At 52.0% G+C, this 57,671-nt stretch carries 48 protein-coding genes, 1 tRNA gene and 1 other RNA gene; 23 read left to right on the top strand and 27 right to left on the bottom strand.

The features are described from left to right. Nucleotides 1–19: 19 nt before the first annotated feature. From ffs to ACQ4M4_RS16945, 3 genes are all read left to right on the top strand, one after another. Nucleotides 20–116, top strand: an RNA gene (ffs, locus tag ACQ4M4_RS16955) — signal recognition particle sRNA small type. A gap of 173 nt (nucleotides 117–289) precedes the next feature. Further along, entirely contained in the window at nucleotides 290–691 is a 402-nt protein-coding gene (locus ACQ4M4_RS16950; protein WP_430685623.1) for a phasin family protein, read from the top strand. 49 nt (nucleotides 692–740) lie between these two features. Beyond that, nucleotides 741–1,172: a hypothetical protein gene (locus ACQ4M4_RS16945; protein ID WP_430685622.1), complete on the top strand. Its 432-nt coding sequence runs from the start codon at nucleotides 741–743 to the stop codon at nucleotides 1,170–1,172. A 259-nt stretch (nucleotides 1,173–1,431) separates the two neighbouring features. On the opposite strand, the gene era is transcribed toward ACQ4M4_RS16945, so the two are convergent. After that, nucleotides 1,432–2,397, bottom strand: coding sequence for a GTPase Era (gene era, locus ACQ4M4_RS16940; RefSeq protein ID WP_430685621.1), 966 nt, complete (start codon nucleotides 2,395–2,397; stop codon nucleotides 1,432–1,434). 628 nt (nucleotides 2,398–3,025) lie between these two features. Here era and ACQ4M4_RS16935 point away from each other — a divergent pair. The 3 genes from ACQ4M4_RS16935 (at nucleotide 3,026) to ACQ4M4_RS16925 (ending at nucleotide 8,057) form a co-directional block, all read left to right on the top strand. After that, entirely contained in the window at nucleotides 3,026–4,309 is a 1,284-nt protein-coding gene (locus ACQ4M4_RS16935; RefSeq protein WP_430685620.1) for a hypothetical protein, read from the top strand. 219 nt (nucleotides 4,310–4,528) lie between these two features. Continuing rightward, the gene (locus tag ACQ4M4_RS16930) at nucleotides 4,529–7,405 is read left to right on the top strand and encodes a sensor histidine kinase (RefSeq protein ID WP_430685619.1); all 2,877 of its coding nucleotides are present in this window, start codon (nucleotides 4,529–4,531) and stop codon (nucleotides 7,403–7,405) included. 196 nt (nucleotides 7,406–7,601) lie between these two features. After that, nucleotides 7,602–8,057, top strand: coding sequence for a Fur family transcriptional regulator (locus ACQ4M4_RS16925; protein WP_430685618.1), 456 nt, complete (start codon nucleotides 7,602–7,604; stop codon nucleotides 8,055–8,057). A gap of 169 nt (nucleotides 8,058–8,226) precedes the next feature. On the opposite strand, the gene ACQ4M4_RS16920 is transcribed toward ACQ4M4_RS16925, so the two are convergent. From ACQ4M4_RS16920 to lpdA, 5 genes are all read right to left on the bottom strand, one after another. Next, nucleotides 8,227–9,111, bottom strand: coding sequence for a peptidoglycan-binding protein (locus ACQ4M4_RS16920; RefSeq protein ID WP_430685617.1), 885 nt, complete (start codon nucleotides 9,109–9,111; stop codon nucleotides 8,227–8,229). Between the two features lie 336 nt (nucleotides 9,112–9,447). Beyond that, the gene (locus ACQ4M4_RS16915) at nucleotides 9,448–10,785 is read right to left on the bottom strand and encodes a hypothetical protein (RefSeq protein WP_430685616.1); all 1,338 of its coding nucleotides are present in this window, start codon (nucleotides 10,783–10,785) and stop codon (nucleotides 9,448–9,450) included. Nucleotides 10,786–10,863: 78 nt separating this feature from the next. Continuing rightward, complete coding sequence (locus ACQ4M4_RS16910; protein ID WP_430685615.1) at nucleotides 10,864–11,124, bottom strand: DUF5340 domain-containing protein; 261 nt, start codon at nucleotides 11,122–11,124, stop codon at nucleotides 10,864–10,866. Nucleotides 11,125–11,276: 152 nt separating this feature from the next. After that, nucleotides 11,277–12,170 (bottom strand): indole-3-glycerol phosphate synthase TrpC, encoded by an 894-nt coding sequence (trpC, locus tag ACQ4M4_RS16905; protein WP_430685614.1) that lies wholly within the window; start codon nucleotides 12,168–12,170, stop codon nucleotides 11,277–11,279. Nucleotides 12,171–12,411: 241 nt separating this feature from the next. Beyond that, the gene (lpdA, locus tag ACQ4M4_RS16900; protein WP_430685613.1) at nucleotides 12,412–13,842 is read right to left on the bottom strand and encodes a dihydrolipoyl dehydrogenase; all 1,431 of its coding nucleotides are present in this window, start codon (nucleotides 13,840–13,842) and stop codon (nucleotides 12,412–12,414) included. A 687-nt stretch (nucleotides 13,843–14,529) separates the two neighbouring features. Between lpdA and ACQ4M4_RS16895 the strand changes: the two genes are divergently transcribed. Beyond that, nucleotides 14,530–14,763 (top strand): hypothetical protein, encoded by a 234-nt coding sequence (locus tag ACQ4M4_RS16895; RefSeq protein ID WP_430685612.1) that lies wholly within the window; start codon nucleotides 14,530–14,532, stop codon nucleotides 14,761–14,763. Between the two features lie 30 nt (nucleotides 14,764–14,793). Here the strand turns inward: ACQ4M4_RS16895 and ACQ4M4_RS16890 are convergent, their stop codons facing one another. Together ACQ4M4_RS16890 and ACQ4M4_RS16885 are read right to left on the bottom strand one after the other, a co-directional pair. Next, the gene (locus ACQ4M4_RS16890) at nucleotides 14,794–15,579 is read right to left on the bottom strand and encodes a TrmH family RNA methyltransferase (protein ID WP_430685611.1); all 786 of its coding nucleotides are present in this window, start codon (nucleotides 15,577–15,579) and stop codon (nucleotides 14,794–14,796) included. A 232-nt stretch (nucleotides 15,580–15,811) separates the two neighbouring features. Beyond that, nucleotides 15,812–15,895 (bottom strand) — tRNA-Leu (locus ACQ4M4_RS16885). Between the two features lie 280 nt (nucleotides 15,896–16,175). Between ACQ4M4_RS16885 and murA the strand changes: the two genes are divergently transcribed. Beyond that, complete coding sequence (murA, locus tag ACQ4M4_RS16880; RefSeq protein WP_430685658.1) at nucleotides 16,176–17,579, top strand: UDP-N-acetylglucosamine 1-carboxyvinyltransferase; 1,404 nt, start codon at nucleotides 16,176–16,178, stop codon at nucleotides 17,577–17,579. 553 nt (nucleotides 17,580–18,132) lie between these two features. Here murA and ACQ4M4_RS16875 read toward each other — a convergent pair. The 4 genes from ACQ4M4_RS16875 to ACQ4M4_RS16860 form a co-directional block, all read right to left on the bottom strand. Further along, the gene (locus tag ACQ4M4_RS16875; protein ID WP_430685610.1) at nucleotides 18,133–20,061 is read right to left on the bottom strand and encodes an ATP-binding protein; all 1,929 of its coding nucleotides are present in this window, start codon (nucleotides 20,059–20,061) and stop codon (nucleotides 18,133–18,135) included. 654 nt (nucleotides 20,062–20,715) lie between these two features. Beyond that, nucleotides 20,716–21,648: an ABC transporter ATP-binding protein gene (locus ACQ4M4_RS16870; protein ID WP_430685609.1), complete on the bottom strand. Its 933-nt coding sequence runs from the start codon at nucleotides 21,646–21,648 to the stop codon at nucleotides 20,716–20,718. A 2-nt stretch (nucleotides 21,649–21,650) separates the two neighbouring features. After that, nucleotides 21,651–22,433 (bottom strand): ABC transporter permease, encoded by a 783-nt coding sequence (locus tag ACQ4M4_RS16865; protein WP_430685608.1) that lies wholly within the window; start codon nucleotides 22,431–22,433, stop codon nucleotides 21,651–21,653. A 140-nt stretch (nucleotides 22,434–22,573) separates the two neighbouring features. Continuing rightward, complete coding sequence (locus ACQ4M4_RS16860; RefSeq protein WP_430685607.1) at nucleotides 22,574–22,999, bottom strand: ketosteroid isomerase family protein; 426 nt, start codon at nucleotides 22,997–22,999, stop codon at nucleotides 22,574–22,576. Nucleotides 23,000–23,286: 287 nt separating this feature from the next. Here ACQ4M4_RS16860 and queG point away from each other — a divergent pair, with 287 nt between their 5' ends. The 3 genes from queG to ACQ4M4_RS16845 all read left to right on the top strand — a co-directional run bounded on the left by queG (nucleotide 23,287) and on the right by ACQ4M4_RS16845 (nucleotide 27,427). Beyond that, nucleotides 23,287–24,339, top strand: coding sequence for a tRNA epoxyqueuosine(34) reductase QueG (queG, locus tag ACQ4M4_RS16855; protein WP_430685606.1), 1,053 nt, complete (start codon nucleotides 23,287–23,289; stop codon nucleotides 24,337–24,339). A 410-nt stretch (nucleotides 24,340–24,749) separates the two neighbouring features. Then, a complete protein-coding gene (locus ACQ4M4_RS16850) occupies nucleotides 24,750–26,207 on the top strand; it encodes a diguanylate cyclase (protein ID WP_430685605.1) in 1,458 nt (485 codons plus the stop codon). Between the two features lie 353 nt (nucleotides 26,208–26,560). Then, complete coding sequence (locus ACQ4M4_RS16845; protein WP_430685604.1) at nucleotides 26,561–27,427, top strand: tetratricopeptide repeat protein; 867 nt, start codon at nucleotides 26,561–26,563, stop codon at nucleotides 27,425–27,427. Nucleotides 27,428–27,481: 54 nt separating this feature from the next. Here the strand turns inward: ACQ4M4_RS16845 and ACQ4M4_RS16840 are convergent, their stop codons facing one another. After that, nucleotides 27,482–28,333 (bottom strand): metallophosphoesterase, encoded by an 852-nt coding sequence (locus tag ACQ4M4_RS16840; protein ID WP_430685603.1) that lies wholly within the window; start codon nucleotides 28,331–28,333, stop codon nucleotides 27,482–27,484. Between the two features lie 335 nt (nucleotides 28,334–28,668). On the opposite strand from ACQ4M4_RS16840, the gene ACQ4M4_RS16835 reads away from it, so the two are divergent. Beyond that, entirely contained in the window at nucleotides 28,669–31,269 is a 2,601-nt protein-coding gene (locus ACQ4M4_RS16835) for a GAF domain-containing protein (RefSeq protein ID WP_430685602.1), read from the top strand. 66 nt (nucleotides 31,270–31,335) lie between these two features. Here the strand turns inward: ACQ4M4_RS16835 and aroB are convergent, their stop codons facing one another. Then, nucleotides 31,336–32,439, bottom strand: a complete 1,104-nt coding sequence (gene aroB, locus ACQ4M4_RS16830) for a 3-dehydroquinate synthase (protein WP_430685601.1) — start codon at nucleotides 32,437–32,439, stop codon at nucleotides 31,336–31,338. Nucleotides 32,440–32,615: 176 nt separating this feature from the next. Between aroB and petL the strand changes: the two genes are divergently transcribed. Both petL and ACQ4M4_RS16820 read left to right on the top strand, forming a co-directional pair. Further along, nucleotides 32,616–32,708 (top strand): cytochrome b6-f complex subunit PetL, encoded by a 93-nt coding sequence (petL, locus tag ACQ4M4_RS16825; RefSeq protein WP_430685600.1) that lies wholly within the window; start codon nucleotides 32,616–32,618, stop codon nucleotides 32,706–32,708. Between the two features lie 129 nt (nucleotides 32,709–32,837). After that, nucleotides 32,838–33,515: a queuosine precursor transporter gene (locus ACQ4M4_RS16820; RefSeq protein ID WP_430685599.1), complete on the top strand. Its 678-nt coding sequence runs from the start codon at nucleotides 32,838–32,840 to the stop codon at nucleotides 33,513–33,515. A 216-nt stretch (nucleotides 33,516–33,731) separates the two neighbouring features. Here the strand turns inward: ACQ4M4_RS16820 and ACQ4M4_RS16815 are convergent, their stop codons facing one another. The 3 genes from ACQ4M4_RS16815 to ACQ4M4_RS16805 form a co-directional block, all read right to left on the bottom strand. Then, entirely contained in the window at nucleotides 33,732–34,691 is a 960-nt protein-coding gene (locus ACQ4M4_RS16815; protein ID WP_430685598.1) for an NAD-dependent epimerase/dehydratase family protein, read from the bottom strand. Next, nucleotides 34,681–34,836 carry a hypothetical protein gene (locus ACQ4M4_RS16810; RefSeq protein ID WP_430685597.1) on the bottom strand — a complete coding sequence of 52 codons (156 nt, stop codon included), beginning with the start codon at nucleotides 34,834–34,836 and terminating at the stop codon, nucleotides 34,681–34,683. The genes ACQ4M4_RS16815 and ACQ4M4_RS16810 overlap by 11 nt, the downstream gene beginning before the upstream one ends. Nucleotides 34,837–35,238: 402 nt before the next feature. Continuing rightward, nucleotides 35,239–35,523 carry a hypothetical protein gene (locus ACQ4M4_RS16805; protein WP_430685596.1) on the bottom strand — a complete coding sequence of 95 codons (285 nt, stop codon included), beginning with the start codon at nucleotides 35,521–35,523 and terminating at the stop codon, nucleotides 35,239–35,241. A gap of 228 nt (nucleotides 35,524–35,751) precedes the next feature. On the opposite strand from ACQ4M4_RS16805, the gene ACQ4M4_RS16800 reads away from it, so the two are divergent. Continuing rightward, complete coding sequence (locus ACQ4M4_RS16800) at nucleotides 35,752–36,666, top strand: LysR family transcriptional regulator (protein WP_430685595.1); 915 nt, start codon at nucleotides 35,752–35,754, stop codon at nucleotides 36,664–36,666. Between the two features lie 26 nt (nucleotides 36,667–36,692). Here ACQ4M4_RS16800 and ACQ4M4_RS16795 read toward each other — a convergent pair whose 3' ends face one another. From ACQ4M4_RS16795 to hemC, 4 genes are all read right to left on the bottom strand, one after another. Continuing rightward, entirely contained in the window at nucleotides 36,693–36,884 is a 192-nt protein-coding gene (locus ACQ4M4_RS16795; protein WP_430685594.1) for a hypothetical protein, read from the bottom strand. A gap of 78 nt (nucleotides 36,885–36,962) precedes the next feature. Continuing rightward, nucleotides 36,963–38,378, bottom strand: a complete 1,416-nt coding sequence (gene glgA, locus ACQ4M4_RS16790) for a glycogen synthase GlgA (protein WP_430685593.1) — start codon at nucleotides 38,376–38,378, stop codon at nucleotides 36,963–36,965. 171 nt (nucleotides 38,379–38,549) lie between these two features. Then, nucleotides 38,550–39,377, bottom strand: coding sequence for a polysaccharide lyase (locus ACQ4M4_RS16785; protein ID WP_430685592.1), 828 nt, complete (start codon nucleotides 39,375–39,377; stop codon nucleotides 38,550–38,552). A 458-nt stretch (nucleotides 39,378–39,835) separates the two neighbouring features. Then, nucleotides 39,836–40,795: a hydroxymethylbilane synthase gene (hemC, locus tag ACQ4M4_RS16780; protein ID WP_430685591.1), complete on the bottom strand. Its 960-nt coding sequence runs from the start codon at nucleotides 40,793–40,795 to the stop codon at nucleotides 39,836–39,838. A gap of 223 nt (nucleotides 40,796–41,018) precedes the next feature. Here hemC and ACQ4M4_RS16775 point away from each other — a divergent pair, with 223 nt between their 5' ends. Continuing rightward, nucleotides 41,019–41,570 carry a superoxide dismutase family protein gene (locus tag ACQ4M4_RS16775; RefSeq protein WP_430685590.1) on the top strand — a complete coding sequence of 184 codons (552 nt, stop codon included), beginning with the start codon at nucleotides 41,019–41,021 and terminating at the stop codon, nucleotides 41,568–41,570. Between the two features lie 35 nt (nucleotides 41,571–41,605). Here the strand turns inward: ACQ4M4_RS16775 and ACQ4M4_RS16770 are convergent, their stop codons facing one another. The 3 genes from ACQ4M4_RS16770 to ACQ4M4_RS16760 all read right to left on the bottom strand — a co-directional run bounded on the left by ACQ4M4_RS16770 (nucleotide 41,606) and on the right by ACQ4M4_RS16760 (nucleotide 46,055). Then, on the bottom strand, nucleotides 41,606–43,444 hold the full coding sequence (locus ACQ4M4_RS16770) for a WG repeat-containing protein (RefSeq protein ID WP_430685589.1): 1,839 nt from the start codon (nucleotides 43,442–43,444) through the stop codon (nucleotides 41,606–41,608). 222 nt (nucleotides 43,445–43,666) lie between these two features. Then, nucleotides 43,667–45,094 carry a TIGR03279 family radical SAM protein gene (locus ACQ4M4_RS16765; protein WP_430685588.1) on the bottom strand — a complete coding sequence of 476 codons (1,428 nt, stop codon included), beginning with the start codon at nucleotides 45,092–45,094 and terminating at the stop codon, nucleotides 43,667–43,669. Nucleotides 45,095–45,137: 43 nt separating this feature from the next. Then, entirely contained in the window at nucleotides 45,138–46,055 is a 918-nt protein-coding gene (locus tag ACQ4M4_RS16760) for an undecaprenyl-diphosphate phosphatase (RefSeq protein WP_430685587.1), read from the bottom strand. 414 nt (nucleotides 46,056–46,469) lie between these two features. Here ACQ4M4_RS16760 and ACQ4M4_RS16755 point away from each other — a divergent pair, with 414 nt between their 5' ends. From ACQ4M4_RS16755 to nadB, 4 genes are all read left to right on the top strand, one after another. Next, on the top strand, nucleotides 46,470–47,195 hold the full coding sequence (locus tag ACQ4M4_RS16755; RefSeq protein ID WP_430685586.1) for a DUF3120 domain-containing protein: 726 nt from the start codon (nucleotides 46,470–46,472) through the stop codon (nucleotides 47,193–47,195). Nucleotides 47,196–47,467: 272 nt separating this feature from the next. Then, nucleotides 47,468–48,460 carry an FHA domain-containing protein gene (locus ACQ4M4_RS16750; protein WP_430685585.1) on the top strand — a complete coding sequence of 331 codons (993 nt, stop codon included), beginning with the start codon at nucleotides 47,468–47,470 and terminating at the stop codon, nucleotides 48,458–48,460. 202 nt (nucleotides 48,461–48,662) lie between these two features. Then, complete coding sequence (gene psbU / locus ACQ4M4_RS16745; protein ID WP_430685584.1) at nucleotides 48,663–49,091, top strand: photosystem II complex extrinsic protein PsbU; 429 nt, start codon at nucleotides 48,663–48,665, stop codon at nucleotides 49,089–49,091. A gap of 181 nt (nucleotides 49,092–49,272) precedes the next feature. Then, nucleotides 49,273–50,967 (top strand): L-aspartate oxidase, encoded by a 1,695-nt coding sequence (nadB, locus tag ACQ4M4_RS16740; RefSeq protein WP_430685583.1) that lies wholly within the window; start codon nucleotides 49,273–49,275, stop codon nucleotides 50,965–50,967. Nucleotides 50,968–51,037: 70 nt separating this feature from the next. Here nadB and ACQ4M4_RS16735 read toward each other — a convergent pair whose 3' ends face one another. Beyond that, nucleotides 51,038–51,283, bottom strand: coding sequence for a hypothetical protein (locus tag ACQ4M4_RS16735; RefSeq protein WP_430685582.1), 246 nt, complete (start codon nucleotides 51,281–51,283; stop codon nucleotides 51,038–51,040). 426 nt (nucleotides 51,284–51,709) lie between these two features. Here ACQ4M4_RS16735 and ACQ4M4_RS16730 point away from each other — a divergent pair, with 426 nt between their 5' ends. The 3 genes from ACQ4M4_RS16730 (at nucleotide 51,710) to ACQ4M4_RS16720 (ending at nucleotide 55,449) form a co-directional block, all read left to right on the top strand. Further along, on the top strand, nucleotides 51,710–53,221 hold the full coding sequence (locus ACQ4M4_RS16730) for a phytoene desaturase family protein (RefSeq protein WP_430685581.1): 1,512 nt from the start codon (nucleotides 51,710–51,712) through the stop codon (nucleotides 53,219–53,221). A gap of 132 nt (nucleotides 53,222–53,353) precedes the next feature. Beyond that, on the top strand, nucleotides 53,354–54,274 hold the full coding sequence (locus tag ACQ4M4_RS16725) for a DMT family transporter (protein ID WP_430685580.1): 921 nt from the start codon (nucleotides 53,354–53,356) through the stop codon (nucleotides 54,272–54,274). A 371-nt stretch (nucleotides 54,275–54,645) separates the two neighbouring features. Next, nucleotides 54,646–55,449, top strand: a complete 804-nt coding sequence (locus ACQ4M4_RS16720) for an RMD1 family protein (RefSeq protein WP_430685579.1) — start codon at nucleotides 54,646–54,648, stop codon at nucleotides 55,447–55,449. A gap of 32 nt (nucleotides 55,450–55,481) precedes the next feature. Here ACQ4M4_RS16720 and ACQ4M4_RS16715 read toward each other — a convergent pair whose 3' ends face one another. Then, entirely contained in the window at nucleotides 55,482–55,931 is a 450-nt protein-coding gene (locus ACQ4M4_RS16715) for an MgtC/SapB family protein (protein WP_430685578.1), read from the bottom strand. A 211-nt stretch (nucleotides 55,932–56,142) separates the two neighbouring features. Beyond that, nucleotides 56,143–56,484 (bottom strand): DUF1815 family protein, encoded by a 342-nt coding sequence (locus ACQ4M4_RS16710; RefSeq protein ID WP_430685577.1) that lies wholly within the window; start codon nucleotides 56,482–56,484, stop codon nucleotides 56,143–56,145. Nucleotides 56,485–57,671 lie beyond the last annotated feature (1,187 nt).

The raw sequence follows: 57,671 nt of genomic DNA, 5'->3' as shown, positions 1-57,671 counted from the left end.
AACGTGCTATGCTGAAAGAGACCTGGACCCACGCGGCTTCGACGCCCAAACTTTGTCAGGACCGGAAGGTAGCAGCAATACGGGATGCTCGGAGCAGGCGTGGTCTCCGGGTCTTTTTGCTTTCTGGGGCAATTTTTGTCGAACAGGTTGCGTCTTGGCTCTGCAGCTAGGGTTCGGTTTTCCTGTCCATCGCCAGCGTGGATTCGCTTCATAATAGATGCTGGGTCATATTTTTTGCTTTTGAAATGTGATCGGCTGTATGCGTGTGGCGCTATCTAGGAGATAAGCTATGGCTGGTTTTGGCGACTTGGTGCAAAAGGCTTTTTATTTGGGGGTGGGGCTGGCCTCTTATGCAGGTGAAAAGGCTGGCGGTACGTTGTCGGAGCTGCGCGTGCAGGCGCAAAAACTGGCGGATGAGCTGGTAGCTCGTGGCGAAATCACAGCGGACGAGGCCAAGCGCATGGTGGAAGAAATGGTGCGTCGTGCGCAAGAAGAACCCACGGCTTCTGCAAGCAATAGCACACCTGCCGAACCTCGCCGGATTGAAATTTTGTCGGATGATGAGCCGTCGCCCCCAACCCAATCGTCAACTCAAGCCCCAACCCCGCAGGCCACATCCCCAGCGGATGAGTTGCGCCAACAAGTCGAAAAGCTGCAAGAAGAACTCCGACGATTGCAGCGCGACCAATAAATTTTGCGTCTTTCCCGCTTGGGGCTACACCACGTTTAGGACAATGGCCATGGATGATTGGCAGGGAGAATGGGAGCGAATGTTTGAGACGTTTGCACGAGATGTTGAGCAGTTTTTTGAGGATGTAGCCAAAGGTGTGAATGATGCGGCTGATGCAGTTGCAGAATTTACAGAAGAGGCGTTTGAGCGGTTTGAGCAGGCGATCGCCCCCAGCTTAGACGATTTCGAACAGGAGGTTGAGGGCTTCGTTGATCCGGTCATTCAGCTCATCAGTACTGTCGAAGCTTCCATCATGCAGGCGATGGAACCGGTTTCCCATACGGTTGATCCCATTGTGAATGAGCATCCAGCCTGTGTGGGCTGCCAAAACTATCACGGCCACTCCTACAACGGAGAGATGTTGGTGTGTGCCATGCATCCCCATGGCTGGACTGCCGACAACGACTGCCCAGACTACGATGGCCCCTGGCGCAAGCATTAGAGTATTGCACCACACGGTTAACTCATCTATTTTTTGTAACGTCAGTTGCGGTTAAGGGCTTTTCTGAGGATTGTGCGACGCGCAACCCTCAGAAAAGCCCATTTTTGCAGGCGCGACACGCACGCAAAAATGGGCCATCTTATCCAAAACTCAGGTCTTTGTAGAAGTCTCGCCAGGTAAGGCTTCTACAAACAATGTTCTCATGTGCAGACGTTGCACCAGTACCGCTTTGAATGAGCAAGCCTTATTGACTGCTGGCCTACTTTTCAACGCGATAGCCAAGGTCGGCCAGATGCAAGCGTGAGTGTCTCCATTTGGGCTGTACCTTGACGAACAGCTCTAAATACACCTTTCCCATCAGCAGTTTTTGAATTTGCTCGCGGGCAGCGGTGCCAATGTCTTTAAGCATGGAGCCGCCTCTGCCAATGAGAATGCCTTTTTGCGACGATCGCTCTACATGTACGGTGGCCATGACATGGGTAATGTCGGGCCGCTCGTCTACGCGGTCAATGGCGATCGCCACAGAGTGAGGCACTTCTTCTCGCGTGAGCCGCAAAATTTGTTCGCGAATGAGTTCCGCCATAATGAAGCGCTCTGGCTGATCGGTCACCAGATCGGGCGGGTAGTAGTATGGCCCTTCTTCCAAGTATTCCATTAGGCGAGTTTGCAGCTCGTCTAACCCGGTACCTTCAACGGCAGAAAATTTAACGACAGGCCAGTCATGATCTGCAGCGATCGCCCGGTAGCTTTCATCAATATCAGGCCGATCATCTGGCTGTACATCGGCTTTATTGATACCGAGCAAGACTGGAGTTTCGGTTTTTTCGAGGAGCTGAGCCACAAAGCGATCGCCTCCCCCCGCCTCGGCGGTACCATCTACCACAAACACCAGCACATCGACCGAATCAATCGCGATGCGAGCATTTTGCACCAACACTTTGCCCAGTTCGTGGTGTGGCTTGTGAATACCGGGGGTATCGACAAAGATGAACTGCGCTTCTGGCGTGGTGAGAATGCCGCGCAGTCGATTACGGGTGGTTTGGGCAATCGGCGATGTGATGGCGATTTTTTGCCCCACCAGATGATTCATGAGGGTGGACTTGCCCACATTGGGACGGCCTATAATGCCTACAAAGCCCGACCGAAAGCCAGCCGGAGCCGTTGGAATGACGGGTAGCGAATCAAACGGTAAGGCAATATCAGAGTTGACGGGCGCATCGCTCATGGAAGGTCATCAATCCCACTTGGGGCTAGAAAACGGACGAATCTGGACGCAACAGCACAGCCACATTGCGCACACTCACGGCACAACGAATTTGGTGTAGTGTTGCGAACCTAAGTTATCCTAGCGAACTCTCAGGTCTGAGTTTGCGCGATGGATAGAAATAGGTGCAGTTCTTATCAGTTGGAAGGGTAATCGAGTGGAAGAGTGGTTGATCGTAAAGGTTGCTGAGGACGATCGCAGCTTTGTCTTCCGAGTCATTTCAGGAAAAATCCATCCTAGATAGGCTGGCTCGAAGAATCTCATTTCCCTGGATGGTGAGCTGTGTGGCAAGAGATGTGTAGCAGCTGTGTGGCGACATTGAGAGAAATAGCGAGATTTCCTCGGTTACACTCACCAATTTGCTTTCGCCCTCATTTGCTTTCGTTCACGAACCGTTCACATCGGATCTGTTCGCTTAAGCTAGTTATAAATAAAGAGTGTGCAGCGTGAGTGAGATGGGTGTATTGAGATAAGATGCGGTCAGATGATTGAGCCTAGTTGGCTCAGTTGGCGATCGCCATGTTATGCAAGCCGAACGGAACGGTTGTTTGCAGCTATTGGTATTGTTGTCTATTGGTGTTGCACGTTTATGGCTAACTTTCCCCTCAGCCCTCAGCCACCCCATGCAGATAGCAATTCCACTTCAGAACGGGCAAGCTCCCCCTCCACTTCAGAACGGGCAAGCTCCCCCAGCTGGTTGCAGCGCTATGGCTGGCTTGGGCTAGCGGTTGTGATGATTGTGCCTATCGGGTTAGGAACCTGGGCCGTGCGAACGTTGACCCAATTGCCCGATGCCCCCACATGTTGGCAAAGTTCTGTGGGCCAAGCTGCTGCTGCGACACAAATTTATTGCGCTGAGCTACTAGCCAAAAAGGCAACGGCAGCCGACTATCGGCAAGCGATCGCTCTGGTGGACAAAATTCCAGTTGATGACCCGCTACGACCCAATGGCGATCGCCTCATTCAAGCCTGGGCCGAAGCCATTTTTCGCATTGCCGAAGCCGCCTATCAACAGGGCGACCTAGAAACCGCCATTAACACAGCTCGGGAAATTCCTGCCCGCTCAACTATCGCTCAACGGGTTGAGGCCACTATTGAACAATGGGAAACCACCTGGAAAACCGCTGAATCCATTTATCAACGCGGCCTAGACCATATTGACGAGCGGGAATGGTACGCCACGTTGTCGGCAGGACGAGAACTGCTGGCCCTGGAAAACCGCTACTGGGCCACTACTCGATATCAAGATTTAATGCGACAGCTTCAAACGGCCAAAGAGGAGCGCAAACCCGACCGCAAACCCGTGGCCAAAGCTTCGCCCGGAAGCGTAGAAGACATGATTGCCCGCTGGGAGCGTGAGCAAGATCAAGCAGATAGTAACCGCTTGCAGCAAGCCAACCAGTTGGCAGGTTCTGGCAACTTGGATGGCTTGAAGGCAGCGGTAGAAGAAGCCCAGCAAATTTTGTACGGAACTCCTCGGTATGAGCAGGCCCAGCAAGCGATCGCCACTTGGCGCACGCAAATTGAAACTTTGGAAGATCGTCCCTATCTGGATCGAGCGGTGGAGTTAGCCAACGAAGGGCGATACCGCGAAGCAATCAACGAGGCGGGGAATATTGGCTGGGGGCGATCGCTCTATCAAGAATCGCGCGATCGAATTGAGGGATGGCGCGCCGAAGTTTATCAACAACAGCTTGCAGACCAGGCTGCTTCTTCTATGAATGCGGCAGAGCCAGTGCCAGTATCTATCCCCAACTCAACAGAGCCCGTCAGCATTCCAGCATCGACTTCGTTTCCCTCCCAGGCTCCAATTGATGCAGAACCGTTGCCGTTGGCTTTGCCCATACCAGATCAGGAAACGTCGTCTCCTTAATTCAAAAATTTGTGTAAAAATTCGTACATAGCTTACGCAGAATACGCGATATCGCGTATGTGCTTAGTGTCACTATCAGGATCAGCGTGAACTGATGTAGGGCTTGGCGATAGCTGCTAGGCTCGAACTGAATCACCACGGCCCCTTGCCTACTGCTTTGCAAGCGTGAATGCATGGTCGCTTGCGTCATCTTCACAAGATGCAATAAGAGGTTTGGCGATGGCGCCTATTCACCCAGCAGATGATGATTCGCAATCTGACAGCCCTGCGGCAGTTCCTCAGCCAGTGCCGCCGCTATTGAGTGTGTTTGCAAATATGGATGGTGATGTTGAGTTTGCGCGATCGCAGTTTGAGCTGTTGTTGATGGCGTCGATGGATGCGATCGCCCTGTGTGGAGGCAGTGGCCAGTTCCTAGCGGTCAATCAAGCCACCTGTCAGCTTTTTAACCTACCGCTATCTGCACTGCAACAACACGAGGTGAATCATTTTTTGCCAGAAGATAGCGCCCTACGAACCTGCTGGAACTTGACTCCTCCAGCGCAACGGTTCACAGGAGAAACCCAAATCCGCCGATTGGATGGAGGCGTGCGAGATGTGGAATTTGTGGCGATCGCCCATTGGGTATCCCATTGCCATGTCTTGATCTTGCGGGACCTAACTGAGCAGCGCAAAGCCGAAACCGACTACCTGATTGTGCAAGAAGCGGTTGAGTGGGAGCAACAGGCCCGCGAGCGGGAACAGTTTATTGCCAACATTGCTCAAACAATTCGCCAATCCCTCAACTTGGCTGATATTTTGAATGCCACCGTCAGGATGGTACAGCAATTTTTGGCCGTTGAGCGGGTGTTAATTTTTCAATTTCAGCCAGATGGGAGCGGTCAAGTAGTGGCCGAGGCCGTGAGCGCAGGCATTCCCTCAATTCGCGATCGCACCATTTGTGATCCATGCTTTCAGGGACCCAGGCTGCAGCCCTATGAGCAGGGGCAAATTCATCGGGTCAATGATGTTCTCAACGCTGACTTGGAAGCTTGCTATATCGAGTTGCTCACCAGCCTTGATGTGCGTGCCATATTAGCCATTCCCATTTTGGTGCGGCAAGAGTTATGGGGCCTATTGGTGGCTCACGAATGCACACGGCCTCGCCATTGGGAAGAGGTAAACTGGTTGCTGCTGCAACAGCTCAGCACGCAAATTGCAATTGGGATTCACCAAGCCAGCCTATACCAACACATTGAACAGCAGGCTCAGCGCGAGCAGTTATTAAACCGCATTAATCAGGTGCTTCGCAGTCGGTTAGATCTCGATGCCCTGTTTGCCGTGGCCGTAGAGGAGATTGGTCGTCAACTCAAGCTATCTCGCGTGGAAATTGTTCGCTACATGCCGCGAGAAGCGATTTGGATGAATGTGGCCAGCTATCGCAGATCTTCAGACTTGCCAAACGCCTTTGGCCTGGTGATTCCCGATGAGAATAACAGCATTGCTGTGCGCCTGCGACAGCTGGAGGTGGTGCAGGTTCATCACTATTCTGCCGAAGCCGATGAGGTCAATCGTTCTTTGGCGGATACCTACGATGGAGCATGGCTGCATGTGCCCTTACCGGGTCGGCATGGCCCTTCGGGGCGATCGCCCGAGGTTTGGGGCAGTTTGTCGCTGTGTGCTGTGTCCTATCCGCACCAGTGGAAGAGTTGGGAAGTGGAACTGGCATGCCGCATTGCGGATCAATTGGCGATCGCCATCCAACAATCTGAACAGTTTGCCAGCAGCACTCAGCTTAATACCGCGTTGGAATATCAGGTGCAAGTTCGCACCGAGCAGTTGCAGCAAGCACTGGAATTTGAGGCCCTGCTCAAGCGTATTGCCGAAAACGTTCGCGATAGCCTCAACGAAGCCGACATTCTGCAGGCAGTCGTCAGCGAACTCTCGCAACGGTTAGAAATCGCTGGCTGTGAGGTGTCGCTGTATGACCATCATCAACAGGTTTCAACCATTCGCTATGAGCGGCTACTAGACCCAGAATTGCAATCAGCCCAAGACCGAGTCATTCCGTTCCAGGCGATCGCCCATCGCATGCGGCAATATGAGCAAAATATCACCTTCCAGTTTTGCAGCCTGTACTCCGAACCTGTGCGCACGATCAGCCGCATGTTTTCCGTTTTGGCCTGTCCAATTATGGGAGATCAGCAGGTGTTGGGCGACATTTGGCTGATGCGTCGCTGCGAAGCCGCCTTCAGTCCAGCAGAAATCCGGTTAGTGGAGCAAGTGGCAAATCAATGCGCGATCGCCCTACGACAGGCCCATCTTTATCAGGCGGCCCAAGCTCAAGTACAAGAGCTAGAGCGCCTCAACCGCCTCAAAGATGACTTTCTCAGCACCGTTTCTCATGAGCTGCGAACCCCAATGGCCAGCATCAAAATGGCGACGCAAATGCTGGAACATGTGCTGGTCTCCCCAAGATATTCAAATCAAGCGCCAGAGCAAACTACCCAACCTGGAAGATGGCTAGACGCGGAAACAGTACAGCGCATCAGTCAGTATCTTCAAGTTCTGCATGAAGAATGCCAGCGCGAAACGCAGCTGATCAACAACTTGCTGGATTTGTCCCGTCTGGATGCCGATGTCGAACCGCTCATGCCAACAGAAATTAACTTGGCACTGTGGATTCCCCATGTTTTGGAGGTGTTTCGGGAACTCATTCAGACGCGATCGCACACTCTCAGGGTCGACATTCCAACGACGCTGCCAGCGATCTATACCGATTTAGCCTATCTTGAGCGCATCTTATCGGAGCTGATCAATAACGCTTGCAAGTACAGTCCACCAGGCGAAACCATTTCCTTAACCGCAGCTACCCTATCCCAAACTCCCCTCACCTTTTGTTTAACGGTTGTTAACTCTGGCGTTGAAATTCCTCCCTCCGAGCGCGATCGCATTTTTGAAAAGTTCTATCGAATTCCGTCCAACGATCCCTGGAAATACGAAGGAACAGGACTTGGACTGGCTCTGGTCAAAAAATTGGTGGCCAACTTGGGAGGCAATATTCAGGTTGAAAGTGGCAACAACCTCACCCAGTTTATGGTGCGATTACCCAACCTTTAGCCGGCAGATGCAAGTTCTCGTCAAGTGGCGATCGCACGCAACGTCTCTTAACATGGCGATAAACTGCAACCCGTGGGAAATAGACGATCATCAGGGATCAAACTATTAGCTATTATTCTCAATAAGCAGCTTTTCTTGCAAATCGCGTTCAAGTTGGCTATCATTCTCAATAAAGCTGGGCTATTGAGAAGGAAATATGACGATTTATACCACTACCTCCCTCAAGGCTGAACTCAACGAAAAGGGATGGAGACTAACGCCCCAGCGGGAAACTATCCTGCAAATTTTTCAGAACCTCCCCAAAGGGACTCACCTAAGTGCAGAAGATCTCTACAACCTGCTAGATGAAGAAGGCCAACCCATTAGCCTATCTACGATTTACCGCACGTTAAAGTTGATGGCGCGGATGGGTATTTTGCGAGAATTGGAACTGGCAGAAGGCCACAAACATTACGAAATCAACCAGCCTGCGCCCTATCATCACCACCATCTCATTTGCGTGCGCTGCAACAAAACGGTGGAATTCAAAAATGACGGCATCCTCAAAACCGGCATGAAAACGGCTCAAAAAGAAGGCTACCATCTTCTAGATTGCCAACTCATCATTCATGCGGTGTGCCCAACCTGCCAGCGATCGCTCATGCCCATGTAATCCCATGGCTTAATAGCTGGGCGTTATGCTTCGGCCATATTTGGCCGATACCTTTCACGTGTTTGCCCAGAACAAAGATGAGAACGCAGGCGTACTTTCTAAAGCAGCTGCGTTCTCATTTTCTGCTCGCCTGCGGTTCCCCATTCACCTTCTCGCCAGCTCTGGAATGCTAGAGACCGTAGGCTCGCTGGGCATCGCGAATTGCTTGTTCAGTCGCAGGACTCATGACCCCATCAATCGGCCCACGATAAAAGCCCTGATTGCTCAACCGTTGCTGAAGTTCGGCAACGCTGTATTGACCTCCAAAGCCTACGGCTGGAACTGCACCAGTGGGATACTGAGGCAGTCCACCCGGGTAGCTTGGCGTTGTGCTGGGCTGAGTGACGACGGGCGACACCACCCCAGGAGCGGAATTCGGTGCTGGAAAGCCTGAAGCGCTGCTAGGCGCAACTGGCGGGGCCGGACGGTTGAGCGCGCTGAGGGTGTTTGGCCCTACTAACCCATCGGGAGATATGCCCTGAGCCGTTTGAAAATTGATGACAGCGGCGGCAGTTTGTTCCCCAAAAACACCATCGACCACCCCGGAATAATAGCCCAAGTTTTTGAGACTGGCTTGTACGCTGGCGACCTGATCCCCTACATCCCCTAGTTGCAGATAGGCGCGATCGCCCTCTGCACCCCCCGACTGGCGAAGTGCAGCCCAGGTGGCTTCACCTGCAATACCATCTGCCGACAAACCAATGGATTGTTGAAAAAGAATCACGGCCGATTCGGTTAACGAGCCAAAGTAGCCCGTAATTGGCCCAGAGTAGTATCCCAGATCTGTTAGGCGAGTTTGCAGTTCGGTTACTGCTTCGCCGCTGTCTTCTAGCTGCACGGTGGGGTTACCCAGTGCTTGGCTCAGCAGCATTGCGGCTTTGATGGTGTAGGCAGGATCTGAATTGCGGGTGGGTTCGACGGCGATCGCTGCACTAGTTGTGCCCACAAAGATTGTGCCCGCAATCGCCACCCACATCCAAGAATTTAGAACACACAGGTTGAAATGTAAGCGCATAGGTGTAGCCGTAAAGTCTCAACAATGGTGCATTGAGGTTGTAGCGTTTTGGCTTGTAATTTTAGGAGATTTCGAGCTCTACGAATCACTTATTTCGCTCAACTTACTCAATTGGGGGATATTTTTAAAGACATGTCCCCAATATGGGCTTTGGGAAAAAGAGTTTTGAATGCACAATGCACCTTTGCTCGCGATCCCGTGGGATTGAGCAAGCAGGGAGAGATGGGCGATCGCTCTGGGCGATCGCCTCTGCTGTATGCATTGCTGCGCTGTTGCTAGCCAACTCTTCAAAACACCATTCGTGCAGGAGGTTAATGAATAGGAAATGAATGGAATTTAAGCTTGAGGCCGATAGTTGCGACGACGAAGTAAAAACTCTGGAATGTCGTGGATGGTCAGGCGAGGAGCCGCACTGGCAAACAGCGGATGCAATTCTTCTACGTCAGCTACGCTGGCAAATTCAACGACAGCTAGCAGCTCCGAAAAAATAGCACTTAGTGCTGGGTTGACGCGCTCGTTTGCCAAAATTTGCAGCTGAGTCTCTTCTAGAAGCTCGCGTAAATGGGCAATTTGACGCTGGCTGGTCAGATATTGGTCTTTCCAATGCTGGATGGCGGCTTCGTACTCAGTAGCCTGCTGCGCCTGCTGGAAAATTTGTTCCTGCATGTCGTTTGTATGCTGCTCAAGTTCCGCAATGCGCTGTGAGTAGCGATCGCATTCAGCTTGTAGCTCTCGATAGCTGTGCTGCCACATGGCTTGCAACCGCAACTGTCGCGCTAGCTCAATTTCTAGTTCTTCGACTTTGATTTGGGCTTTGGCTAAGTCTCGTCCCAATGTTGCGATCGCCTGGTTATGTTTTGCCAGCGATCGCCCCCGACTGGTGTTGAGAGCTGGCTTAACGGCCAACGGCTCAGCATCGCTGGTGGCGAGTTGAGCTTCTAATTCTGCCACACGGGCTTCGTGCTGGCTCAGCGCCACCGACAGGTTTTGCACTTGCTGTTGCGCCGTTTCAAGCAGCCCCTGCAGGCGGCTTGCTAGCTCTTGCGCTCGGTTTGCCTCTTGTTCTAGTTCGGCAATTCGCTGTTGGTTATTGGCTAACGCAGTTTGAAGTGTGCCAATCTGCGCTTCCAAATTCAGCGTTTCGGGTGTTTCTTGCGGAGTCGGCGTCTCTAATTTGCCATCGGCGTGAAAGGGCTGGTTCATGATGGCCCGACTGCGCGATCGCACATCATCCAAATGCGTATCAATAATTTGCTGCTGCTGCTTGATCCGCAACCGCAATCGGGCGATCGCCTGCTGTTGCACACAAGCAAACTTTTCAGTCGCGGCCAACTGCGACTCCAACAGGCCCTGCTCCTCCACCTTGACCCGCATTTCTTCCAAATACGCAAGCGCCTGATCGAGCGCCTGCTCTAGGTCGTGAATGCGAGATGTACGATCGCGCTCCTGCGATCGCAGGAGCGCCAGCTCAGTTGATAGAGCCGCAACCTCTGCCTCAGAAGGACTCACATCTTTCTGAGACCGATCGGACTGAGACCGATCGGACTTGGACAACTCTGCTTCGGACAATCCTGCTGAATGTAGCTCTACCGAGGGCTCCTCCGACGGTGTAGCACCCTGCGAAGCGAAGGGGAATACGGTCGAAGCAACAGAGGTCTGTTCCGGATGAGTCACGCAGAGCCTCCCGTAAATCGCTACTGACTCAGTCTACAGGATGCTCCCCTGAGATGGGGAGACAGATGCTACGGATCGTTATTGCCCGGTTGGGGTATCCGATGCTACTGGAGTGGCGCAACTGTTGAGCGACCATCGATAGTCGATCGGCAGATTGGCTCGCTCACAGCTTTGCTCAAGCCGCTTTTGCTGCGAGAGGGCTTTCCGTAGGGTGATGATCAGCTCGTGCACGAGTTCTTTTTGGTGGGAATCGTGCCCAACTGCAAACATGGTTTGTCGTTCTAACAGCTGCAAGAGCAGCTCGTAATGAATATGGGATGGGAGAGGTATGGGATCCATCAAGGTCGAGCGGGTACCAAAGGGAATTCGTTAAAGAGGTTTGAGATGGAAGAATGCCTTGGGGCTTTGCGGAGGTGCTTATGAGAAAAAGGTATCAGCAAAGTCTAAGGATTCCGTAATTTGCTCATTGCTTTTTAGCCGAGCTGTTCACATTATCCTTGGTTCACAGAGAAAAGCCTAGCGATCGCCTCAGTTGGATCCGCTTGCTTTACCAAAGATTCACCGATGAGGACAGCCCCAGCCCCAGCCTGAGATACGGTCTGCAAGTCTTCGGTGGTGTGCAGCCCCGACTCGCTAACGACCAAAATCTGGCGATCGCGCAATACCTGGCCGCTTGTGGTTAACAACTGACATGTGGTGTTGAGATCGACCGAAAAATCTTCCAGATTGCGGTTGTTGATTCCAACCAGGGTTGCCCCATCTAACGCCAGCACCCGATCCAATTCGGCTTGCGTATGCACCTCGATCAGAGCGGTCATGCCCAGCGACTTCACAATTTTGAGGAAATACTGGAGGTCCTTATCTGACAGAATGGCGGCAATCAACAGCACGGCATCTGCGCCATTCAACCGCGCCATATAGATTTGATAGGGATAAATGATGAAATCCTTACAGAGCAGCGGCAGTTCAACAGCCTGCCGAATTTCTCGCAGATAACTGAAACTGCCCTGAAAGAACTTTTCATCCGTTAGGACAGAAATGCAACCGGCCCCGCCCGCCTGGTACTGCTGAGCGATCGCCACAGGATCAAAATTCTCGCAGATGATTCCTTTGCTAGGAGATGCTTTTTTGACCTCGGCAATGAGAGCTGGCGTTGTTTGACCATGCCGCAGCGCGCCCACAAAATCTCGAACGGGCGGAGCCATGGAAATATTGGCCTGAAGCTCCCGTAGTGGCTTTTGCTCGCGCCACCGCTCTACCTCAGTTTCTTTGTACCAAACAATCTCTTCCAGAATGTTTTGAGGCTCTCCACCCTCCATTTTGACCTGGTAGCGCAGGGATTCCACGGAAATAGCAGGGTTGGGTGGGCGACGACGAATTTGCATATCAATCAACAATGGCGATGGGAAAAGGCAGAATGCAAGAGGGCTGGGACTGACGCACTTGATCCGAAAAACCAGTGGGTTGAATGATGTTTGGAGCGCTAAGCGCTCCAAACATCATTCAACTGCATAAGTCCTGAGGGTGTAGGCCAAGAGATGAATTACTCGTCGTACGCCATAATCCAGGAAATGATCCACGCACGCACCGCTCATTCTTGGCCATAGTTCTCGGTTAGCGAGATGTTTAGTGAGTTGCCGCCCGCTTAAAGGCTTCATCTAGCACTTCTGACAGGGTTGGGTGCGTATGGACGTTGTAGGCCAAATCGTTGACCGAACGGCGTCCGGCGATCGCATTTGCCGCTTCCTGAATCAGGTCGGATGCGTGCAGTCCGATAATGTGAACTCCTAGCACTTCTCCGGTATCTTCTCGGAAGATAACTTTGGCTAAACCATCCGTTTCCCCCTCGGCCAGAGCCTTCGAGTTGCCCTTAAAGTAAGAGCGAGAGGTGCCAACCTTAAAGCCCTCGGCAGAGGCCAGTTCCTGAGCGGCTGGCTCAGTCAAGCCGACAAAGCTCACTTCAGGATGGGTAAAGGCCGCAGCAGGAATACTCCGGTAATCCACATGGCGATCGCGCCCACAGATATTCTCAACCGCAATCACACCCTGAGCCGAAGCGGCATGGGCAAGCATCATCTTTCCGGTAGCATCGCCAATGGCCCACACATGAGGCACAGGCTGACCATCCACCAACACCTGCATCTGGTCGTTCACAGGGATAAAGCCCCGGCGATCGGCCTCAATGCCCATCGTTTCCAATCCCAAATCCTTCGTTGCGGGAATGCGCCCCGTCGCAATGAGACAGGCATCCACCTCTAGCACTTCCACAACTTCTTTGGTTTTGGCATCGGCCAGCTCAATCATCACTGGTGAACCAGGAATGACCCGCTTTGCCAGCAACCCGACCCGAGTTTCAATATCGCGAGGCGAAATCAGCACCCGCTGAGCCAATTTAGCAATATCGGGATCAAACCCTGGCATCAACTGATCCAGCGCTTCGATCATCGTCACCTCAGATCCAAGGGCGGTATAGATATCGGCAAACTCTAGACCAATGTAGCCGCTACCTACCACCGCAACCCATTGCGGTAGCCAGTCCAACCGAATCGCGTCATCGCTGGTGAATACGGTTTTGCCATCCAGCTCCACCCCAGGCGGCACAAAAGGTACCGAACCGGGCGACAGCATAATGTCTTTCGCGGTAACAATTTTTTCGCCCTCAGCAGTGGCAATGCTGAGCTTGTTGGGGCCTGCAATTTTGCCGCGTCCGTGAATGGTATCCACGCCTAACCGCTTGAGGCTATTGGTGAGATCGTCGCGAATTTTGCTCACCAAGTTAAGGGCGTGGCTCGAAATAGCCGCTCGATCAAACGATAGGTTGTCGAGCTGAATGCCCAGCGCCTTGAGGTGATGGGCATCGCGCAGTTCGCGTACGCGACCCGATGCAGCCAGCAGTGCCTTAGAAGGAATACAGCCCCGATTGACACAGGTACCACCCATGTCCTTCGCTTCAATGATGGCCGTTTTGAGGCCGCAGCTTACGGCATGTAGGGCAGCGCCATGTCCACCAACACCCGCCCCAACAATCACCAAATCGTAATCAAATCCTTCACTCACGTCCGCTTCTCCGAAGGGTTCTGCACAATAGCTCTGCTAGGACTCACGCACAACCTACGAAAACTGGAGGGTTTGAAACATTGAGCGGGCTAAGCCGATTTATGCTCTATCCAATGGCGTAAGTCCTATCTGTCTAAATTTTCATTGCTTTGGGGCATTTAGACAACTCTAAGACCGCTCCAATCGGGTTGAATGGGGCAAAATTTTGGGTTGAATAGGGGTTGGATTGAGGCAGAGCCGTCGCCGAAAGTCCCACCAGACAGCAGTTTTGCCAGCAGGCGATCGCTCCTGTGACCCAAATTAAACCTAAATCTGTACTAGCATAGCGCAAAAATCTACCCAGCTTTACCGAAAAAAGGTGGGGGTCCCGTTGAGGAATTCCGAAAACTTGCGGAGGGTTTGTTCTCCCAGAAAACGCTAGGCTCCAAAGAGTTGTGAGGATAGGCAGCCTTTTTTGTGCACTTTCTGCACAGTCACCCCATTTGTCCCAGTGGTGATGTGGCGGTGGCGGTTCCTACCCGCTTGATCGTCGCGATCGCCGCTCATCCCCAATGTCCCACATACAACTCCAAGGTTTCATATTGAGCGTGGGACATGGATAGGTTGAGTTATCTTAGAACCGTTGAAAAACGGGAACCGTTTTTTAAGGAAGCCCGTCAGTCGTCATCTATGGGAGGCTAAACCAACATGAGCGAAAATCAAAAAGAATTGCGCCGCGCCGCTGCTCAAGCCTTCATGGAATCGCTTGACCAACTGGAGCAACGGTTGAGTATCACCAAGCCAGTGCAGCCCGTCTCTCCATCCCCCAAGGCACCCCAGGCTAAGATAGATCGCGACATTGTTCAGGATTTGGAAGAAGCCGTAGCAGACATTGAGCAGCATATCCATATCAGTCCGCTGCACCAAAACGAGGCTTCCTAAACTAGCTTGCTCCAGATTTCTTGAGAACAGCTATCGCTGCTGCCGTTTCGCTTCGTACAAAATGAGAGCGGCAGCGATCGCCACATTTAGAGACTCCACACCCGGCTCTAGGGGAATGCGCACCGACACATCGGCGATCGCACTCGCTTCTGCGGAGAGTCCGGAACCCTCATTCCCCAGTACAACCAGGGTGGGTTTAGCAAAGTCAACATCCCAGTACGTGAGTGCGGCATTCATGCGGGTAGAGACAACTTGCACCCCCTGCGCTTGCAAGGTGCGTAAATCAGCAGACAGCTGTGCGGTATTGACCATTGGCATGCGGAACCATTGCCCTGCAGTCGCCCGCAATACCTTTGGATGATCCAAATCAACGCTATCGTCGCTAACCCAGAGGCCATCCACCCCAACAGCGGCTGCGGTACGAATCATGGTTCCCAAGTTGCCAGGGTCTTGAATGGTTTCTAAGGCCAGCCCCAGTTTCAACGGTTGGGGAATGCTGGGCTGAGGGCGGCGTGGCGCGGTTGCAATCACCCCATCGGGATGCACTGTTGTGGCGATCGCCTCTAAAACAGGTTCGCTCACCAACTCCACTCGCTGGGCCTGCTGTCCAACCTTGATCCACAGCTTAGGATAGCGATCGCGCCAAGACTCGGTGCAGCAAACCGTTGCTAAAGGATAATGGAGCGCGATCGCCTCCTCCAGTAGATGAGTTCCCTCTAGCAAAAACAATCCTTGCTCTCGCCGCTCTTTTGCCCGCTGCAGCTTACGCAATTGTTTAACTAGCGGGTTTTGGACACTCGTCAACACCAGATTCACCGCTGATTTACCTCACCCATCGTCCCAAATGCATCGATTGCACGACCTTGCAACCAGAGGATTACCGTATTCCTCTTTCTTTAGCATCGATAGAAAATTCCGTATGAATATTAAGCTTTGATAAGCAATTTAAACGTAAAGGGAATTCGGAGCTGTAATTAAAACCAAAAGATGAGGTTAGCCTCATACCTTTGGCTAGCCTCATCTCGATAAATGGCGTTGCATCGAATGATGCGGAACCCGGGACTTGAACCCGGAAGTCTTTGCAGACACTAGAACCTGAATCTAGCGCGTCTACCAATTCCGCCAGTTCCGCTTAGCAGCGCTTGAACACTGCGATTAACAATCATGCGGCAATTGCCCTCTACAGTCAACCCCCTTTTTCGAGAAAATTTCGGAACTCTCGTCGTTTTCCCGGCAAATTCACAGAAGATGGCACTGCCCAGCAGGTCAACGCGGTAGACAAGCCAGCTCTTTTCGGTAGAATCTAAACCGGATTTGAAATTTGGCTGTATACAACGGGAACCTTGTAAAAAGTTCAAAACTGTACTTATCAAACTTCAGATTCAACGGTTCAATTTGACAGTCTCGCTCGCATAGCGGAGGGTACTCCCATTCTTCATTCTAATCCTTCATCCAATAACCACGCTTCCTTTGAAGCCGATAGCTCTATCCTAAAAATCGTGGGGGGGCATCGTTTATCAGGAGAAGTCCGCGTTAGCGGGGCCAAAAACTCGGCATTGGTCATTATGGCTGGTACACTGCTATGCCCTCAGGACTGTCGGCTGCGCAACGTGCCTTCGCTTATGGACGTTTCTCGAATGAGCGAGATTTTGGCCAGTTTGGGAGTAAAGCTGAAGCGGCATGGAGACACGCTAGAGGTCGATGCTCGGCACATTAGCCAGTCCAAAGCACCCTACGAATTAGTGAGCCAACTGCGAGCGAGTTTCTTTGTGATTGGTCCATTGTTGGCCCGTTTGGGAGTGGCGCGGGTGCCCTTGCCTGGTGGGTGCGCCATTGGGGCTCGTCCGGTTGATTTGCATGTGCGTGGTTTACAAGCCATGGGTGCCGATGTGCAAATCGAGCATGGTACGGTGTATGCCTATGTGCCCGGCTCCAACAAGCGACTGAAAGGGGCTCGAATTTATTTGGATTACCCCAGCGTGGGCGCAACCGAAACCCTGATGATGGCGGCGACCCTAGCCGATGGCGAGACCATTCTGGAAAATGCGGCCCAGGAACCTGAAGTCATTGATTTGGCCAATTTCTGCCGAGCCATGGGTGCCCGAATTCGCGGTGCTGGCACCAATACCATCATTATTTCTGGGGTGCCTAGCTTGCACTCGGTGGATTACAGCATCATCCCCGATCGCATTGAGGCAGGTACATTTTTGGTGGCAGGCGCGATCACTCGGTCCGATATTACGGTTGGGCCAGTGGTGCCCGATCATTTGGCAGCCGTCGTTGCCAAGCTACAAGCGATTGGCACCACTGTGGTCGAAGAAGGGTTAAACCGTTTGCGTGTTGTTCCGGGCGATCGCCACATAGGAACCGATATTGAAACATTGCCGTATCCTGGCTTTCCGACCGATATGCAGGCTCAGTTTACAGCGCTGTTGGCGGTGAGCGAAGGCGACAGCATCATTACCGAAACCGTGTTTGAAAACCGCCTGCGCCATGCTGCTGAGCTAAATCGCATGGGGGCTGATATCCGGGTTAAGGGCAACAACGCCATCATTCGAGGAGTTCCGTTCTTGTCGGGGGCTCCGGTCAATGCAACAGATCTGCGAGCTTCGGCAGCGCTGGTGTTGGCTGGCTTAGCCGCTCAGGGCACTACTCTGATTAGCGGCTTGCATCACCTGGATCGTGGGTATGACAACTTGGAAGCCAAGCTCAAGGCTGTAGGAGCCAAGATCGACCGAATTGTGGGTGAAGCGCCTGCTCCTTCGGTCGATGTGGTAGCAACAACGACCAGGCCCAGAACGGATGGTCTTTCCTAAAACTAGTCTAAAGCGGGTCTAAAGCCAGCCTATCCAACCTCAGCTCCTAAATTTCAATCCCAGGTCTAAGCAGCCGAGGATTTCTTAACTAAGCGGATGAAGGATGATGCCCAGCGTGGTATCCTCGTCCGTTTTTTTATTAGCTCGCCTGCACAAATCGTTGAGCAACTGGGCCGCTTAACGATTATGCTTCCAACCACTCGACACCAGGTCTAGTAAAAGAACGTCAGTTGCGGTTCAATGCTGTTCCGAGAATTGCGTGGGGCGCCACCCTTGGAACAGCACTGCTGCAGGTTACGGGATGCTTCGACATATCTATTGCGCTAGACGCACTGTAGAGCTGACGTTTTGAAACCTGAGTTTTGGATAAGCTGAAGTGCCTATTTTTGCGTGCGCGATGCGCACGCAAAAATAGGCTTTTCTGAGGGTTGCGCGACGCGCAACCCTCAGAAAAGCTCTTAACCGAAACTGACGTTTTTGAAGAGTGGAGGTTGGTTTGAGCTTTTCCCTTCAACGGTTGAGCCTTGGTGGAGCGGTCCTGTTTGACGGTGGGTTAACTCAGAGCAGTAAAGGGAAGTTTGACTAAAAATTGCGTGCGATGATTGCTGCTGCACACCTCAATCTCTCCACCCAAAAATTTGACTAGCTCTTTGACCAGGGTCAGGCCAAGACCTGTGCCGCCTTGCTGCCAGCGATCGCCATTGGCAACTCGATAGAACTTGTCAAAAATGTGCGGAAGTTCATTTGCCGGAATTTCGACACCAACGTTGGTCACCAAGATGTGAATTTGGTCTGCTTGCTCTAGAACAAGCAGTTCCACAGAGCCGTTGGGGGGGGTGTACTTGCAAGCATTGTTCATCAGCTCTGTTGCAATGCGGTTTAGGGCGACGGCATCGCAACAGAAGTTGGGCAAATTAGGCGCAAGCTTGAGCTCGAAGGTGAGTTGACGAGCCTGCAAACGTTCTTGGAATGAATCGGCAACGATGGATAGCAGTTCAGCGAGATCAACGGGTTCGATCGCCCCTAGGTGACTGCCAGCATTGAGCCGCTGCAAATCGAGCAAATCGTTAATTAGATTGATTTCGTGCTGACACTCGCGATCGAGAATTCGCAAGTATTGGCTGGTGGGGTCATCAATCACGTCGGCTGACGGGTCCGCTTCATCCAAACAGTTGGTTCGGTTTAGCACCATCGCCAAAACCTGAATTGCCATTTTCATATTTGTAATGGGCGATCGCAGCTCATGAGAGGCCGTTGCCAAAAAGTCATCCTTGAGCCGATGCTGCATTTCTAGCGATGCCACCTGAGCCTGTACCGCTTGATACAGCCTCGACTGCCGAAGGGCGATCGCACATTGGCTAGCCACCTGCTCCACAAACCGCACCTCCTGCCTCCCAAATACCTCATCGGCAGAACGGTATAGCCAAATATCTCCAAACACTTCCTGATCATCAAAAATAGGGCACACCAGAATGGCATATCGCTGCGAAACCCGGCGAACATCCATTTCGGCAATCTGGCAAATTTGTAAACTCTCTCGCTTCAACAAAGGGCGATAAAGCGCTTCGTGGTTGGCAAGTGCAATCACCGTGCCGAGTGCGGTGGGCATATGGGGCGCATGCTCGTACAGGATGGTTGAGGTAGTCAGCTCGGCATCATAAATTCCGGCATCACAACAATCCAAGGTCAACACATCGGACAGTTCGCGCACGGCAGCATACAAAATTTGCTGTTCATTCAAGCTATCTCGCACACGGTCGGTGACCCGTCTCAGGGCAGCTTCGTATTGAAGCGATCGCTGGAGTTGGGCTGTGCGTTCTACCACAAGTTCCTCTAGGCGATCGCGGTAAATCCTCAGTTCTTTTTCTTGCTGCTGCAGCTGCTGCATCGTGAGCCGTCGTTCACAGACTTTCGCGATCGCGGCGATCGCCAGCGATAAAAACGACACCTCGGTCTGCGTCCAAGGATAGGGTTCGGAAGTACTATCAAACTGGACTAAGCCATGCACCTGCTCCTGCACGAGAAGTGGCAGCAGCAGTACGGCCCGAGTGCCGAATGTGAGAGGCAAGTCTTGGGCAATTTCAGCGACGTAGCGATCGCCCATATTGACCACATGCCCCTGGGCAACGGCAGTTGGGCAAGCAATGTACCGGGGTTGCCGCGTCAGCGGCCAGCGGCCAACACCATGGCCAAACTCGGGCATCGTTTCGGCGTGCCACTCAGCACACAGCTGAAGCGACTCGCAGTCATCGGCCCAACCACACATTTCCCACACGGCCACGCGCGCCGCACCCGAAGCCTTACCCAGCCACGCCAAACATGCCTCATAGGGACTTTCGGTATCTGGTAGCTGCAACAAGCACTGCTGAACCAACAGCAACATTTCCAAATATTGCTCTCGCCGCTGCAACAAGAACTCTTCCTCATGACAGTGCTGTTGGATTGCATGCCACTGTCTGCAAAAGTCCTGGCAATTGCCCATGAAAACGACCCAATCGCTACGTCCAATAAATGTCTTTTTTAAACCTAGGACTTATGCACTTCATCCGAAAAGCTAGGGGGGTGAATAATTTTTGAAGCGATAAGCGCTTCAAAAATTATTCACCTGCATAAGTTCTGAAACAGTGAGCTTGATGAAGCTTTGACGAGAACAATGCAGCCAACAACGGCCTATGGACTCCTTCCAATATTTGGCGGAGCACTCGAACCTGTTTGCTCGAACCTGTTTGCTCGAATCGGCAAAAAGATCGTTTGGCAAACCTTACGTTCGCTGTGTCGCTTAATGATTGCCTGCTCAATGCATGGCTGGAATGGTCAAGTCAGCCTCATCATTCAAATGTTCGTTTTCTGCGATGCACTGCGTAAAGCTTGGGGCTATGCTTTGCAGTGTTGGCAAATGGTTGGGGGAACCGGCTTACCTACTCAGATTGGCGAGTAAACCCAAGGCCAGGCGGCTAGGCAGACTTAAAAGTTTGAGGGTTTCTGCCAATCGTGAAGTTTATCCACAAGGCGGAAAGAATATTGAACAAGTTGAATTAGGGGTGCAGAAATAAGCTTGCTAAAGTACCTGGATTTATGAAGTCAGGCAGAGAAATATCTTAAATATCCTATCTCGATCCTGTAGAGTCTCCAATGATTATGATGCTGGGGCGGGAGCTAATGGAGGCTGGAGTGGGAGAGTGGGTTGCGTGACTTCGATGTAAACATGTTCCAGTCGCACGGGCTGCCGGGATAACGAATCGATGGGAATTCCCTCAAAGTGATTCAAAATTTCTTGCAATTCAAGCCGTTGGGGAAGCCACATCACCAAGTCACCGCCGTAATATCGGCAGGAAAATCCGAGTTTGGCAGCTCGGGCGATCGCCCGTTCCTCGTCGGGAGTCACGATTACAGCAATTTCTTGAGCAGGAATGCGCTGCTTGAGTTCGTCTAAACTGCCTTCTGCCAAAATTTGGCCGCCTTTAAGAATGCCAATGCGGTGGCACAAACGCTCGGCTTCTTCCAGCAAATGAGTCGTCAGGAGGGTGGTGATGCCCTGGTGTTTGAGCTGACGAATGAGTTCCCAAATTTCGAATCGGGCCTCTAGATCCAGACCGGTAGTTGGTTCATCCAAAATGACGAGCTTGGGACGGTGGACTAGGGCGATCGCCATGCTCAGCCGCCGCTGCATACCACCACTCAAGGTTTCCACCGGAGAGTGCGCCCGACTGAGCAAATTCACCGCATCCAAACATTGAGGAATTCGCTGCTGCCGTTCTCGCCGCGATAGGCCATAAATGCGCGCGAAAAATTCCAAATTTTCTGCACAGGTGAGCGATCGATACAGCAGATTCTCTTGCGGAACGATGCCAATCCACTGCTTGGTCTTGTCAGAAATGGGCTGATGGTTCACCTCAATGGAGCCGCTATCCGGGTGGAGCAGGTTGCAGATGAGGTTGATGGTGGTCGTTTTGCCAGCGCCGTTTGGCCCCAACAAGCCGTAGACCTCGCCAGGATGAATGTGAAACGTCAGGCGCTGCAACACGGTGCGATCGCCAAACTGTTTAGTTAACTGTTCTAGTTTGAGCACGTTTACAGTCTCCGTTCAACCCGAATCATGCGTCGATAGGAAAGCCAACCCGCAGCAACCATCGCCACGGCAAAGCCGACCAAAAATTGCAGGTGAGGAATGATGTCTAAAATCTCGCTGCGATCGCCCGAAGCAATCGTTAACGCCTCAACCATGTGATAGATAGGGTTGAATGCAGCCAGTTGCAGCAGCAACTCTGGAAACAGAGTGGATGGCACAAACGCCCCACCCAGAATCATGAGCGGGACTCCAAACGTCGCCACCAGGGCATTCACATCTTCGGTGCGGCGAGCAAACTGAGTACCCAGTACAAAACCAACCCCCACATAGCTGGCAATGCTAAGAAAAATCACCAGCAGAGCCAAACTGGGATAACCCGAAAACTCGGCACCCATGAGCGCGGCGGCAGTATAAATCAGGAGTGCTTGCCCCAAGCCGATGTAGGTATGAACAAGAAAAATGCCTAAAAAATAAGAAATTCCCCCCAGTGGAGAAATAAATAATCGCTTGAGGGTTTGTTGTTCTCGCTCAGAAACAACGGTAGAAACGCTGCCCCCCAAGCAGCTAAAAAAGAGCGCTGCCCCAACCAACGATGCCGGAACGGCGATCGCATAAGCCTCTGCATCAGAGATGTTCAGGTTGGTTGACTCGGCAAGCAAATAGCCATTCAAAACCAGCAGAATGATCGGAAAGACTGTCCAAAAAATAAGCGATCGCTGCCGTCGTAGCAATTCTGTAAGGATACGCCGTGCAACTGCCAGTATTTCGCGCCCGTACTTGATCAAGGGTGTGTGTCCTTTCTGAGAATCTTCTGCGATAGCAGGAGGGAATTCAGCGTTTATGAAGTCACTCAGAATTGACTGTAGTAAACCGCACCTCTATTTTGCAACAAAATGTTGCGATTCCTTTGTTGAGAGGGTCAAGCTTAACGCCGAAAATTTAGAAGCTCTTCTAACTTGGCGAGTAAGTTGACCTTCACTGAAGCAATCTCGCACGATGGCGTCAGCACAAAGTCCCAAGCAACATTCACGGCAAACAAGGACGTGTCTACCTTTCCCTTTACCCTCACTTCCGTGTCACCACTGTCGAGAGGGGTTTCTGCACCGATATAAGGATATAGACGAAGTCCGGCCGCTTCTGTTTCCAAATAGTGTGCGATCGCCTCACGACCCTGCACTGCCTGCTCAAATGGAGGAACCATGACACCCTGATCGACAAACAGACTGGCGGTTTCTGCATACGCTCCATCATTCAGCATCGCAAAATAGCGCTCGATAATCGGCAGAGAAATTCCCTCAATGGCGATCTGGAACTGAGTAGTCTTGGAGTCGGTATTCGCCTGCGCTGTCATTCGCTATCCTCAAATAAAGTTGCAATTGGCTGAGCTACAGTTCCCTGGATACAGCTCAGCGGTTCAATGGGTGCAGCTAACCGTGCAACGGAATGAATGTAACGAAACCAATGCAACGGAATCTATTCATGCAATGTCTCATATTGTTAAGTTGTTCTCATCATCTCGTAGATAGAATTCTGCTCGGCACACCCTCTTTCTTGGAGCTGATTGACCCAACATCACCGAAACAATCTCCGTAAATCTTCGAGTCCGCTTCTGTTTTGCGGCTCTTTCATGCCGATCTCATGACGAATTTCACGGATCTGTTATCAACAAGTTCAGTTAGGAATGGCCTCGATGCTGAACGGGTCAAGGCTGCTGCACGTGAATTATTTGGATTTCATGCGGTGGGCATTGCTCGTGTTGCTGATTGGCACTCTGGCTCCCAAGGGCTAAACCGCTGGCTGAAACAGGGGTTTCAGGCTGATATGGCCTGGATGGATACCCCCAAACGGCAAGATATTCGGCAGGTGATGCCAACCGTTCAATCCGTCATTTGTGTAGCGCTCAATTACTACACATCACAGCAACGCAAGGATGATGCTGAGTGTGCCAAGCTGTCGCGCTATGGCTGGGGACGAGACTACCACCGGATATTGCACAAAAAGCTCAAAGCGTTTGCTCTGTGGCTCGAAGCGCAAGGCTCCGACATTCAGTCGCGGTACTATGCCGATACAGGTCCTGTGCAGGACAAGGTGTGGGCCGAGCGGGCTGGCCTGGGGTGGATTGCCAAAAATAGCAATCTGATTACGCGAGACTATGGCTCGTGGGTGTTTTTGGGAGAGGTGCTGACCAATATCGAGCTTGTGCCCGATCGCCCCCATACTCAGCATTGTGGGACCTGTACCCGCTGCATTCAGGCGTGCCCAACAGAAGCGATCGCCCAGCCCTTTGTGGTCGATGCCAATCGCTGCATTGCCTATCACACCATCGAAAATCGAGCGCCCGACCTGCCAGAAGGCATTCAGTCCCATTTGCAGGGATGGGTGGCGGGCTGCGATATTTGCCAGGATGTGTGCCCCTGGAACCAACGATTTGCCCAAGAAACCGATGTGGCAGAGTTTCACCCCTATCCCTGGAACATTAGCCCAACGTTGCGATCGCTAGCAGACATGACTGATGAAGAATGGAGCGATCGCTTTCCCGCATCTGCCTTTCGTCGCATTAAGCCGCATATGCTGCGTCGCAACGCTCGTGCCAACTTGGCGGCCCAAACGGTCGGGCTACCTTCACCATCCCCAGACCTCTCAGAAGATCTCTCACAAGGTAACGATTCCAAAACCTCTCGCGAGACATGATGCGCACCCATAAGCCCATCAGCTTTTGCTAGCTCAGCCATAAATGTGAATTGATGCGGGGGTATGATGCATCTCACCCGATCCGTGCCAATTCTATAGACTGAACCTTGAATGGCTAAGAAACCGCGATCGCCAAGGTCGTTTTTACGAGAATTCGTCAACAATAGGGTTGGTGCTGGATTATGAGATGAAATCAGTACACAAAGCAGGCCAATTTGCTCCTCATCAAACGTGCCGTCCTACGAGATTTGGAGAAATGTGAAGGAAGGCTGCAAATATCATGCAATTATTCGCAAATTTGCAATATCGTCAGAATTGCTTGATATTCAGCAGGATTGAACCATCCTGGCGCGGGCCTGTTGCTGGTGAGTTGGGTTTATGCACATATCCTTCTATTCAAATATTTGTCGATGAACCTTCCGAAGTACCCGTCCAATCCAACCGTTTCAGACCTTCAGCCGAATTCAGAGTCCGCTGTCATTTTAGTCGTGGACGATAGCGCGACAAATCGCTCAATTTTGGCCGATATTTTAATTGAGGCGGGGTTTCAAGTCGGGTTGGCCACGAACGGAGAACAAGCGCTCCGGCACCTCAAGCATCACCCAACCGACCTCATTTTGTTAGATGTCATGATGCAGGGCATGAGTGGGTTCGAAACCTGCGAACGCATGAAGGCGGACTCCAACACGCAAGATATTCCAATTATTTTCATTACGGGAATTGACGATACTGAAAGCAAAATTAAAGGGCTTTCTTTGGGAGCAGTGGACTACATTACCAAGCCGTTTAGCCCCAAAGAGGCGATCGCCCGCATTAGCACCCACCTACAGCTTGGCCAATTTGCCAAAACATTGGAAGAGCAGAACCAAAAGCTGCGAGCCGAGGTTGAGCAACGAGAAAACGCAGAAGCCATGCTGCGACTGCTCAATGCCGAACTGCGCCGCGAGCGGGATTTAGCTCGGGTTACGCTGAATGCAATTGGAGATGCAGTCATTACCACCGATGCCAAAGGCTGCATTCAAACCCTCAACCCAGTTGCAGAAACCCTAACAGGCTGGCATACCCATGAAGCACTAGCCCGCCCCCTGCACGAGGTCTTCAAAGTCTTCGATGAAGACAGTGGCAATGCAGTGCCCAATCTAGTCGAACAGGTGTTGCAACAGGGCACCAGCATCACCAGCGCAGGTGAGCATCGATTGTTGATGTCGTACGATGGGGCAACCTTTGCCATTCACGAAACAGCTTCTCCCATTTGCGCAGCAGAGGGCGATATTGTCGGTGTGGTGCTGGTATTTCGGGATGTAACCCCCATGCGGCAAATGGTGAAGCAGCTTGCATGGCAGGCGACCTATGATCCGCTGACCCAGCTGATCAATCGTCGTGAGTTTGAAATGCGCTTGGATGCGGCGATCGCCTCGGCGCAGTACCAGCAAGAGCTACATAGCCTGTGCTTTGTAGACTTAGACGAGTTTAAGCATGTGAATGACACAAGTGGCCATGCCGCTGGCGATGAGGTGCTGCGCCAGGTCAGCACTGTATTGAAAAATAGTGTACGCAAAACGGACTTGGTCGCTCGGCTAGGCGGCGATGAGTTTGCTGTCATTTTGTACAATTGTGGGCTGGAGCAAGCCCGTTGGATCGCCCAAACGCTTTGCCAAAATGTCGAGAATCACAGCTTTACCTATCAAGATCAGGTGTTTCAACTAGGAGCTAGCGTGGGCTTGGTAGAAATCACGGCCGAACCAATTGAGGCAAGCCGACTCTTGAGCATGGCCGACACGGCTTGCTATACCGCCAAAAAGCAAGGCGGCCATCGGGTGAGCTACAGTAAACGCGTGTTAGAAGAAACGGGAGAGAGCGCAAGCTGAGTCCATTGAGTTCATATTGAGGAATCTATCTACAGAACTTATCGAATCGTGGGTTGTATTTCACAGGGCTAGACCATCCCCCAATCCCAAAAATCAGACGGTGCGTTGGCTGGGCTAATTTTTGCCGATGCTGCATGCGATCGACTAAGCTATCAAGAGCTATGTCCTGCCTTTGAATGACTGCCTAGGGCGATCGCGGCAGGAGCCTGCGAACAGTGGGATCACCCCCATCTCATTCCTGTAGCCATGCTAGGCCCACTGCCAACCTGCAAACAGGTTGGGGAACTGTCTGGTTCTGCTTCGCAGTCATCTGTATAGAAAGAGTACGTGACAAATCATTCGGTTGTGAGATTGTGCTAAAGCGATTTTCTATTCTGTTTCTTCCTCTGGTTGCTGGCTTGATCGGCTTGTCTCCCTCGGCGCAAGCTCAGGTATTTGTGCCCCATGTGCCCCAGCTTGACGAAGCTCGCTTAGAGCAGCAGGGATTGACATTGGCCCAGGAGGCGGCACAGTTGTCGCAATTTAACCAGTTTGAGCTGGCCCTGGTGCGGGCACAGTTGGCCAGTCAACTGGTGCCCCAAAATGCGCAGGTTTGGGGGTTGTTGGGCAGTCTTTATGTGCAGCTCAATCAGAATGAAGACGCGATTCGAGCATTGCAGCAGGCGCGATCGCTCGACAGCGAAAATCCTGCAGTGTTGTTTGCGCTGGGTACGGTCTACTTTCGCACCGAAGATTATGCGCGATCGGCAGAACTGATTGAAGCTGGGCTTGAAATTAAAGGGGATGAGCCAGCTGCCTACTTCGACTTGGGCAATGCCTACTTTATGATGAAGCGCTACAACGATGCGATCGAGGCTTACGAAGAGGCCATTGATTTGGATGAAGCCTTTTGGCCTGCTATTAACAACATTGGTCTGGTGCAATATGAGCAGGGCGATGTCGATGCAGCTGTTGAAAGCTGGCAAGAGGCCCTAGAGGTAGATGCAGAACAGCCGGAACCTCAGCTAGCGCTCGCAGTTGCCCTCTATGGCGCAGGCTCGCAGGCCGAAGCCTTGACCCAGGGAGAAGCCGCATTACAAAAGGATGCTCGCTATGCCGATTTGGAATTTTTGAAAGATAACCTGTGGGGCGATCGCCTCTTGGCCGAAGCAGAACGGTTTTTGCAGCTCCCCCGCATTCGCGATAGTTTGGCTCGCATTCAGCGCTCTTCCCAACCCTAGAGCCAAAGGTTCCCGTTAGAATCGTTGAAATCTTGGAAGTCGTCTTAGGCAAGGTTACCCAGGCATAGTTTCTAGCGGAGCTGGCTCTAGCGTTAGGAGTGTGAGTTCGGGCGAACAGCGAAAGCGACCCGGAAGATACGTTCCTAATCCCCGGTTCACGTAGAGTTGGTTGATGCCGACGCGATGCAGACCCTGAGCCCATTCCCAATGGCGTACGACCTTGTGGCACTGACGGCGCACATAGGGAAGCCACCGCTGCACCGAGCCGGGCAACTTTTGGCAAACCCGAAAGTAGGCATGAATGGGATTGCCAATGATGGGCAGGTTGATCTGGCCTCCGTGGGTATGGCCCGAAAGCTGCACATCAACTCGGCGGTAGACCAGCACTCTGGCAGTGTCGGGGTTGTGGCAAAGAACGATACGAGGACAGCTGGGGGCGAGCGCATCCAGAACAGCTGGATCAAACTCGCCGGATTTGTAATCGGCCAACCCCACAATGGGCAGCAACGGCCCAAACGGATAGGCGATCGCATTCCACAACACATGAATGCCAACCCGAGTTAGGGCAGCAGTAATCACTTGGCGGGCACCAGGCTCAGCATCGTCATGGTTACCCAAGCATGCGTAAATACCGTGTTGACTCTGGAGCGTGGCGAGCGCACCGGCCAAAGCCCCAATTGGGGTGGGATCATCCGTTACAAAGTCGCCAGTTAGCACAACCAGATCGGGCTTAGCCCGGTTGCACTGGGCGATCGCGTCCTCTAGCAGCTGATCGGATAAGCGCAGCCCATCATAATGAAAGTCAGAAAGTTGGGCAATACGAATTCCCCACAGCGCCGGATCCAAGCCAGCAATCCTGATCGTGAGTTGTTCAACCTGTAAGGAACCAGTGAGCCAGTGGTGCATAGCATCGTAGTTATTACGAGATGAGTTTTAAATCGGGGAGCTTGTGCGTGAATCTGGGTAGGACGTGATTCTTCCGCGCGGTTGGGGAACTATAAATTGAGTGTTCCTACCAATCATTGAAAAAGCACTTCATTGTGAAATAAACAAATAACAGCATCACCCCCTGTGTTTCAAATCGCAAAGCCAATTTTTAAGAACCCATCCAATCAGTCGATAGAGCCTCAGACATGAGTCTCAATAACCGTTCTATTTCCCCATTCTCCTCGGTGCATTCATCTCTGCACTCGCGCACGAACCACGTTTCCCCCTCCGCCCAAGACGTAGCAGGTCACTCCATGCTGGATTATCGACCTGAATTTGACCCTTCGGTTTTGGCTGGCAGTACCCCGGTTGAAGCGCTGTACTTCAATCTTGACGGTGATTGTCGAATTTGTGCCGCTAGCCCAGAAACGATCGAAAAATTTGGCCAGTCGCCAGAGAGGCTGCTGGGGCAATCTCTACTGCCATACCTATGTCCTTCTGATGCAGACACGCTGCGATCGCAGCTTCAGACTATTAGCAACCCGTCATCCGAGCCAGTCCAGCTTCACTTTGTGTTACCGGGGCTGCCTCGATTGCCGGTACAGGCTCAGTTGCAAAAGTTGGTGACTGCGACAGGTCAGCCGTGCTGGTCGCTCATATGCACTCCGATTGCCAGTTCTGAGTTAGCAACACTTTTAGTCACTGATTCGTGCCCGGTGTCGGGGTTGAGCGTGTATCGAGCCCTAACCAACACCTTTCCTAATGGCATGGTGCTGGTTTTTGATGGTGAGTTGCGCTATTGCTTGGTAGAAGGGCGTGGTTTAAGGGATCTCAACATTGCATCAGAGGATTGGCTGGGTAAAACGTTGCTAGACACGTTGCCGACCCATGCTTGTGAAGCGCTAGAGCCGCTGTACCGTGCGGCGATCGCCGGATACGAGTCTGTGACGGAGCTAGCCTATGCCCATCGCTACTACTTGGTCCATGGGTTGCCCATCCACAACGAGGGCGGTGAGTCGCCCTTGGGCATGGCGATCGCCCAGGATATCACTCCTCAAAAACAGGCCGAAATTGCCCTACAGCGCCAGGCGGATGCCGAGCGGCAGCGTAGCTTAGTCGCTCAGTTTACAGCTGAGTTTGCTCGCCATTTGCGACAGTCCCTGGATTTAGATCAGATTTTGGAGGCAACCGTCGCCAAAATTCAGCAAATGCTGGAGGCGGATCGCGTGCTGATCTATCGCTTTCAGGCAGAGGACAGTGGGGCCATTATTCAAGAGGCGATCGCGGCGAACTGTTCATCCATCATGGGAACATCACTCCCCGCGAGCCTGCTCGCCCTTGAACGCCAATCGATTGCAACCAGCCATTACTTTGCATCCATTCACGACTCCGCCGATGCCAGCTTACCGCCTGTGCTGCGCGACTTTTTGCAACGGCTGGATGTGCGAGCGCGGCTAGTGGCTCCCATTTTGCAAAATGAGACCCTGTGGGGCCTGCTGATTGTCCACCAATGCTCGGAATCACGGCAGTGGCACCCCTGGGAAGTGGAGCTGTTGAGCCAGCTCGCCGGACACATTGAAAGCGCCATCTATCACTCTGAGCTGTACCAACAGGTACAACGGCTCAATGCAGACCTGGAGCACCAAATTCAGGAACGCACTACCCAGCTTCAGCTAGCCTACGAGTTTGAGGCAACCCTAAAGCGTATTACCGACAAAGTGCGCGACAGCCTGGATGAAGATCAAATTCTACAGGCTGCGGTGGAAGAGCTGGCTACGGTGCTGGGCGTCAGCTCCTGTAATGCGGCGATTTACGACATTGAGCAGGGCACGTCCACCATTCACTATGAGTACACCACGACGGTGTCGCCGTACCAGGGTCGGGTCTCTCGACTGTCGGCCTTCCCCGATATTTACGTACCGTTGACCAAGGGCAAGCATCTCCAGTTTTGCTCGCTGGCTCCCAACCCAGTGCGGGGCTTTGTCTCAACCCTAGCAGTGCCCATGCTGGATGACAAAGGTGTATTGGGTGACCTATGGCTGATCAACCACAAAGAATATGCCTTTAGCGAGCAAGATATTCGGCTGGCGCAACAGGTGGCCAACCAGTGTGCGATCGCTCTCCGGCAGGCTCGACTTTACCAAGCGGCTCAAGCCCAGGTGAAAGAGCTGGAGCGTTTGAATCGGTTGAAGGACGACTTCCTCAGCACGGTGTCGCACGAGCTGCGCACCCCCATGTCCAACATTAAAATGGCCATTCAAATGTTGGAAATTTTGCTGAAGCAGTCGGGAGCTTTAGCAAGCCTTTCTGAGCGGGCCGCTCGCTACTTCAAGATCTTGCACGAGGAGTCGCAGCGGGAAATTAACCTCATCAACGACCTGCTCGATCTGTCGCGGCTGGATGCAGGAGCTGATACCATTAAGGCCACCACAATCGAGCTGAATACCGTTCTGCCGCCGTTGACACAAGCCTTTGAAGAACGCACCCAAAATCATCAGCAAACCCTGCGCCTGGTATTTGACAACGACCTGCCACGCCTGACCACCGATGTGTCCAAGCTGGAGCGCATTATCACCGAGCTGCTGACCAACGCCTGCAAGTACACACCTGCTCAGGAAGTGATCACTGTATCGGTAGAAACGATGCGCGAGGAGGATCGGGCGGTTGGGGTGCGGTTCTCTATTATCAATACCGGAGCCGAAATTCCGCCCCACGAACTGGACAATATTTTTGAAAAGTTCTACCGCATTCCCAACAATGATCCATGGCAATACGGCGGCACGGGCCTGGGCTTGGCCCTGGTGAAAAAGCTGGTGGAACGGCTAGAAGGCACGATTGAGGCTACCAGTTCCGCTCGCCAAACCTGCTTCTGCATTGAGCTACCGCTATTTCTGCGGTCAAAAACGATTAGCTAGCGCACTGCCAATTCTGTTGGTCAGGATTCATTCTGTGAGATGAACCCCAACTAGGATTGTGCTGACCTATGGGCTCTCCATCATCTTGCTCAAGATGGGGCGTAATGTATTGGCGGTGACTTGATCGGTAATTTTGACTTCGCCAATGCGGGTGGGCAAAATGAAGCGCACTTTGCCATCGGCGACTTTTTTGTCGGTTTGTAGCGCGGTGATGATGGCGTCGGGTTCCACGCCAGCAGGAATTTGGGTGGGGAGGCCTGTTTTGGTAATGAGGGCATCTTGCCGCTGGGCAGATTCCGCATCCCACAGGTTCAGGGATTGGGCGATCGCCCCAGCCGCCACCATGCCAATGCCCACCGCCTCGCCATGATTCACTACCTTGTAGCCCGTTAGGCTTTCTACGGCGTGACCCACCGTGTGTCCGTAGTTGAGGATGGCGCGCAGCCCCGATTCCTTTTCATCTTTGCTGACCACATGGGCCTTGGCCTCACAGGAGCGCGTCAGGATCGTTTGCATCAGCTCTGGGGAAACATAGCGCTGCTGATCGAGCCGAGGAGCCTGCTCCAACTGTTCAAACAAATTGGCATCCCAAATGATGCCGTACTTGATGACCTCGGCCATACCTGCGCGGAATTCTCGACTGGGCAAAGTCTTTAACACTTCGGGATCAATCAGCACCAGGCGCGGTTGGTGAAACGCGCCAATCAGGTTTTTGCCGTGGGGATGGTTGACGCCCGTTTTGCCGCCGATAGAGGCATCGACCATGGCCAGCAGCGTTGTCGGCACCTGCACAAAGTGAATGCCCCGCAGCCAAGTTGCGGCAGCAAAGCCAGCCATATCGCCAATGACACCACCACCCAGAGCGACGATCGTAGACGATCGCTCTAATCGATGGTTGAGAGCGGCATCGTAAATTTTTTGCAGGCTGGCAGGAGTTTTGAAGCGTTCTCCCGGAGGTAGCAAGATGTGAGCCACATCAAATCCAGCTTGGGTCAGCGATGCGATAGCCCGTTCGCCATAGTACTTAAAGATGGGTGGACTAGAAACCAGCAGCACCTTTTTGCCCAGGCTCAGCGGCTGCATCCAGGTTCCCAAATATTCCAACCCGCCGGGAGCGATCGCCACCTCATAGGACTGCTGCGGCAACTCGACGGTAATCACTGACTTCATACGCCAACCCGCTTTGATACGCATTACGATACACAGAGCAATCATTATCGCACTTGCAGGACGCACCCGGTGCTGGCAATGGCATTGGGCCAGCGACCTTGTTTGGTTTTCACGTCGGGAATGCGCAGCAAAAATGGTTCAATAGATTCAGGCTGTGTTAATTAGGAGACGCACTCATGGGACCTATCCTTTATTTATTCATTTTGGTGGCTGCTGCTGGCGGCGCGTTTGGCATGTACTTTGTGCTGCGCAGCGTTAAACTCATTTAAGAACATTGCATTGCTGAAGCAATGGCATTTCATCAACATTAGCAACATGTGTTTAGTGCAAGTTGATCTACGATGGCGATCGCTTGCACTTGTTTTTTGCCTATTTTCCTTCGCTATCCCCCACCTGCCATGAAGACGTATCGCCACCTGGACACCATTACTGGGCTGTTTGTCGCTGTTTTGCTCATTTCGAACATCGCCTCAACCAAAATTTTGGCGTTGGGGCCGTTCACCTTTGATGGCGGCACCATCTTGTTTCCGCTGAGCTACATTTTTGGCGACATTTTGACCGAGGTGTATGGCTATGGGCGATCGCGCAAGGTCATTTGGATTGGATTTTTGACCGCAATCCTGATGTCGGTCACCTTTGCCTTGGTGGGAGCACTGCCCCCCGCTGCCGATTGGGAGTTGCAGGATGCCTACATGAGCATTTTGGGGCAAACGCCGCGCATTGTGCTGGCCAGCCTAATCGCCTACTTTGCCGGGAATTTCTCCAACGCTTACACCCTGTCCAAACTCAAGCTCAAAACTCGCGGGCGCTGGCTGTGGTTGCGCACCATTAGCTCGACACTGATTGGTCAGTTGATTGATACTGGGCTGTTTGTGGCGATCGCCTTTGCGGGCCTGTTGCCCAACTCGCTGCTGTGGACTATCGTTCTTTCCAACTACATTTTCAAATGCGGTGTGGAAGTGCTATGTACCCCGTTGACCTATGCGATCGTCAATTGGCTCAAACGCCAAGAGCATGAAGATGCCTACGACACCGATATAAATTTCAACCCGTTTCGCCTGTTTCGTACCAACTAAGTCCCTCGACACCATTCAAAACCAACCCCAAAAGCCTGTGCTGCCTACACAGGCTTTTGGGGTTAGGGCTTACGCACTCCATACAAAAAACCAGGGATTGAATGATTTTTGGGTCGCTAAGCGACCCAAAAATCATTCAACTGCGTAAGTCCTGAGGGTTTATGTTTAATGATGGCTGATTTCTTGAACCCCGTGATGGGCTTGATTGCGCTGTATTTAAGATTTTGGAGGATAAATACCGCTGACCTTGAGGACATCGCTTAGCGTGGAGCAATGGGGCACTGTGCCATAGGTTGCTGGGTTGACATGGCGCTCATAAGTAAAATGGCGATACTCCATGCAAAAGCGATCCCACGCCGCCATTTGAATGTTGAACACTTTGATGAAGAAGTTGGCCAAACCCAATGTTAGGGGAATGCGAAAGTAAATGTGCTTGTTGAGGTAGTGGCAGGCTTCTTCGACCGCTGCGTTTACGGTCATGGGGGCATTGCCCAGCACCAGTTCGCGGGGTTCTCCTTCGGCGGGCGGGTGATCGAGTAAATGCATCACCACTTTAGTAATGTCTGCACAGTGAATGTAATGGAATCCACCATCGGCTTTGAGGAAGCGGATGAGATTGATCCACTTGACGACTTGAGGCAACCCGCTGCTGATTTGCGACAAGGGTTTGGTTTGGTCGCCACCAAACACCAGGGTAGGAAAGACAGTGGTGATTTGAGGGGCGATCGCCAGCTTCGATAACCGCTGATGGCACTCGTATTTGGTGCGTACATAGTCGGTACCCAGTTCTCCAGCCTGCCTGAGCGGCTTGTTATCGCGACCGAGAATGCTGGCTGTGGAGAAATAAACGACCTGTTCGCACAGGTCAGGGTTCAGCAAATTCAGCAGGCGAATCGTTTTGGTGACGTTGATATCGTGCGTGTTCGGCCCACCCCAGGCGGTTGCAATCAAAATTGCCTGATCCATCGTTTTGAGCAAGCTCGTGTGCTGCTCAATGTTGAGCATGTCGCCTTGCAACAGATGAATGCCCGGTCTGGCTTCGGAGTTGATCTGGAGCTTGCTGGGATCGCGCACCAGCAAAAACAGCTCGTGTTCTGTGTGTTGAATCAAAGCATCTACAATGTAGTGCCCAATACAACCGCTCGCGCCAGTAATAAAAATCCGCTTAGAGGTCATGAGAGAGGGAATAAGGTGCCAGGGTGAACAGCCAGGATGAAACGCGATCGCCCCGACCAAGCCAGCAGCGATAGATAACCGTCGGACTAGTGTAACCCAAGCTGTACCCCGGAAGAAAAGATAATCCCGTCAAATTTTCTCTCATAGAGCTAATCAATGTGGGCGATCGCGTCTTTCCAATAACCCGACAGGCTTCAGCGGTCAGGGGTCCTCTGGGCAATCCCAGCGAGTGCCGTGTTCACCGTACCATCCCCCGGGTGGTACTGCTCCTCCGGCCAATATCACGAAAGTTCACACCCATGGGTCGGTCGTTCTCCAACGGCCATGGGTGCAGTGATTGTTGGGCATCGCTAGGAGGCTCACCTATGCGAAAACCCTTGATGCGTGCCGGAGTATCTGGGCAGCAGATCAAGGGTTTTACACGAAAGGCAGATTCAGTCTGAGCGATCGCAAGCAATCTCATATTCAAGACGAGGAGGAAATCAGGGATCGTATTCTACATGGCTAGACCATCCTCCACCCATGGTTAGAAACGATAAGACCAGATTTAGAACTGGTATCGTTGCTCTAACCACATCCGTACCTCTGCCTCTGAGCTAAAGTAAAGCGTCTCGCTCGTGAGTGGGTCGTATACCACCCAGCTAACCCCACCATTGCGATCGCGTTTTTGTGAGATTTGAGGTTCTTGGGTTCCGGCAAGGCGGGTCACCATCGTTTGCGAAAATTTGCTTAGCCATTGGCTCGCTTTGCTCATCGCTTGGGAGGGGGTTGGGGTTGCGTCTAGCCTGGAAGACATGCGACGCTCGCCCCAATACTCGGAAGGGGTTCTCATAGAACTTCTCCTGATTGAATGTGTGGTAAAAGCTGAGCTTGCTAACGAGTGAAAAGATGAGGTTGCGGCAGCAAGCGATTGGGTTGATGCTTTCAATGTACTCAGTGCGATCGCATCATTCAAAAGAATCTATGAATTGTTTTCATGAAAAAAATTCATAGATCGATGCCGATTCATTCCATAAAACATAAGGGAGAATCAAAACAGCGTATCGGGAGGGTGAACGCCATGAACCGAGACCATATCAAACTCTCTCAATTGCGGGCCTTTGTGGCGGTCGCGGCAGCGGGCAACTTTAGCGAGGCTGGTCTGCAACTCGGCATTTCCCAATCTGCCGTAAGCCATGCGATCGCCAGTTTGGAAGACGAATTGGGAGTTGTGTTGTTTTCGCGTGGTCGGCATGGAGCCACCCTAACTCCGGTGGGCGATCGCATGCTGTGCCATGCTCACCACATGCTCAACCTGCTGGATGACATGAGCCGCGAAGCCAGCCTGTCCAAAGGGCTAGAAGGTGGCGATGTGCGAATTGCCTCCTTTCGCAGCGTAGCAACGCATGTGCTCCCCGAAGTCATTGCCAAGTTTCGCACCCGATTTCCAGCCATCAATGTATCGTTGGCCGAGTGTCGCGGCGACGACGGGATCGAAATTGCCCTGCGCAAAGGCAACGCCGACATCGGCATTATTTGCCTGCCCCCATCGCTAGAGTTCGACATGTGGGAGCTGTTTCGCGATGAGTATGTGGTGCTGCTACCGCCCGATGCCAAAGCGTCCGATCCCATCACATGGGATGAAATTGCCCAGTACCCGCTCATCATGCCGCCCGATACAGACTACTGCTCGATTCTGATTCGCAGTCACTTTGCCTCGGTCAAGCAACCCCTGCGCGCGGCCTACACCATTAATGAAGATTCCACCATCATTGGCATGGTGATGCGGGGCTTGGGCATTTCGGTAATGGCGCGCTTGGCCGCAGAACCCTTGCCCCCGCGCATTCAAGTGCGTCGCCTGCCCATACCGCTGGAGCGAGTGATTCGAGCGGTTACCATGCCCAATGCGCTGCACACCCCAGCCGTTTACGCATTCTTGGATGCGTTGAAGGAAGTGCGGAATCCGCTGATAGTGCCCTTCAAACAGGCCAGCTAACCAACCGTGAAGCCAAAGTTGGCTTTTCATCCATACGTCTTGGCAGATGGGTCGCGGTTAATGCAGCCGGGTCTTTCGGTGAATTTGCAGACTTTATTCCACAAGCTGGTGCGGGTTCCTGGAGGCCCCATCGAAAAGATGACGCGATCGCCCAACACGCCTCCTGCAATAATCTTGACCTTGCACAGGGGACAGGTTTGCATGCCGGAATTGGTCATGATGGGCCTCCTTTTGATGGGTCAGGGGTGGCAGCGCTACGGTAACCACACCCCGTTCAGTTAGTTTTAGATCATGAATTAAGACTTGGCGAGTTCTGGTTGAATGATCTCGGTCTGGGTCGGCAACCCTGTAATTTGGTGATAAAGCTGAATGTACTGTTGGGCAGACTTATCCCAGCCAAAGTCCTGCTGCATAGCCCGCTGCTGCAAGGCCAACCAATGATCCTTGTAGCGGAAACCTTCCCAGGCCCGCACCATACAGGTGTAAAAGTCCAGCGGTTCGTAGCGATCGAAGCAGTAGCCTGTTCCTGTTTTTTGCATGGGCTCGTGGTGGAAGACGGTATCCACTAATCCGCCTGTGCGCCGCACAATGGGAATACAGCCATACCGCAGGGCAATCATTTGGCTAATGCCGCAGGGCTCAAAGCGAGACGGCATGATAAAGGCATCGGTACCGCCATAAATGCGGCGGGCAATGAGTTCGCTGTGCATGAGGTACACAGCAACCCGGCCTGGGTGGCGAGATGCAATTTGCCACAGTTCTGTTTCGTAGTAGCGATCGCCCGTTCCCAACACAATCAGCTGTGCATCGGTATAGGCAATGAACCGATCCATCGCTTGAATTAACAGATCCAGCCCCTTTTGCTCAACCAGACGCGACACCATGCCCAGCAAAAAGGCATTGGGGTTAATTTCCAGCCCAACATCCTCTTGGAGCGATCGCTTGTTCAACGCCCGTTGTTCTAGCGTTTCCACCGTAAAATTTTGCACCAAATTTGCATCAGTCGCCGGATCAAACACATCGCGATCGATGCCGTTCAAAATCCCAGAGACCTTGCCGCCAATAAACGACAGCAGACCCTCAATCCGTTCGCCATACTCCTTCGTTTGGATTTGCTGCGCATAGGTAGGCGATACCGTCGTCACAGCCTCGGCATATTGCACTGCTGCCGCCATGGTGTTGTGACCTTGCATATACCAGGGACACCAGGTCATCTGCTCAAGCTGAGCCCGCGATGGCCCCTGATAGGCCAGGTTGTGAATCGTAAACACAGAGGCAATATCTGGCGACTGATGCATCCACACCGGAATCATGCCCGTATGCCAGTCGTGACAGTGCACCACGTTGGGCTTCCAATAATTCCAGGCAAACTCGGCTGCGCCATTGGCAAACAGGGTGAACCGCCAGCTCTCATCTTCACCACCATAAATACGCTTGGGCGAAAACGCTGGATGACCAAACAAGTACAGCGGCACGTCGGTTCCAGGCAGGGTCGTTTCATAAACCTGAAATTCCTGGAACATGGCGCTGCCCGTCCACACGGGCTCATCTGGAACGGTGACTTTCCCTACCAATGTTCCGTAATAGGGAAGAAACACGCGCACATCGTGTCCCATTTGTCTCAACACTTTGGGCAGGGCTCCAATGACATCTCCCATGCCGCCCACCTTGGCGATGGGTGCGGCTTCTGCCCCAACAAATAGAATTCGCATGTGGTAGTTGATCCCAATAGCGGTGTCAACCAGCAAGCTGGTCTAATCAAGGCTATCAAGTTTCGGTCCTGTTTCCGTGCAACTCTTCTAAAAAAATCCAGGAATATGAGGTAGAAAAGCTGCGGATTTTATGTTCTGGCTCCAGAATTGGAGACCTCCAACTGGGGAGTCTCAATCTTTGAGGATTTTCACATCGTCGTAATACAAAACTCGGGTATGCGTGGTGGAATACTCGCCTCTGGCCCAATCTTGCTTATAAATTCCAATTTTTAAGCCAACAGAGTCGCGGTAGGGATCGCCGGTTTTGCCAGCAAAATCAACAATTTGTTCTCCGTCCTTCCACACTTTTACAAATCCATCGTCATCCTCGGAAAAATTGACGTAGAAGATGAACTCAACCCAGCGTCCGGTTTCGTAGGGTTGCCGCCAATAGGTAGTACGCTCAACCCGCTTAGCGTCGCGATCGCGAAACCAGGCCCCCTCTAGCACCAAATTTCCATCTCGGGTGACAAGTGCCATATTGGGCGAAGTCCAGCGACCGTTGACTGGCCCTTGCCATTGGGCAATGTGTTCCTGGCTCGGGTCTCGCTCATAATCCGAAGGCAGCAACAGCCTGAACGAATACCAATGCGGCCCAGACAGCGTATTGAGGTGATAGGTATGATATTCCACCCGTCTCCCCCGCGAGGCGATTGGATCATTGCGACGCAGCTCGAACCGGGCCGCGCCATTTTCAACCCGAAACTGATGGCTCGCGCCCTGTTCGCGACCCCAGGTTGCTGCACTACCCTCGCTGAAATCGCTGAAGAAGAGGAGCTCGGCACTGCTGGGAATGATCTCTGCCGATGAGGTCGATGCGGATACATGGGCAAGCACCGTCTCAACAAGATCTTGCGTTGCAACCAAACCTTGCTGCCGCCAATACCACTCCAGACCTACCGCAAAACCCACCGCAACCACGAGTGAGGTGAGCAATTTAGCCATTTTGTACTGGGCCATATGCACAAGCCTGGATAGAGATGCTGTGTTTTCAGGACTAAAGCACGTCGCGCAAAATCTTGAAGGGGTTGGATAATTTTCGAGGGCTCAGTCTAATGAAATTGATGGCCTCAAGATTAAGATTGGTCGAATTGCTTCAGCCCTGCAGAATCCAAAATCGCTTTCATATTGGTATAGCGGGTACGATGCACTTTCGGCTAGCAAGTTTGGGAACCTTGTTCAAAACTTCAAAACCTGATGCGTGCGGTACTCTTGCAGCCAGAGATATCAGCCAGAAATATGCAGAAAAATTATTAGGCCTTACGCACTTCATCCGAAAAAATCATTCAACTACGTCAGCCCTGACTATTTCAAACAGTGGCGATCGCCATTTCACCACAAAAAAGCCTCGCAGTGCTATCGCTGCAAGACCTTTTTGTATCTTCATCCAGAGGAGAGGGCGGAACAGCTTGGGAACGTTAGCTGCGCTGAATGGTCGCGAAGATTTCATCCAAAATTGTTTGCGCGCCCTGAGCTTTGAGCTGGTTGGCAAGGTCGATTCCCAGCTGTTCTGCGGTTTCGGTGGGGCCAGAGACAGTTCCCTGCACCAGGTTTTGGCCATCCAGGCTAGCAACAATCCCTTTAAGGGTGAGTGCGTCGCCTTCGATGGTGGTGCTCACACCAATTGGCACTTGGCAGCCGCCTTCTAGCTCACGGAGGAAGGATCGCTCGGCATAACAGCGGTAGGCCGTGGGCTTATGTTCCAAAACTTTGAGCACATTTAGGATTTCAGGATCATCGGCGCGGCATTCGATGCCCAGTGCGCCTTGACCCACAGCATGGAGCGAAATGTCGGTGGGGATTGCTTGATGAATGCGATCGCCCATGCCCAGTCGATGCAAACCCGCTACCGCAAGAATGAGCGCATCGTACTCACCTGCATCCAGCTTGGCCAAGCGAGTGTTTAGGTTGCCGCGCACATCCTTAAAGGTGAGGTGGGGGTAGTGATGGCGAAGTTGAGCCAAACGCCGCAGTGAAGAGGTTCCAACAACGGCACCCTCAGGCAAGGTATCTAACTGCTTATCCTTATACTTTTCGTGAACAACCAGGGCATCGGCAGGGTCTTCGCGTTCTGTGACACAGCCCAAAATCAAACCTTCGGGGAGGCGGGTTGGCAAGTCTTTGAGGGAATGCACCGCAAAGTCAATGTCGCCGCTGAGCATGCCAACTTCAAGCTCTTTGGTGAAGAGGCCCTTGTCGCCAATTTTTGCGAGTGCGACATCCAAAATCTTGTCGCCCTGGGTGCTCATGGTGTGTACTTCGAACATGCGATCGGGAAAGGCTTTTTGCAGTTCTGCTTGCACCCAGTGAGTTTGCACAAGCGCCAACTGGCTTTTGCGTGAACCAATGCGGATGGAACGGGGAGGACTTGCAACCATTTGTAAAGGATTATTTCAGAAAACAGCGGAATATTAAGCAGATTCCGGCTTTGGGCCATTTATCAGCTTACCGCAGCCCGGTACGAAATCCCCCATGAGGTTCGATCCAGCCCTGCAAAATAAATTGCATCTTTAGAGGAGTCAACAAGGCGGGGGAACGGCCTAGAATAACGGCAACAGGTTAACGAGGTTTAACTGTTCAGTCATTTAGGGGTGGTGGGCAATGAGCGTGTGGCGTCGAGTGGCAAAGAGTGTTTCGGTGATTACAATTTTGGGATTGCTGCTGTTTTTGTATCTGGGGGTGCAGGGGCAGGCGTTGGCGGCAACGATGGCAACGGCAGACATTCACGATACAGGTAATGGAGCGCTGAGTGGACAGGCAACGTTTACCGAAACGGAGACGGGGCTGATCATTCGGGCTCAGGTGGCCAATGCACCCGTGGGGTTTCACGGCTTTCACATCCACGAGGGGGAGCGTTGTGAGGATGGCGGCAAAGCGGCAGGCGGACACTACAATCCCGATGGGGTGAAGCATGGCAAGCTGGTGACGGATGGGTTTGCCAATGCGCACGCCGGAGATTTGGGCAATCTTGTGATTGGTTTGGGTGGCTCGGGCACGTATCAGCAGGAGATTCCAGGATTGCGACTCACAGAGGGAGCGCATGCGATCGCCAACCGAGCCGTTATCGTGCATGAAAAGATGGACGTGTATGTGCAGCCCACGGGCAACGCGGGCGATCGCATTGGCTGCGGTGTGATTCGGCTTGAGAGTTAGCCAGCACAGAGATTTTGAGACGCACCTTGGTCAATTTACGCATGGGTGGCTCCCGTGGCTCCCAAATAGCCCCAGCGATCGCCAACCCGCACTGCGGCTCGCCCTTCATGAAACGAGCAAGCCTCATCGAACTGAGGCGGCACCACATATTCCCCCAGTTTATTGATAAAGCCCCAGCGATCGCCTGCTTTGACAGCAGCCATCCCGCCCGAAAAGGGGTAGGCATCAGCAAATTTGAGGGGAATTACTAAGTCACCCTTGAGGTTAATGAATCCGTACTGTTGGTCGTTGCGAATGAGGGCAAACCCCTCGGTAAAGCTAAAAGTATCGTCAAACTGGGGGGCGATCGCCAAATTGCCAAACGCATCGATATACCCATAGCGACCGTTGACCCGCACCCGCGCCAGCCCTTCGCTAAAGGAGTGTGCCACATCAAACTGAGCCGGAATCACCACCTTGCCCAACTTGTTGATAAATCCATATTTATCGTTGAGCGTAATGCGGGCCAGCCCCTCGTGAAACTCGTCAGCGCTGTCAAACTGAGGCATAATCACCACCAGTCCGCGTTTGTTGATGTAGCCATAGCGATGGTCAATTTCAACCCCTGCCATTTCTTCTCGAAAGGCGTAGGCTGCGCTTTCATATTCGGGATAAATGACAAACCCACCGCGCGCATCAATATAGCCAAACTTGTGGGATAGCTCAACCCGCGCCAGCCCATCGACAAAATTCTCGGCACTGTCGAACTTGGGCGGAATCATCAGCTTGCCCAAGTTGTTGATGTAGCCCCATTGATGGTTGATCGCCACCCGCGCCAAGCCTTCCGAAAACTGGTAAGCCCCTTCTTGATACAGGCTGATGGTGTCAAACCGGAACATGGGTGGAATCTCAAACTCGCCTGCGGGGTTGATGTAACCAAGGCGATCGCTCATTACAACGGCGGCCAGCCCTTCCGAAAAGTCGCGGGCAACGTCAAATTTGGGTTCAATAATCAGGCCGTAGGTGGGCAACTCTGGCCCTTGCAAAAAGCTAGCTAAGTCCTCAACAGAGACGGGTTTGGTGGGAGTGGGTGCGGGCAGTTCTGCCAACACGTCGGCAGCCGTTGAAAAGCGATCGCCCAATTCGGGGGCAATCATCTTTTGCAAAATTTCGGCAGTGGAATGGCTAACCACAGCCAAGTCTCGCCATTCAATCACCTGGGTTTTGGGATTGCGTGGCAACTGGTTGGGCGAGTAACCCGTCAATCCCTGAATCATCATGACGCCGAGCGCATAAATATCGCTGCTGAGCTGAGGTTGGCCTGCCAGTTGCTCTTTAGGCATATAGCCCGGTGTACCCAACGGCTGGGTAATGGCGATCGCGCCGTCGGCTCCCAAGCCCAAGTGCCGAATCGATTTGAGTCCGCCAAAGTCCAACAGCAACAATCGTTTGTCGGTCCAGCGGCGAATCAAGTTTTGGGGCTTTAAATCTTGATGAATGATATGGCGATCGTGTGTGTGAACCAAAATTTCCAACACGTCGCGCAAGAGTGCAATCGCATCTTTCTCATCCCAGCGATCGCCCAGGGTAAACGACTGGCGGAGATCGTGCCCGTCAATCATTTCTTGCACCAGATAAAAATCGCCCCCCTGTTCCAAATGGTCGTACAGCTTGGGAAAGGACTCTAACTTGCCCAGTTCATATTGCTGCTTAACCTCCGCCTCAAAAATAAGTCGGGCCTTGTCCAAAATGGAGGGCACCTTAGCCGATGGCTGAAATTTTTTGACGACGCATTTGGGGGCACCTCGACGATAGGTGTCTTCTGCAAGGTAGGTTTTGCCAAACCCGCCTCGTCCCAATTCTCGGAGTGTTTCGTAGCGCCCGCCGATTAGCATCCAAATCCCTCTGTTTCGCGGTACACCAGTGCGTGGGGTACGCCCTAATGTGTAGCAATGCGGCTATGGCAACCCAGATGCAGATTGACAGATTGATAGACTTGCATGTCGGATGCTACCGATAGAGCCCCTGTTTCGCTGCGATCGCTGCCCTAACCTTCTCCAGTGTTCCCATCCCCTCTGCCGAAATCTCTGGCAACGTTTACGTTGTTTTGCCGCACGTTAAGCGTGTTCAAACCGTTGTTGATTCAAGCCGATTGCCGATTCTACAGCAGGCTCGGTCACAGGTTCGGTCACAGGCTCGACAACGAGGTCGGCAGCAGGTTCGGCGCAGCGTTCTACCAACTCGTCCACATCGCGCACAATCCAAATAGGAACATTTAGCTCGGCCTCTAGCTGCTCCACAGTCATGTCGTCCAAAAAGCATGTGTCGTCGTGCTTGAGCATCAGCGACGGCAACAAAATCGCATCGCCCACATCCCGGTGAGAGAGCGATCGCAGCAAATCTTGCCCAGTTAGCAATCCGGTAACCGTCATCGTTTGCCCCCAGTACTCGCTGGCCAGCGCCACCATCTGCACATCCAAGCCCTCGACCTGGTTTAGCCGTTGGACAATCGGCTGAAAGGCTCGTTCAACGGCATTTCCGACCACCCAGGTGAGGGATTTCTGAGGGGAAATGCGCTGGGGCAATGCCTCTGCCGCCGCATCAAACTCACGCAAAAAGAGCTGAATTGACCCAACGCCGTTGCCAATTTGTGGATAGTCTTCGTAGTGCGCCTCGGAGGGCAAATCGACGCCCGCCAACAAAAACCACTCGTCGGCCAGCCACGCAAACGTCGATCCCAACTGAGCTTGAAACTTGGCTTGAAGGGTCTGCACCTGAGCAATCACTTCCTGGGCCTTTTCGCGCGATACGGGGATCAGCTCATCTTCCATTGGGCGAAACCGCGTCAAGCCAACGGGAACCACCGCCGCTGAGATCACAGCAGGGGTGTCTCTTTTGTGAAACTGAGCCAAATCGAGTAGCGTGCGCTCCAAATGGGCGCCATCGTTAATGCCAGGACACACCACCACCTGAGCGTGAATCTGCAAACGCTGAGACTCAAACCAGGCCAAGTTTTCCAAAATTTTGGCCGCACGGGGATTTTTCAGCAGGCGCGATCGCACCTCTGGTTCCGTGGCGTGAACCGAAACAAATAGGGGCGACAGGCGCATTTGGGCAATGCGATCCCACTCGCGCTGGGTAAGGTTGGTCAGCGTTAGGTAGCTGCCGTATAAAAAGCTAAGGCGGTAGTCGTCATCTTTAAAGTACAAACTTTCGCGCTTGCCCGGTGGCTGCTGGTCAATAAAGCAAAAAGGGCAGCGATTATTGCATTGAATTAACCCGTCAAACAGGGCCGACTCAAACTCTAGGCCCAGGTCTTCGTCGTAGTCTTTCTCAATTTCAATGGTGTAGGTTTTGTTGTCCTTCCCCAAAACTTCCAGCTCTAGCACTTCGTCGGCACAGAGAAACCGATAGTCGATTAGGTCGCGTGGGCGATCGCCATTAATCGACACAAGGCGATCGCCCGGTTCAAAGCCAACTTCCTCAGCAATAGAACCCGGAACCACCCCAACAATGTGTGCTGGGCGAACTGCCACCTCACTCATGAACCGAACCTCAACCCTTGGGTAAGAAATGCTCCTTTTCTATCTAAACGTTTTGCATGAGATTTGTGGCAAGCGCTGCCAAAATCGTCACCCCAAATGCGAGGCGATACCACACAAACACCCACGTACTTTGACGCTGCAAAAAGCGCAACAGCCATGCAATGGATAGATAAGAGAAGATAAATGTAGACACAATGCCGACAAGTAAGACCAGCACATTACTGGGAGTGGAAAACGCCAGCCGTGCTTGATAAATTGTGGCGATGGTCAATGTGGGAAGCCCCAACAAAAATGAGAACCGCGCGGCGGTTTCGCGATTTAAGCCTAAAAACAGGCCCGTGGTCAGGGTAGAACCAGAACGAGAGGCACCAGGAAATAGGGCGATCGTTTGCCCCAACCCCACCAACAGTCCATCCAACACGGTGAGAGAATCAAATCCCCGCTTGCGGTTACCCATTCGTTCGGCCAAGCCCAGCAGCAGAGACATCCCAATCGAGACAATCGCAATGACGAGTGGGCTCTCAGGCAACGTGTTTCTGAGCAAAAAGCCCACAATCAGCGCAGGTAGACTGCCGATACAAATGCCAACAAAAATTTTCCACGCCTCGCTGTCCCAGTCTTTGTTCTGAAAAGCCTGCCAAGAGCCAACGCCAATTTGACGAAGATCGGACCAAAAGTACAGAACAACCGCAATGACACTGCCAAATTGAATCGAGTCAACAAAAAACTTTTGGCCAACGGTTTGCCAACCCAGCACTTTCGTAAAAATTAGCAGGTGAGCAGTGCTGCTAATGGGTAGAAACTCGGTAATCCCCTGAACAATCCCTAAAACAAAGGCTTCGAAAACAGTTCGGAGCCCTATTCCAGAGCTGGCAGCCGCAGGTTCTTGAACTTGGGCTAGGCCGCTGGGCAAGAAGATATGGCTCATGAGCCAACTCTGCGTGAGAGCTGTGCAGTCCATAGGTGTCCTCCAGGTAAATTGCTGATTTACCCCACGGTTTGTTTGGTAACGGCGTAAACCCACCGTATTCTACCCACTGATCTAGACCCCACCAAGAACAAAGCTGAGAAAAACATCAATTTCTTATGTCGCTGTCTCTCTCACGAGAAATTTTTGCCGAATCTTGATCCGCTGATTTGTGACGCAGTGTTAAGAAAAGGTGAATAAGTGCTGAGGCGTTTGTAGGAACGCAGTTGAGTTCGTCTTTCTGTGTCAAAGCGATATCTAATGCGGATTTCTGCATTAACTTAGTGCGGTGTAATACCAGAGAGACAGGAGGAACAGTGTTAAATAAAGTAAACTAAATTAGAATGATTAGCCTTTACTAATTAATCAACCTTGATCTCTTATACAAGCTCTTCTTCATCTGCCCCTGTGGCTACTGACAAATCGCAGGATGCCCCAGCTTATGAGTCAGTCACCGTTCTAGATACATCGATTGAAACGCCTGAAATCCTCCCTTCGGTGCGCGATCGCTGGCTAGTCTTTGCGGGGGCCTTTGTCCTGGTGTCGGTTCCTGTATTTGTACAGGCTCCACTGGTGCGATCGCTCCCCTGGCTTAGCTTGGCCATTACCCCCTGCTTATTTTGGCTCGCCAAAGCCCTGATCAAACAACCCCGGCTCGCCATTTGGGGCGACCTGCTCATGGGCTTTAATTGGACCTGGCTCACCGGCGCAATTTATTGGGGCTGGTTTCGGTGGGAACCTTTGGTCCATCTACCGATTGAAGCGATCGGTCTACCCTTTGCGATTTATTGGCTCTATCGCCAGCAAGGCAAAGTTGGCAATTGGTTCTACCTAGGATCTTTATTTGGCACCGCTGTCACGGACTTGTACTTTTACCTGATGAACTTGATCCCCTACTGGCGCAAGCTCATGCAGGCAGATGTCTCAATGGTGCGGCCTATTTTTCATAGCGCCTTAGTCGAAATGCAAACTCCTCGGGGCGCTTCGTATGCAGTAGTGCTGCTGAGCGTCTTATTTGCTATTGGGTTTGCGCCTTTGTGCTACCGTCAGTTGCACTGGTGGGCGTTTGGTGGCGCTGTACTCAGCACCATTTTGGTGGATGGCTTATTCTGGCTGGCTGCTGTATTGGCTTAAGCTTTTTCCTCAATAAAGGATAGGCGCCTTCAAAATCCTGGGCTAAATTGTTAGTGGGATATCCAGAGAACCGCCTTTGTGGCTTGTTGTGAAGACTCATATTTCAGAACAAGGTTGAAACAGAGGTTTTGGGGCACTCTATAATGTGTTGGCTTCTGCGCGCTTTCTACAAGCGGACAGAGCAAGCACCCCGCCCTTGGTTTTACACTGGCCACTCTGGGTGTGCTGGGGTAACTCGTACAGAGACAAATACAGTGGTTTCTTGGTTCGCAGTGACTGCACCACAGCCTGTTCCTCATCTGATCCTACGAACTGAGTCTGGCGATCGTTATCTTTCTCTAACGAACAGCAATTGCTGGACGGTTGGTCGAGGAGACGAGAACAATCTTGTGCTGCCCGACCGATGGATTTCTCGTAACCATGCGATGTTGCAGCGCATGGAGTCAGGTGAGTTCTACCTGATCGATTTGGGTAGCCGCAATGGTTCGTTTGTCAATGGCCGACGTGTGAGCGTACCGGTAACGCTTCATAACGGCGATCGCCTCACATTTGGGCAAACAGAGTTAGAGTTTCATTCGCCCGATGCAGGTTTGCCAAGCGATTCGTCCATTGGGGCAGACTCACAAGAATTTACAGCAACGGCCACCCTGCATGTTCGCCGTCTCATTTCGGTGCTGGTGGTTGATATTCGTGACTTTACCGTGATGACTCGTCAAATTGACGAAAAAATTCTGTCAGAGGCAATTGGCACTTGGTTCCGCTGTGCAGGCGATATTATTCGCGAGTACGGCAGTTGGGTCGATAAATACATTGGCGATGCCATCATGGCTGTGTGGATTCATGGAGCCCAAGGGGTAGACCATGAGGAAATGATGCGAATTGCCCAAGCGTTGAGTGCCTTGCATAAAATGACCAGCCGTTTGCATGAGCGCTATCCGTTGCCATTCCCTCTGCGCGTGGGGGCTGGGCTAAATACGGGTTACGCGATGGTAGGCAATACAGGAACGGGCGATCGCCCAGACTACACGGCTTTGGGAGATACGGTCAACGCCGCGTTCCGCCTAGAATCTGCCACTAAGCAAATTGGGATGGATGTGGCATTGGGCGAAACGGCGTATGAGTACCTAGCTGCCTCAATATCCAACCCAAATTTGTTTAAACAGTACGCTGTAAACCTAAAAGGGTACGATTCCCCCACGGTGACCTATGCCGGGTCATTTGGAGATCTAGATCGCTTCCTCAAGATTGGCGCTGGCCCTCCGTAACTTGCGTCAGAAGCATTCTATGCGTTTGATCGGGGTTTGAGGAAATCATCGATACCAAACGGCAGAACTCCGACCGGGAAATGGTAGGCTCTAAGTAGCAACAAACTGATGGTTTGGTCAGACGTTTCTTGCTGCTGTGTTTATCCGGGCTATTATCTTCGCCCAAGTTGTTGGAGTAATGGAGTTGGAAGGGATTCGACCAATGAAGCGACTCGCTGGTTTATTGATGTTTTTGGGAATGTTGGTGGGCAGTTGGGGATGGTTTGGCATCTCTCAGCCTGCAGTGGCTGCTCATTTGACAGGTGCGTCGTTGATGGCTGCTCCTGTATTGGCTGCAGATTACCGCAATGTGATGGATGACAAGCTCAGCACTGAGTTTGGGCAAAAGATTGACCTGAACAATACGAATGTTCGAGCGTTTATGCAGTATCCAGGGCTGTATCCCACGCTTGCTCGCGTCATCTTAAAGAATGCTCCCTACGACGACGTAGAAGACATCTTGAAAATTGACGGTTTAACCGAACGCCAAATTGATGTGTTAAAGGCAAACCTGGAGAAGTTCACGGTTTCCGATCCGGTCGATGCTCTGACGGAAGGAGCCGATCGCATCAACAACGGTATTTATCGTTAGGTTGAAGTTGAAATCGATATACGATGGTTCAGCCCTTAGCGATCGCTAGGGGCTGTTGCCTATTTGCGGGACAAATGCGAGATGGAATGGGTGCTGTACTTCGTGTAACAGACTCAACTGCATGTCGCAGCGAGTCGGTAGGCACTGTAAGTTAGCAGGTCAAAAGCACGTGTCTGAGCTCATGAGTCCAAAGCCGTTTGATGTCGTTGTTGTAGGAGGGGGTGCTGCGGGGTTGTATGCAGCGCTATGTCTACCCAGCCATTACCAAGTAGGGTTAATCACAAAAGAGCCACTGTCGCTGTCGGCCAGTGACTGGGCACAGGGGGGAATTGCCGCAGCGATCGCCCCTGAAGACTCTGCCGAGCTGCATATTCAAGATACGCTCAAAGCGGGTGCTGGATTGTGCGATCGCGATGCGGTTGAAGTGCTCGTTCAACAAGCACCTGAGTGCATTCGTAGCTTGGTAGATATGGGAGTGGCCTTTGACCAACATGGGGACACCTTAGCGATGACCCTAGAGGCCGCCCACTCTCGCCGACGCGTGCTTCACGCCGCCGACACAACAGGACGGGCTGTGGTGACGATTTTGGCTGAGCAAGTGTTGGCTCGGCCCAATATTCAAGTGATTCAAGGAGTGGTGCTGGATCTTTGGATGCAGCCGGATCAATCTGCCTGCAAAGGCGTTGTGCTTGCCTATCAGCATCAAATTCACTGGTTGCCAGCGGCGGCGGTCATTTTAGCTACAGGTGGCGGTGGTCATGTGTTTGCGCAAACGACCAACCCTGCCCTTAGCACGGGCGATGGCGTGGCGATGGCATGGCGAGTAGGGGCAACGCTGCGCGATCTGGAATTTGTGCAGTTTCACCCAACTGCACTCACCAAACCCGGAGCCCCTCGATTCTTGATTAGCGAAGCAGTGCGGGGGGAAGGGGCTCACTTAATTGATGCCAAGGGCGATCGCTTTGCGTTTGATTACCATCCCGATGGAGAGTTGGCTCCTCGCGATGTGGTCAGTCGTGCAATTTACACTCATTTGCAAAAGCACTACGCCCATGACCCCGAGGCCCATGTGTGGTTAGATATGCGACCCATTGATCCAGCGATCGCTCAGCATCGGTTCCCAAATATCATTCAAGTCTGCCAACGCTGGGGCATTGATGTGTTCAAAGAACCCATTCCGGTTGCGCCAGCAGCCCATTACTGGATGGGTGGCATCTTAACCGATACGGCTAGCCGTACGACCATTCCCAATTTGTATGCGGTTGGCGAAACGGCCAGCACCGGAGTTCATGGAGCCAATCGTTTGGCTAGCAACTCGCTATTAGAGTGCATTGTGTTTGGGGCTGCTTTTAAGCATTTAGAGTTACCCACATCCCAATCTGTAGCAAGTTCATCCCACCTCTCCGTACAATCCCTAGATCAAGAAGTCCCTTTGTTAAGCCAAGATGAAGCACTTTGGCGGGCCCAGCAGCAGTGGGCTGCACACTGTCGCGAAGCGCTTGCTCAACTAATGTGGTTGAGTGCTGGTATCTGCCGCGATCGCACCGCAATGAATGCGGCGATCGCCCAGGTAAAAATCTGGCAAGCCGAAGCCCAAACGTGGCCCATGAGCCAGTTACTCAAAACCGCTCCCCTCGCCCAGCGCGTCATTGAAACGCCGTATTTGGCATTGGATTTGCGCCAATGGGCAGAAACCCGCAACTTGCTAGATGTCGCCTATCTCATTCTCACCAGCGCGCTGTTTCGAGAAGAAAGCCGAGGCGGACACTACCGCACAGACTACCCCACAACCCAAGCAGAGTGGAAGGCCCACACGCTAGTAAAAAATCAGCAGTGGTGGAAATCCGACCTAATGCCTGACTCCTCTAATTCTTAAAAAGGCTCACGCTCATCAAAAAATGAAGTGATCGAATGGAGCCAAAATCGAATCAAACACTTGAGAAAAACTATCGTGTGCCCGAGCCCTGAGTATTGCCAGGGCCACCCTCTACCGGAGGACTGTAGGGCGGTGAAGAGTTCTGGAGCCCTTGAGGCGGTACCGATAGGGTGTTAAGTGCAGCGACAGAATCCACACCCATGGATTCGGAGTTGGGCTGTGCCAATGGTAGGGCGACAGCAACACTTGCCTGGATGGCCGCAAGTTGAAGACCCATCACCAACGTTGTACCAATTAGCTTGAGGAAAATGCCCATGCTCGTGACTACAGTATTTCTACTTAGAATATATCGTTAAAACTCGGATATGACCCGAAAAAATTCTTAAGATGCGTCTAATCTAGCGGCCTTTTGGCTGATTCTTAACTACCTTTTGGCTGATTATTTATAAGGTTTTGGTCAATATTTTCCATTAATAGCTTTTTTTCTTGAAAAAATGAAGAATTGGATAAGATCTCATGTTTCGCAACGTTTCTTCTTAAATCTTTCTTAAAACTCAATCATTGTTGCTGGGATATCTTTCAACCCAAGTTTGCGGGATGGAGGTGGTTTGCTTGGGGGGCAAGACCTACATTTGCCTACATCTGTGGGAACCTCGGTAATGAGCTCATGGCTCGACTGATAATCGTTTGAGGGTTTTGAGTTCTCACTTAAGAGCTGGTGTTGCAGCGTTGGATGGATGGAATGGATTTTGATGTAATTGTTGTGGGTAGTGGGTTTGGCGGGTTGACGGCTGGGGCGATGCTGGCTCGCTACGGGCGACGGGTGCTGGTGTGTGAAAGCCATGCATTACCCGGTGGGGCAGCTCATGGATTTGAACGAAGAGGGTTTCGGTTTGATACGGGACCGTCGTTTTATTGTGGTTTGAGCGATCGCACATCCTTGAATCCGCTACGACAGGTGTTGGATGTGCTGGAAGAATTTGTGGAGGCTATTCCCTATAATCCGCTGGGTCACTACTACTTTCCGGAAGGAATTCTGCCAATTTTTGGAAATTCTGATCAATACAAAGCAGCGATCGCCCAAGTAAGCCCTCAAGGTGCCCAAGAATACGCCAACTTTGAGCGCCCCATGTTGGATCTTTATCAAGCCTTGGGGAATATTCCGGTGTTGGCGCTGCGGGCCGACTGGCAACTGGCGTGGATGCTGCTGAGTCGGTATCCCTGGGCGGTGGCAAAGCTGCTGCCCCATCTGGGCTTGATTCAGGGGTCGGTTGGGGATGTGCTGAACGCTCATGTACGCGATCCATTTGTGCGACGGTTGGTGGATTTGGAATGTTTTTTGCTGTCGGGGTTGAAGGCCGAGGGAACCGTTGCGCCGGAGGTTAGCTTTATGTTGGGAGAGCGATCGCGCTCGGTGATAGACTATCCCATCGGTGGGAGTGAGGCGATCGTGCAGGCGTTGGTGCGCGGCCTCACCAAGTGGGGTGGGCAATTACGACTCAATACGCCGGTTGAGCAAATTTTGGTGCAGCAGGGAAGAGCTACAGGTGTGCGCCTGCGCTCGGGAGAAGAACTCACTGCCGAGATCGTCATTTCCAATGCCACAGTTTGGGACACCTATACCTACTTACTGAACCCTCAGGATTTGCCGACTCCCTATCGTCAAGCGGCAGTAAATACACCAGCAATTGACAGCTTTATGCATCTGCATTTAGGAATTCGGGCGGATGGGCTGGAGTCTTTGACGGGGCATCATGTGGTGTTGCATGATGGCGATCGCGACCTCACAGAGCCTGGAAATACCTGTATGATCTCGATTCCAACGGTATGGGACAAGGCGTTGGCTCCGGCGGGGCACCACGTTATCCATGCTTACACCCTGGAACCCTACGAGGGCTGGCAGCGCGACGAAACCTATGCCCAACGCAAGCACACACGGGCTCAGTCGTTATATCGTGCGGTGGAGCGGGTGATTCCCGATGTGCGCGATCGCATCGTTGTAGAACTGGTGGGCACCCCGCTCACCCATGCCCACTACCTGCGTCGATATCAGGGCACCTATGGCCCAGCAATCGCAGCAAAGCAAGGAATGTTTCCTGCACCAAGCACTCCCATTTCAGGGCTGTATCGGGTTGGAGATAGTACCATGCCCGGAATTGGCGTTCCGGCTGTGGTCGCATCTGGAATTTTGTGCGCCAATGGGTTGGTTCCCTTGGCCCAAACAGCCCAGCTCTTGCAAAAGCGCAATTTGTAACCTTGGGTAACTATCAGGATGGATGACGTTCAGGTAAATCTTACCGAAGTGGGTTAGGGTCATGAGCCCCAGCCCCCAGCCATGGATTCAACTGCGTCAGTCTGCCTGCATGAGTGTCATTCATCGGCTCGTATGCCGATCAATCTTGAGATCTATATGGTGATATTCGGTCAATTTCAAGGTGAAATTGCGGCTCTTAGTGCCGCGTTCATTTGGGCGATCGCGTCGGTCGTGTTTTTGCACTTGGGGCAACGGTTGTCACCGCTGATCCTCAACGTTGCCAAGAGTGGCATTGCGATCGCCATGCTGCTGCTCACTCTCGGCATCCAAGGCGTCGGCTTGCCAGAAGCGTCTTCTACGCCTGTGCTACTTCTGTTGCTGAGTGGTGCTGTTGGGATTGGCATCGGCGATACCGCCTTCTTTGGATGTATCAACGAGCTGGGACCGCGTCGTGCCCTGCTGATGGAGGCGCTAGCTCCGCCGTTGGCCGCCTTCATTGCCCTCATTTTTTTGCAAGAGCAGCTCAGTGCAATCGCCTGGTTTGGAATTATCTTGACAATCGCTGGGGTCGCTTGGGTAGTAGTCGAGCGTGCCCATCCCTCACAGCAACCCATTGCAAACCCCTGGTTGGGCATTGGGCTCGGCTTGATTGCCGCCTGCGGACAAGCCAGTGGGGCGGTCTTGTCACGAGCGGCTTTGGCCGATACCACAGTTAGTCCCTTGTGGAGTAGTCTGTTGCGGCTGGTGGCAGGGGTTAGCGTATTGTTGTTGCTGCTGGCTCGACAGCCGCATCGTCGGTACGAGCTGAAATGGGTGCGATCGCCCCGGTTTCTAGCAACATTAGTGGGCGTGGCCTTCTTTGGCACCTATCTTGCCGTTTGGTTGCAACAAACAGCCCTAAAGCATACTGAAGCAGGCATCGCTCAAGCGCTCGGTTCCATCAGTCCCTTGTTTGTGCTGCCATTTGCCGTCATGATGGGCGATCGCATCAGCTATCGAGCGCTAGGCGGTGTTGTACTAGCACTCGTAGGAGTCTGGCTCCTGTTCAACTAGCAAACCTACACCAACCTCATCCCTCATCCTCTTTAAGACCCAGCCTAGTAATCTTGCAAACCATCAAGACAGCCAGTCCAGGGTTAAACTAAGGCTAAGAAAATCCTAAGACGCTGATTCTACTTACCTGCTAACGTGTTTGGTTCATCAAACATCAGCATGTCTTTCACCTTGTGTCGAAACAGGGCGCACCGCCAATTTTTGCAACACCTATGAGGTTTCTACTCCTGTTATCCTCAACCTACGCCGGATCTTTTGTCACGCCTACATTTTGGAGCCTGTTTGCTTGCTGGCAAGCTGTTGAGTAGCTGTTTGCATCGTGTGTAACCGTGCAAACCCATCATCATTGACTTATGGAAAACCTACTCTTCATGGAAAACCTACTCTTTGTAGACAAAAGTGCCGTTAGGGTTCGTGCCATGTTTCTAGGAGAGTGCCTGGACTGTGGCACCCTAGAAAATACAAACGTTCTAGCAAGAGAACCGATTGTGGTTCCTGCAGGCGAAAATGGTTGTGCCGTTTTGTTTGGCTATGGAGCAGCGGTTCTATTTGGCCTAGAACCAATTGAAGAAGCATCTTTTCTAAGCTATCTCAAGCCATTAATTATTGAACCGTTTGACACGCCTGAGACAGAAGAAGCAACACTTAAGCTGGATCCAGTTGGAGCAGGCCAAGTTGATAACGGCATCATTCGCCTACAGGAATTTACGTTGGAGCGCTTGCAAATTGTTGCAGATGTCTTAGCCAAAAGTGTGGTTTTAGCGCAGTACGAAAGTGGAACTGCCAATGTATTTGATCAAATTGAGCCATTTGCAGCGAGCTTGCAGCGAACCACCAAAAATGATCGCGCGGGGAAAGAGCTGCTGCGACAATTGGGCACGACGGTTGCAATTCAGCACAAAATCGTTGGCCGAGTTGAAATTATCGACAAACCAGAGCTTTTGTGGGACTCGCCAACGCTAGAGCGACTCTACCAGCGATTAGAAAACGAATATGAAATTCGAGAGCGCCACACCGCATTAGAGCGCAAGTTAGGTCTCATCTCCAACACCGCAGAAACCGTATTAGACCTACTTCAGCACAACAGTAGCTTGCGCGTGGAGTGGTACGTTGTTGTGCTGATTGTGGTTGAAATTATGCTCTCGGTCTACGACATTGTCCTCAGCAGTCGCTAACACCCGGGAAAGACCCAATTACGGTGTAAGCACTACTCAATCTTTTTCACACCCCACAGGATAATGATGCATAGAAAAGTTCCTGCAAGGCACAACACCCAAAAACCACAGGCGGCGGCAATTCCTAACGATGACGAAACCCAGATAGCCGCTGCCGAGGTCAACCCTCGGATCTTGATTTCTCCTGAGTCAGAGTGGCGCTTCGAAAAAATTTCACCAGCACCCAAAAAACCAATTCCGGTTACAATTCCTTGAATAATTCGGGCAGCGACGTCAAAGTTGGTGCTATTGAGGCCCATTTGCAACCCTGCCAAGACAAACATGGCTGCACCCAAGCTAACGAGCATATGGGTTCTCAATCCGGCTGGTTTATGCCCCGATTCGCGCTCCCAGCCAACCCCAGCTCCAGCCCCAACTGCTAAAAGCAGCCTCAAAATCAGATCTCCCTCATGAACAGGGGTGATTGCGTCGGTACTCAGCAACTCTGCGGTCCTCTCCTGGTAGAAATCATCAAAATAAATTTCTACCAACCTAACTTGAGTTGAGCAATATGTCCTGTCCCCAGCGAGTAGCGTTAGTGGGGGCAGCCGCAGGCTTGAAATTGCTGCATTTGGGAAAAAGCTCACTCAGCAGAACTAATTGGCGCATTTTGCCAATTGGGCTTCAAATTCTGAGATGTCGCTCAAGCGGTATCTAGGTGTTCGCTAGGGTTAGATTTTGCTCGGAAGGCTTGATCTGAAACTTAACCAAGTTCGCTAGCTCTTGAAGCTGGCTAATTGCTTCTGCTCCTTCTAGCTTCATGAGTTCGCGATCATCCCGCATCTCAGTCCAGGTGATTCCATAATCAGACACCAGAAATCGGATGAGATGGTTCTCCGCCAAACTGACCATGAATGAGGCGCTATTCATTTGACCACCGCAGGTATAGCAGGATGCCAGGTAACCTTGGCGCTCCAGCACAATGGCCAAAGCTTGCAGGTTCATCACGAGATCCTGAACGAACTGCCGGTGTTGCTTTGCAAGGCGTATAAACATGCTTGTCTCCCAATCACCACACTTAATTCTAGACGGCTTTGTTTATTTTTTTTTAACATTTCTCATTTTCAAATTGTAGCTTGCAACCAGTATTCTAACCAGAAGCCCCAGAGTTCATTATTTTACTTGTGGAGACTAAAGACTATCTTAGCTACTTTTTAGTGCGATCGCCCTGTTAGGAATTTGTTACAGTTCGATCTGTCTCAGGGTAGTCAATCAACTCAAACATTGGGGTATCAATCGCAACAGATTAGACCTGTTTTGGATGATCATTGGATGAGAGCAATACCGAGTCGTTGAGTGATATCTCTAGTTCTATCTATATTCATCACTGTTTGGATGGGAGATTCAGCAATATATCTACAATTGTTTAAATTTCTCAACGAAGTATCGGACACTGCTCGAGAAATAATAATGCCTGTAAAATTACGCAAGTGCCATATGACGTAGTCTAGTCCTTGAGTTTGGGCTCCTTTTCTATGTCGAATGAGGGAGAGTTCCTATCTCGTGAATCAAATGAATAACGAGTTGTTGCGTCGGAGCAAGCAAGCTACTGTAGCGCTGTTTACATTCTATCGTTGCCTAACTTACTGAGAAGTTACAGCAGTGACTTGTTTAAGTATCCATTGCAACCAAAATCACTTGTTTAGAAGAGGACGGTCTCTTCCTTCTTGAGATTGTCTCAGCGATGAGATTGCCAATAGTTTCTGTTAGAAATTTAAGATTAATGCAGGAAACAGTACACCTGTCATGAAAAGTCGGTTGTGATTGACGATATTGACTTGGGGCTTCATCCTTTTGTCTTGCTGATAGTAAAGATAATGCAGGCTTAAGTTCAGGTTGCTGCCTTAAGGAGTGGCCCATGAGTGGAGCCTCGCTGTTGCGGCGGTGCCGTGTGGCCTATCGAGAAATAGGCCAGCGTCACAGGTCGATTGATCAGACTGAACTAGATGATTCGGAATGATTCGGATCGATTTGGTCAAATTGATGCATGCAGAATCTTCATGGAATTGTTGATGCCAATTCTCCAAAGTTAAGCAGCAGATGAATAGCACTTGTCCCGACATTCCGCAGGTTGCTCTGGGAATTAAAGGGAGTGGGGATAAGCTGAGGGAGACGAGTTAGGATCGCCCCCTTGCAGATCGAGAACTTGGACCACTTGGGACTGATTGCGGGTGTTATTGATG

The organism is Leptolyngbya sp. AN02str (genome assembly GCF_050565595.1).
Classification (GTDB): domain Bacteria; phylum Cyanobacteriota; class Cyanobacteriia; order Elainellales; family Elainellaceae; genus Kaiparowitsia.
The sequence above is the reverse complement of the archived record's forward strand: the minus strand, read 5'-3'. Positions and strand labels throughout refer to the sequence as shown.

Coding starts and splice junctions, on each gene's coding strand:
- ACQ4M4_RS16785 (WP_430685592.1), bottom strand. CDS start 39,377: ATGGCCCAGTACAAAATGGCTAAATTGCTCACCTCACTCGTGGTTGCG.
- ACQ4M4_RS16795 (WP_430685594.1), bottom strand. CDS start 36,884: ATGACCAATTCCGGCATGCAAACCTGTCCCCTGTGCAAGGTCAAGATT.
- glgA (WP_430685593.1), bottom strand. CDS start 38,378: ATGCGAATTCTATTTGTTGGGGCAGAAGCCGCACCCATCGCCAAGGTG.
- nadB (WP_430685583.1), top strand. CDS start 49,273: ATGAGTCCAAAGCCGTTTGATGTCGTTGTTGTAGGAGGGGGTGCTGCG.
- ACQ4M4_RS16820 (WP_430685599.1), top strand. CDS start 32,838: ATGAAGACGTATCGCCACCTGGACACCATTACTGGGCTGTTTGTCGCT.
- ACQ4M4_RS16815 (WP_430685598.1), bottom strand. CDS start 34,691: ATGACCTCTAAGCGGATTTTTATTACTGGCGCGAGCGGTTGTATTGGG.
- ACQ4M4_RS16720 (WP_430685579.1), top strand. CDS start 54,646: ATGGAAAACCTACTCTTTGTAGACAAAAGTGCCGTTAGGGTTCGTGCC.
- ACQ4M4_RS16945 (WP_430685622.1), top strand. CDS start 741: ATGGATGATTGGCAGGGAGAATGGGAGCGAATGTTTGAGACGTTTGCA.
- ACQ4M4_RS16925 (WP_430685618.1), top strand. CDS start 7,602: ATGACGATTTATACCACTACCTCCCTCAAGGCTGAACTCAACGAAAAG.
- ACQ4M4_RS16920 (WP_430685617.1), bottom strand. CDS start 9,111: ATGCGCTTACATTTCAACCTGTGTGTTCTAAATTCTTGGATGTGGGTG.
- ACQ4M4_RS16710 (WP_430685577.1), bottom strand. CDS start 56,484: ATGTTTATACGCCTTGCAAAGCAACACCGGCAGTTCGTTCAGGATCTC.
- aroB (WP_430685601.1), bottom strand. CDS start 32,439: ATGAAGTCAGTGATTACCGTCGAGTTGCCGCAGCAGTCCTATGAGGTG.
- petL (WP_430685600.1), top strand. CDS start 32,616: ATGGGACCTATCCTTTATTTATTCATTTTGGTGGCTGCTGCTGGCGGC.
- ACQ4M4_RS16850 (WP_430685605.1), top strand. CDS start 24,750: ATGAACCTTCCGAAGTACCCGTCCAATCCAACCGTTTCAGACCTTCAG.
- ACQ4M4_RS16770 (WP_430685589.1), bottom strand. CDS start 43,444: ATGCTAATCGGCGGGCGCTACGAAACACTCCGAGAATTGGGACGAGGC.
- ACQ4M4_RS16810 (WP_430685597.1), bottom strand. CDS start 34,836: ATGAGAGAAAATTTGACGGGATTATCTTTTCTTCCGGGGTACAGCTTG.
- ACQ4M4_RS16765 (WP_430685588.1), bottom strand. CDS start 45,094: ATGAGTGAGGTGGCAGTTCGCCCAGCACACATTGTTGGGGTGGTTCCG.
- trpC (WP_430685614.1), bottom strand. CDS start 12,170: ATGCAAATTCGTCGTCGCCCACCCAACCCTGCTATTTCCGTGGAATCC.
- queG (WP_430685606.1), top strand. CDS start 23,287: ATGACGAATTTCACGGATCTGTTATCAACAAGTTCAGTTAGGAATGGC.
- ACQ4M4_RS16875 (WP_430685610.1), bottom strand. CDS start 20,061: ATGGGCAATTGCCAGGACTTTTGCAGACAGTGGCATGCAATCCAACAG.
- ACQ4M4_RS16800 (WP_430685595.1), top strand. CDS start 35,752: ATGAACCGAGACCATATCAAACTCTCTCAATTGCGGGCCTTTGTGGCG.
- ACQ4M4_RS16935 (WP_430685620.1), top strand. CDS start 3,026: ATGGCTAACTTTCCCCTCAGCCCTCAGCCACCCCATGCAGATAGCAAT.
- ACQ4M4_RS16950 (WP_430685623.1), top strand. CDS start 290: ATGGCTGGTTTTGGCGACTTGGTGCAAAAGGCTTTTTATTTGGGGGTG.
- ACQ4M4_RS16735 (WP_430685582.1), bottom strand. CDS start 51,283: ATGGGCATTTTCCTCAAGCTAATTGGTACAACGTTGGTGATGGGTCTT.
- ACQ4M4_RS16760 (WP_430685587.1), bottom strand. CDS start 46,055: ATGGACTGCACAGCTCTCACGCAGAGTTGGCTCATGAGCCATATCTTC.
- ACQ4M4_RS16835 (WP_430685602.1), top strand. CDS start 28,669: ATGCTGGATTATCGACCTGAATTTGACCCTTCGGTTTTGGCTGGCAGT.
- era (WP_430685621.1), bottom strand. CDS start 2,397: ATGAGCGATGCGCCCGTCAACTCTGATATTGCCTTACCGTTTGATTCG.
- hemC (WP_430685591.1), bottom strand. CDS start 40,795: ATGGTTGCAAGTCCTCCCCGTTCCATCCGCATTGGTTCACGCAAAAGC.
- psbU (WP_430685584.1), top strand. CDS start 48,663: ATGAAGCGACTCGCTGGTTTATTGATGTTTTTGGGAATGTTGGTGGGC.
- ACQ4M4_RS16775 (WP_430685590.1), top strand. CDS start 41,019: ATGAGCGTGTGGCGTCGAGTGGCAAAGAGTGTTTCGGTGATTACAATT.
- ACQ4M4_RS16840 (WP_430685603.1), bottom strand. CDS start 28,333: ATGCACCACTGGCTCACTGGTTCCTTACAGGTTGAACAACTCACGATC.
- ACQ4M4_RS16730 (WP_430685581.1), top strand. CDS start 51,710: ATGGATTTTGATGTAATTGTTGTGGGTAGTGGGTTTGGCGGGTTGACG.
- ACQ4M4_RS16930 (WP_430685619.1), top strand. CDS start 4,529: ATGGCGCCTATTCACCCAGCAGATGATGATTCGCAATCTGACAGCCCT.
- ACQ4M4_RS16805 (WP_430685596.1), bottom strand. CDS start 35,523: ATGAGAACCCCTTCCGAGTATTGGGGCGAGCGTCGCATGTCTTCCAGG.
- ACQ4M4_RS16725 (WP_430685580.1), top strand. CDS start 53,354: ATGCCGATCAATCTTGAGATCTATATGGTGATATTCGGTCAATTTCAA.
- ACQ4M4_RS16860 (WP_430685607.1), bottom strand. CDS start 22,999: ATGACAGCGCAGGCGAATACCGACTCCAAGACTACTCAGTTCCAGATC.
- ACQ4M4_RS16895 (WP_430685612.1), top strand. CDS start 14,530: ATGAGCGAAAATCAAAAAGAATTGCGCCGCGCCGCTGCTCAAGCCTTC.
- ACQ4M4_RS16910 (WP_430685615.1), bottom strand. CDS start 11,124: ATGGATCCCATACCTCTCCCATCCCATATTCATTACGAGCTGCTCTTG.